Below are 57671 nucleotides of genomic sequence, written 5' to 3'. Positions count from 1 at the left end.
TCTATATCATCTTTTTTAAAAGGTAATTCATTTTTATACAATTTTTTTAAAAATTCTACTTGACCAAAAGTATTAATTTTCAAGCTTTCATCAAGCCAAAAATCGCTTATATTAACACCAATATTTTTATCCCCATAATCAAGTATTTTCAAATATTTTTTATATTTTTCAAACCCAATTTTTAAAGCAAACTCTTTATAACACCAAACACAAGAGTTTTTAAAAGCACTTTTCAAAGTTTGATTTGTATTCCAAGGTTCATATTCTCTTATTTTTTTATCCCAAACTATTACAGAATTTTTATCCACAACTCCTTCATTTAAGGCTATCAAACTATTTGGTATTTTAAAAGTTGAAGCTGGAGAAAAAAATATTTTTGCTCTATTTTCATTGAAAATATATACTTTTTTCTCATCTAAAGACTTAATTACTATTGTTCCATCAGCTTCATATTTGTGAAATATTTTTTCAAGCTCTAAGTCATTTGCTAGTAAATTTACTAAAAAAGCTATTGCTATTTTAAATATAAATATTTTTTTAATCATTTCTAACCTTGCAAAATATTCACTATTAGATTTATAATAGTTTCTTTTTGTTTTGGTTCACTTTTTGCAGTCATAAGTGATAGTGCAACTAAAGCATTATCATTTATTTTGAGTTCCCCATTTGATTTATATAGCATATTGTTTTTACTCAAAAAAAGTATAAACATAAAAGCACCTATTCTTTTATTTCCATCATTAAAAGGGTGTCCTTTGATAATATAATAAAGCAAATTTGCAGATTTTTCTTCAACACTCTCTAGCAAATCAACTCCACCAAAAGTTTGATAAATATTTCTTAAAATTCCTTCAAATTCTCCTGCTTTTTCTCTTCCAAAAAGTTCTGTTGCTTCGCCTTTTTTGATAAGTTCATCTTTTAGTTGTGCTATATAATTTTTTGCTTCATCACTATCTAATATAAATTTTGCCTCCTTTGGTACAAAATCTATTTTCAAAGAGTCTTCATCATAACCTTGTAAAAGTGTCCAAGTTCTTGAGTAATTTAAAATTACATCTAGCAAACCTTTTGCTTCGTTTAACTCTAATTGGGATTTTGAAATATTATCTTTTAATAACTCTATTGTTTTCTCTAGCTCTTTAAGTCCTTTTTCTTTTACTCTTTTTTCATTTATAGAGTATCCATTTATAAGATAATCTTTTAAAATCTTTGTTGCCCATTGTCTGAATTTTGTAGCCGTAATTGAATTAATTCTATATCCAACTGAAATTATCATATCTAAATTATAATGTTCAACTTCTCTTTCAACTTCCCTATTTCCCTCTTTTTGAACTATTCGAATTTTTCGAATAGTTGGATTTTTATCAAGCTCTTTTTGTTTAATTATATTCTTTATATGATAATTTATTGTATTTATTTCTACACCAAATAACTCACTTAATTGCTTTTGAGAAAGCCATAATGTTTCATTTTCAACAGAAACTTTAAGTTCCATTTTTCCATTTATATCTTCATAAATTACAATCTGATTTTCCATATTCATCCTTTAAAAAAGCCCAACATTCTCAAACTCCCCACCCCTAAAAACTGTATAACTTTTTTGACAAACTAAAGATGGAATATTTATATAATCTTGATTTCCTATTTTATAAGATTTACCTTGATGATAATGCCCTTCAACTATAATATCTTCACTATAATTTTTTACTCTTTTTTTCACAAGCTCTTCAAAATAGTGTAAATCATGGCAAATATTTTTATTTTCCAAAGCTTTTTCTATCTTTTTTGATATAAAAAAGTTTATATCTATAAAATTCATAAACTTTAAAAAAGCACTATTTCTTATAATCTTACAAAATAGTTCATATTTCCAATCTATAAAATTATCACCATGAGAAAGTGCTATATATTTATCTTCAAAATCTAAGATAAAAGGTTGATTTTCTCTTTTTATTACTTTTATTTTTGGAAAAAGTTTTTGTAAGTTGTAGTCGTGATTTCCCTCTAAATAAACTATCTCATAGCTATTTGAAATCCTATTTAAAAGCTCTATCATATCTTTGTTTAGTTCTTTAAAATATGTTATTTCGTAGCATAAAAAATCAAAATTATCGCCCATTAAAAATATTTGAGAACAATCTAACTCTTTTTTTTCTAATTTTTCTAAAATTCTTTTAAACTCTTGATTTTTGCTGTTGTAGTGAGAGTCAGCTATAAAAATAGCCCCCTCTTTCAATATAAGATTCAAGCTTATAGCTCTAACTCTTTGTAGTATATTTTTAAAACTTCAAAAGTTTTAGTTCCACCAGGTAGTGTTGCATTAAACTCATCACCTTCAACTTTTCCCATAAGCTGTTTTGCTAAAGGAGAGTTAAAAGAGATTAAACCTTTTTCAACATTTGATTCAACTCCCCCAACAATAGTATAAGTAAATTCATTATCACTTTCAACATCAACTAAATCAATCGTTGAACCAAAACTTACTCTATCGTGTGGTAAAACAGAAGGATCAACAATAACAGCCTTTGAAATAGTATTACTTAATTCAGCTATTTGAACATCAAGAAGTTTTAATTTCTCTTTTGCACTATGATATTCGGCATTCTCTTTTAAATCCCCTAATTGTCTTGCTTCATCTAGTGCAACTACAGTTTCTGGTCTTTCAACTGACTTTATAAATTCCAACTCTTTTGTTACTTTATTGTACCCAGCAAGTGTCATTGGCTCTTTATCCATAACATCTCCCATAAATATTTTTGTGTTATAATAGCCAAAAATTAGTAAAGAAGATTTAAATATGCAATATAATAGAACGAAAATGCTTTTTGGAGAAGAAGCTTTTAATAAATTCCAAGAGACAAAAATTATTATTTTTGGAGTTGGTGGAATTGGAAGTTTTGCTTTAGATGCTCTATATAATACAGGAATTACAAATATCACAATCGTTGATTTTGACACTTATGAACCTTCAAATCAAAATAGACAATTAGGAAGTCACGGAAATATAGGTAGAGTAAAAGTAGAAGTGATGAAAGATAGATATCCAAATGTAACTGCTATTTGTGCAAAAGTTACACCAGAATGGATAGATAATTTTGACTTCTCATCTTATGATTATATACTTGATGCAATTGATGATGTAAAACCAAAAGTACATTTAATAAAAAAACACTTTACAAAGATTATAAGTACAGGTGGCGGAGCAAAAAGAATTGACCCTACAAAAATAGAATATAAATCTATTTGGGAAACTTATAATGATAAGTTTATAAAAAAAGTAAGAGAAGAGCTAAAGAAACAAGGCTTTAAGAAAAAATTTAAAGTAATTTTTTCAACTGAAGTTCCTCTATGTGTAGATAAAGGTAGTTTTGAAGGTGTTACAGCATCTTTTGGACTAATGATGGCATCTGTTACTATTCAAAAAATAGTAAAGAAATTGCAAAAATAACTTAAACTTAGTCAAAGTTTAAAACTTATATAATATTTTACTTATACTTTAAAAAGGATTTACATGAGCGGTATTAGTGGTAGTGTTGAGCAAATGACACAAGGACATTTAAGAAATGTTCAACAATTAGCAGTATTTTACACTGGTCATAATAATATTTACGCAATCAATATAGCAAAGGTTAAAGCTTTCATAATTACTGAAGAAGTAGCAATAAATGATACTCCAAGAGATACAGATATTATTGCTGGAATTGCAACAATTAGAGGTGAACCAGTTACTTTAATAAATCTTGATGCTTGGCTAGGTCTTACACCTTTGGATATTAAGGATTATAAATTAATTATTTTTTGTGAATTTAACCACAAAAAAATTGGTTTTCTAATAAAAGATATGCTTGATATTGTAGAAAAAACAACTCAAGAATTAAGACATACAGAAGAGACAAATTCAAAAATTACTTATACAACTTATGTAAAAGTAAACAATAAAGATGAACTTTGCACAGTTTTTAATGCTGAACAACTTTTAAGAGATATTAAATGGACTGATGATGGCGAAGATGATGTTAGAAAATATGTTGAAGGTAAAATTGAATCATCAAAAGTTATTTTAGCCGCTGAAGATTCAGGAGTTGCTAGAGAAGTTTTAACAAAATTCTTTAAACAAACTGGTGTTAAATATGAAGTTTATGCAAATGGAACTCTACTTATTCAAAGATTGGATGAATTAAATCCAGAACAAATAGGTATGGTTTTAACAGATATAGAAATGCCTGGAACTGATGGTTATCAAGTTGCATCTTATATAAAAAATAATAAAAAATTTGAACATATTCCAGTAATTGTAAATTCATCTATGACAACAGATGCTGTTAGAGGGAAAATGGAACAAATAGGGGTTGAAGGATTTGTTGGAAAAACAGATATTAATACTCTATATGATTTAACTAGAAGATTTCTTATAAAATAGAGGAAAACCTCTATTTTACATACTTAACCACTTTTTAAACTCTTCAATTTGAATTTCTGTCTGTTTTGTAGAAGTTCCCCCATAAGAGTTTCTACTATTCATAGAATTTTCTAAATTTAAATAAGATACTATCTCTTCATTTATATTTTCAAGCTCTTTTGATGATTTTCTAATCTCAGATATATTTAACTCACTTATATCTTTGTTTAAACTATTTGCAAAACTTACAACATCTTTTGTAATATAGTATGCAGTTCTAAATGGCATATTAAGTTTTTGAACCAAATAATCAGCCAAATCAGTTGCTGTTAAATGCCCTACTTTACAAGCATTTCTCATAGAATCAACATTTACAATCATAGTTTTTATAACTTCATTTAAAATACTAAGTGAAATTTCAATAGTAGCAACTGAATCAAAAACTCCCTCTTTGTCCTCTTGTGTATCTTTGTTATATGCAAGTGGAAGTGATTTCATAACTGTTAAAAGTGAGATTAAATTTCCATAAACACGACCAGTTTTTCCTCTTAGAAGTTCTGGAACATCTGGATTTTTCTTTTGTGGCATAATTGAACTTGTTGTTGCATACATATCACTCATTTTTACAAAACCAAACTCATAAGAAGACCATAAAATAAGCTCTTCAGAAATTCTACTAATATGCATCATAGTTGTAGAGATATTAAACAAAATTTCTAGTGCAAAATCTCTATTTGAAACTGTATCCATAGCATTTTGTGATGGTGCTTTAAACCCTAAAAGTTCAGCTGTTTTAAATCTATCAATAGGGTGCGGAGTTCCAGCTAAGGCTGCACTTCCAAGTGGTGAGTAGTTGTTTCTAAGATATGAACTTTCAAATCTTTCAAAATCTCTTTTAAACATATTTGCATATGCCATCATATGAAACCCAAAGTTTATTGGTTGTGCGTGTTGTAAGTGTGTCATTCCTGGCATTAAAGTTTTTGTGTGATTGTTTGCAAGATTTACAAAAGTCTCTATCAAAGTTTTTAACTGCTCTTTTATGCTTAAAGTTTTTTCTTGAACATAAAGTGTAAAATCTGTACAAACTTGGTCATTTCTACTTCTTGCTGTATGAAGTCTTTTTCCTGCATCTCCAATAATTTCAGTTAGTCTATTTTCAACCGCCATATGAATATCTTCAAAAGCTAATGAAAATTTAAACTCTCCACTTTCAATCTCTTTTAAAACTTGATTTAATCCATCTTCTATTGATTTTTGTTCATCAATATTTATTATATTTTGTAAAGCCAACATTTTTGAGTGAGCAATTGAACCTTTTATATCTTGTTTGTAAAGCTCTTTATCAAACATTATTGAAGCATTAAACTCATCTAAAATTTGTGCATTTGTGTTTTTTAAAATTTGGTTATTTTTTTGTGTCATTTAGTAATTCCTACTGGTTTTTATTGATATATTAAGGTTTTATTATATCATAAAAGGTTATAATCTAAGACTTTTATACAATTTTAAGGCTTTAGTTTGAAAAATATTAAAGATATAACAAAAAATACACTTACAAATCTAGCAAAAAATGGAATAGCAACTACTCCTGAAAATTATTTTATAGGATTCAAAGAAGAATCTGAGAAATATGAAACACATTTAGAAGAATTTAATCTATTTGAAATCATAAAAAACTCTATTAGCGAATCTGAAAAAGAGGATTTAGAGATAAAATCTTATAATGATTTGGCAAAAATTTTACAAAAAAGAACTTCAAATGATGATTTAAAAAAATTAGTTGTTGCACTAAATGATATATTAAAACCTTCTGTAAATTTCGATATGCTAGAAGAAATTGAAAAATTTATATCAAAATTATTAGAAAAACCAAGTGATTTAACATCTTCAAACTCAATCAAAACATTAAAAAAGTTATCAAAACAAAGAGTTTCAAACGACAGACAAGTTTTAAAAGAAAAAACTGATGATATCATGAAACTAACATCTTTAATGAGTAGATATTTTGATAAAACATTAACTGATGGAGTTAATTCAAATGAAGAAATTATCAAAATAAAAGATGAATTAGTAGCACTTGACATATCAAAATTTTCACATAGAGAATTAAGAATTGTTCAAAAAAAATTAATTGATACTATTTTTAAAATTGAAGCAGCTTTAAATGAGAATAAACAAATTTTATCAGAAAATAAAGAGAGATTTGATTATTTAAATAAACAAATTGAAGAGCTTCAAAAAGAGCTAGTTTTAGTAAAAGAAGAGCATCAAATCGACTATCTAACTTCATTATTAAATAGAAGAGCTTATGATTATGAAGTTGAAAAAATGGAGAGAAAATATCAAGTATTTAACTCAAATTTTGCAATAGTATTCTACGATATTGACCATTTTAAAGATATAAATGATAAATATGGACATGCTTGTGGAGATGCTGTTTTAAAAAGTTTTGCAAAAATCTTAAAAGATTTGACTAGGAAAGAGGATGTTATAGCAAGATATGGTGGAGAAGAGTTTGTAGCTTTAATCCATTATCAAGATGAAGTTGAAGTTTCAAGATATGTAAAAAGAGTAAAAAACACTATCAAAGATACAGATTTTATCTACAATAAAGACAAAATAAAAATTACCTTTTCTGCAGGAATTAGTTTTAGAAACAAATATGATACATTTTTAGAGGCTAAAAAACGAGCAGATGAGCTACTTTACAAATCAAAAAATCAAGGAAGAAATATTATCTATTTAGATAATAATGAAGAGTTATAAAATTTGGAGTTTTAACTCCAAATTTCAAGTTGTGGAATACATGACATTGATTTAAAAATATAACTTTTTGAAATTATTCCTTTCAAAGTCCCTTCTTCATCAACAACAGCCATCGTTCCTATTTCAAAATCAAACATTATTTTTACAACATCTTTTAGTTCTGCATCTGGTGTTGTTGTTATTATTTGTGGAAAAGCAATTTCTCTTAGTCTTCTATTTAAAAATAGATTTGGTTGATCTAAATTTTGTATCAATAAAGATAAAATAAATTTTGCATCAATTAAACCTACAATCTTCTTATCTATTGTTGTAACAGGAATTTGTGCAGTTTTTTTATCTCTTAAAAGCTCATAAGCCTCTTTTATTGTATGGCTATTATCAATATACAACAAATCTTGGCTCATAATATCTTTTACAAAGAAAAACTGATTTCCTTGGTTTATTTGAGATATTTTTTTGTAAGATGATAAAAATTGCTCTTGCTGTTTTTTTTGGTTATTTCTGCCTTGCTCTTGTTTGAAATCTTTTATTGAATCCTCTTGTGGATCAAAAGTAAATTTAGATGTTTCACTAATATTTTTTACATTATATAAATTTTCTGTTGAACTTTTATGATCTATTATTCCATTATTATATATCGTGAACATATTAATTCCTTTACAATTTTACAGATAATAGTAAAAAATAGCTTTTTTTATTATTAAATCTTATCAAAAGATAATTTTTATATAGGTAAAACTCTTATATTTTCATCTATTTTTCTTTGTAGTATTGATTCAATAGCATATAGTGTTCCCATACTTCCTGCACTACATCCACTACAAGCTCCTAAATATCTAATATACAAATCATAATGTGGAGCAGATTCAACTATATCTAAAATCTCCATATTACCACCATCCATAACAAGCATAGGTCTTACATCATCATCTAAAACATCTTCTATTAACTCTATTTTCTGAGTTTTTGTCATCTCTGCAAAAGCTGAATTCATATAACTTGGTTCTTGTTTATTCTCTTCTTCAATTTGGGCTAAAGTTTGTTCTAAAATATCAACTAAATAAATCTCTTTTTCTTCTAAACCACCCGCTTTTATACAGGATTTGCAAAATATTCCAGCTTTTGTAATCTTACCTATTTCTTCAACTGTTGTAATTGAAAAATCTCTTATTGCTTGTTGTATCTCTTTTAAAGTAGTTCTAGCACATTCACAAACAATATAATCATCTTCAAAATCGCTCATATCTCTTTTTTCAGAATTTAAAGCAGCTTTTTTAAGGACAACAAAATTTGTAAATTTTTCATGTAAATCTGTAATACTTAAAGCTGGAATTTGAGGTTCATCTCTAAGAGCAAATTCAACATCTGTTTTAAATAAACTTGCCACTTTTTCAACACTTTTAAAGCTACATAATTCAGTCATCATATCGTTTAAAGCCAATAATAATCCACCCGCAAAGGATTTAAATCTAGCTCTTACAATAATATTATCTTTATTTACAGCCCAATACATTCTAATTGTATCTGCTCCATTTGTCTCAAAATCAGCAACAACCAATCTACAGCCTAACTCTTTTGCTTCAGCTCTTGTAATTTCTCCAATATTTTTTGGGTCTTCGATTCTACTTTCTATTTTTTTTGAATAAGTTATATCTTTGTTATCTATCATAAAAATTCCGTTATTTATTTTATATTTTTGATATTTTATTTAAAATAGGATAAGATTTGTCTTAATTTTGTAATAGCTATTTTAAGCCTTTCTAAATAAAAATTAATTATATTTTTTTTACTTTATTTAAGTTTATGCCTTTACATTATATACTTATTTAGATATTATTCCAAATAGGATAAAACTTGTCCTATTTAAATATTAAAATTTTTTATGGAGAAGTCATGAGTGAAAACCAACAAATACATGACATTATAAACACTGATTATAAACTAGGCTTTGAAACTTTGGTTCAAAGTGATACCTTTGCTAAAGGTTTAAATGAAGATGTTATAAGAGCAATTAGTGCAAAAAAAGAAGAACCTGAATTTTTATTAGAATTTAGATTAAAAGCTTATGAAAAGTGGCTAAAAATGGAAGAACCAGAGTGGTCAAACCTGCAATATCCAAAAATAGATTATCAAGATTATGCCTACTATTCAGCACCAAAAAAAGCCTTAGGTTCACTAGATGAAGTTGATCCTGAGATTTTAAAAACTTATGAAAAACTAGGAATTCCACTAGAAGAGCAAAAAATGTTAGCAGGAGTTGCAGTGGATGCTGTATTTGACTCTGTTTCTATTAAAACAACTTACCAAGAAGAGCTTGAAAAATTAGGAATTATATTTTGCTCTATTAGTGAAGCTGCACATAGATTTCCAGAGCTTGTAAAAACATATTTAGCAAGTGTTGTTCCTGTAACAGATAATTATTTTGCTTGTTTAAATAGTGCTGTTTTTACAGATGGAAGTTTTGTATATATTCCAAAAAACACAAGATGTCCTATGGAATTATCAACTTATTTTAGAATAAATGCTTTAAATACAGGACAATTTGAAAGAACTTTAATCATTTGTGATGAGGGAAGCTATGTATCTTACAATGAAGGCTGTTCAGCTCCAAGTAGAGATGATAGACAACTTCATGCTGCTGTTGTTGAGCTTGTTGCTCTTAAAAATGGACATATAAAATACTCAACTATTCAAAACTGGTATCCAGGGGATGAAACAGGAAAAGGTGGAATACTAAACTTTGTTACAAAAAGAGCTTTATGCAAAGGCGATAACTCAAAAGTATCTTGGACACAAGTTGAAACTGGTTCAAGTATAACTTGGAAATACCCATCTTGTGTTCTTCAAGGAGATAATAGTGTAGGAGAGTTTTACTCTGTTGCACTTACTTCAAGAGCCCAACAAGCTGATACTGGAACAAAGATGATACATTTAGGGAAAAATACTAAATCTACAATCATCTCAAAAGGTATTTCAGCTATGAAAGGTGTAAATGCTTATAGAGGATTGGTTCGAGTTGGGAAAAATGCCCACAATGCTAGAAATATCTCTGAGTGTGATTCACTTTTAATTGGACATAAATGTCAAGCACACACTTATCCATATCATGAGATAAGAAATAGTAGTGCAAATATTGAGCATGAAGCAACAACATCAAAAATTTCAGATGAGCAACTATTTTATCTAAATCAAAGAGGAATAGATGAAGAAGATGCAATTGCTATGATTGTAAACGGTTTTTGTAAAGAGGTTTTAAAAGAGTTACCAATGGAGTTTGCTGCTGAAGCAAAAGAGTTATTAAATATTTCACTAGAAGGAAGTGTGGGTTAATTATGAATAGTTTATTAAAAATTGAAGATTTAAAAGTAAGTATAAATGAAAATGAGATTTTAAAAGGTCTAAATTTAGAGATAAAAGAGGGTGAAGTTCATGCTTTAATGGGTGTAAATGGAGCAGGAAAATCAACTTTAGTTAAAACTTTGGCAGCTCATTATGACTGTACAGTAACAGATGGAAGAATTACTTTTAAAAATAAAGATTTACTTGAGATGGATGTATCAACAAGAGCAAATGAGGGAATTTTTATGAGTTTCCAAAGCCCTGTTGAAGTTGCTGGAGTAAATAATAGCTACTTTTTGAGAACAGCTATGAATGCAAAAAGAGCTTATGAAGGAAAAGATGAGCTTGATGCAATGGCATTTTTAAAACTTGTAAAAGAGGAAACAAATAAGTTTGAAATAGATAGAAAACTTCTACAAAGAGATTTAAATGATGGTTTTAGTGGTGGAGAAAAAAAACGAAATGAGTTAGTTCAACTTTTAATGCTAAGTCCTGATTTAATAATGCTAGATGAGATTGATAGTGGACTTGATGTTGATGCTATTAAAATAGTTGCAAATGTTATAAACTCAATGCTTGATGGGAAAAGATCAGTTCTTATGATTACTCACTATGATAGACTTTTAGAGCTAATAAAACCTGATTTTGTACATATTTTAAGCAATGGAAAAATTGCAAAAACTGGAGATTACTCACTAGCTTTAGAACTTGATGAGAAAGGTTTTGAAGCATTAGGAATAAACAATGCAGATAATTAATTTAAATACAAATTTACCACAAAAGAAAGAGGAAGAGTTCTTAAAAATAGACTTTGCTTCACTTTTTAACTTTGATTTTAAAGAACAAAAGATTTTAGATTTTTCTAAGCTATCTTTAGAATTAAAAGAGCAAAAAGATAGTTTTGTTTATGAATCAAAACTTTTTTCAATTGCAAATAAAATAGATGATAAACAAAAAGTTTTAACTATAAAAGAGAATACAAAAGAGCCTATTTTAATAGTAAATAGTATAAAAGAAGATGATACTCTATTTTCAAATAATCTTTTAATAGAGGTTCTTGATGGAGTAAAAGCAAGTGTGATTGAAGTTTTTATAAGTAATAAGAATAGTTCTTGTTTACTTAGCAATAGAGTTATAAAAGCTAATCAAAATTCATCTATTGAGTATGTAAAAATTCAAGATATTAAAGAAAACAACTCTTTTATTTTATCATTTAAAACTATTCAAGAAGATAGCTCAAATGTTGAGATTTCAAATTTTGAATTAGGAAATGGTTTTGTTGTAAATAGTTTTGAAAATTGTATAGAAAGCCTTGGTGTAAACTATGAATTAAATGGTTTAAATAAACTAAGAAATAGTGCAAATATTTCAACTTTAGTAAATACAACACATAATAATCAAAATTCAAGAAGTAATATAAACTACAAAAACTCACTTTTAGACAATTCAAGAGCTGTTGTAAAAATAAAATCAAAAGTTACACAAAAAGGTCTATATTCAAAAGCATTCCAAAATTGTAACTCAATACTTTTAAGTGATGATGCAGTTATTTTTGCACAACCATTTTTAGAAATTTATATAGATGAGCTTGAGGCTAGTCATGGAACTACAACAGGAACATTAAATAAAGATGAACTTTACTATCTTACTGCAAGAGGAATTCCTAGAAATGATGCTTACTTGATGCTACTTGAAGCTTTTGAATCATCAATAAAAGATAATCTAAAAGATGAAAATCTTAAAAAATTTGTAGAAGAGTATAAAAAAGAGAGCTATATTTAAATGTATAAAAAAGATTTTCCATTTTTTGCAAACTCAAAAACAGTTTACCTTGACAATGGAGCAACAACTCAAAAGCCACAAAGTGTAATTGATAGCACTATTGAATACTACACAAAATATTGCTCAAATACTCATAGAAGCGGTTTTGGAGATGCTGCAAAGGCTACAACAGAGTTTGAAAATACAAGAGAGTATTTAAAAAACTTTATAAATGCAAAGAAAAATGAGGAGATAATTTTTACAAAAGGTGTAACAGAAAGTATAAATTTTATAGCTTCCTCTTTTGCTAAAAAGTTTAAAACTATAATTATTTCTAGCCTTGAACACCATGCAAATATCGTGCCTTGGCAAATGCAAGGAAGAGTTTTAGGAAATGGACTTGAAGTTGTAAATTGTAGCTCTAATTTAGATTTTGATTTTCTTCATTTTGAAGAACTTTTGAAAAAAAATCCAAACTCTTTTGTAAGTGTTGCTCATGTTACAAATGCTTTTGGTGTGGTTTATGATATAAAAAAAATCATCTCTTTAGCTCACTCTTATGGTTGTGTAGTATTAATCGATGGGGCTCAAAGTTTAAGTAGCTTTAAAATAGATGTAGAAGAACTTGATTGTGATTTTTTTGTAATTTCAGCTCATAAAACTTTTGGACCAACAGGAGTTGGAGCAATATATATAAAAGAGAAGTTTTTAAATGAAGTTGAACCTTATCAAACAGGTGGAGCTACAATTCACACAGTTGATTTTGAAAAAGGGACAACTTTTTTAAACTCTCCATATAAGTTTGAAGCAGGAACTCAAAATATTGCTGGAGTTATTGCTTTTAAAGAGGCTTTAAAATATATTGAAAATATCGGATATGAAACAATACAAAAAAGAAAAAAAGAGCTTTTAGAGTATTTAGATAATGAACTAAAAAAACTTCCCGATATAATTTTTTATAACAATATAGAAAATTGTAGTGGAAGTAGAAGCTTCAATTTTGCTGGAATTATGCATGATGATATATCTATTTTACTTGATAAAATGGGGGTAGCTCTTAGAGTTGGACACCACTGTGCTATGCCAATTATGAACAAGCTTCAAATAAAAGGAACAATAAGAGTTAGCTTGGCTTTTTATAATGATTTTGAAGATATAGATAAATTAATAGTAGCTTTAAAAAGAGCTTTAAGTATGTTAAAGGATTAAAAAAATGAATATAGAAAAAAGAGTTGCAGATATAAAAGAGGATTTAGAATTTTTTGATGAAGAGTTAGCTAAATATGAATATATTATTGATTTAGGAAAAAAATTACCTCCTTTTGATGAAGCAAATCAAATTCCTGAAAATTTAGTCCATGGTTGTACTTCTCAAGTTTGGTTAATTTGCGAGAAAAAAGATGATAAGCTATTTTTTTATGGAACAAGTGATGCAATTATTGTAAAAGGTTTAGTTTACATAATCTTACAAATCTTTTCAGACTCTTCAATAAAAGAGTTAAAAGAAGTTGATATGGATATTATAAAAGAGCTTGAATTAAGCGAGGTTATAACTCCAAACAGACAAAGTGGAGTTATTGGAATGATTAAAAAAATAAAAGAGTATGCTTTAAAATATTAAAGAATTTAAAAAATAGGATAAAAAATGAGCGGAATTTTTAATAAAGAAGAGATAAAAGAGAAAATTATAGAGAATTTAAAAAAAGTTTATGACCCTGAAATACCAGTAGATATTTACAATCTTGGACTTATTTATAATATTGAGCTAGAAGAGAGAGAAAATTATCTATTTTGTGAAATTGATATGACTCTTACAAGCCCTGCATGTCCTGTGGCTGATAGTTTACTTGAACAAGTGCGATATGTTGCTATGGCTGTTGATGAAGTAGATGAAGCAAAAGTAAATTTGGTTTTTGAGCCAGTTTGGGAACCATATATGATGAGTGAAGATGCAAAAGAGATTATGGGTGCAAGTGGAGCGGCTATAGCTTGGTAGAAATTTAGTCTTAAATTTCTACTAGCTAAAGTTCTTTATGGCTTCTAAAACATCACTAGCTTTTATTTGCTTCATACAATCATGATGTTTTAGTGGACAAACTCTTTTCATACATGGCATACAATCAAGATTTTTACTTACAATCAAGCCATTTTTCTCATTTCTCCACTGATTTGTTTCTGTTTGTTTTGTTGGTCCAAAAATAGAGATTGTTTTTACTTTATAAGCAGCTGCAATATGCATAGGTCCGCTATCGTTTGTAATAAACAAATCTAATCCAGCTATTTTTTCTATTAGCTCTTTTATGCTAGTTTTTCCAGCTAGATTTTGGTAGTTTTTTACACCATTTTTTACTAGCTCTTTTTCAATATCATTTGCCATATCAATCTCACTAGGTCCTCCAAAAATTACAATATCATAAGAGTTTGCTAAAGATATTGCAACTTTTGCAAACTCTTCTGGATACCATCTTTTGGCACTTCCATATGTTGCCCCTGGATTTATTCCTAAAGTTTTTTTAGAGTAAGAAAAGGGTGTAAAATATAGCTTTAAATCCCCTGCTTCATTTTTTAGATTTAAAGCTTTGTTTACAAAATCATTGTATCTAATAGCAAGATGTATCTCTTTTTTTGTAAGTCTTTTGTAGCCAAACTTCTTTTTTGCTTTGACAAAAAACATCATAAATTTTGATGAAAAACTTCTTCTAAAAGAGATTGCTAAATCAAATTTTCCTAAGCTTTTTGCTAGATTTATTAAGTTTTTATATCTATTTCCAGTTTTTTTTGTATTATCGATTACAACTTTTTCAATATTTGGATAGTGTTGAAAAGCTTGTGTTGAGACAAATGAGCCTAAAAGTGTAATTTTGGCACTTGGATATGTTTTTATAATATTTTGTATTGCAGGAGTTGCCATTATTGCATCTCCTAGCCAAGTTGGTATCTCTATAAATATTTTCATTTTTCTTTTTCCTGTAACAACTTTTTAAAAGCAAAATATTGTGGATATTTTACAATTTTTTCATCTCTATTATCAACTAAACCATAACCAGGAGCTATTAACTGATGCCAATAAACTCTTTTTATCTTCTTTGATTTTTTTGCTATTTCAAAATACTCTAACATATATTTTGTGTAGTCTTCACAACTCACACACTCTTTTTCACTTGTTGGTGCATAAGGGCTAGTATTTTTTATAGGCCAATTTGTTTCAGTTATATAGATATCATCACTTTTTGTCTTTGGGCTTAATTTAACCAAAGAAAAAAGCAAATCTATTTTATTTTTTAAATCAAAAATACCATATTGAGTGTTTTTTGGGCTTCCTCTTCTATCAACATATAGCAAAGCTGAAGTTATATCATATTTTATTTTTTTTAGATTAAACATAGCTCGAACATTGTAGTAGTACTCAAAATCTATAACTGAAGGTCCTAAAAGCTTAATATTTGGGTATTTTTCATCTCTTAAATTTTGAGTAATAAAATAAAAATCCATATACTCATTTACAGAAAAAAAGCCCCATTTTAACCTATTTATAGTTGTTCCTATTTGAAATTCATTTGAAATATCTTTAAATTTTGTAAAAATTAAATCTAAATTTTCTTTTAAAAGTTCGTGATTTTCAATATTAACTCTATCTTGTATAATATTTAGTAAAATATTTTTGACGCTTTTTTCATTAAAGCTTTTAGCAAAGTTTACATATAAATCAATATTTTCTATATCATTAAGTGGAACTCTTATTATTAGATTTTTTACTCCTAAATCTTCAATAAGATTTTGTTGAGTGTTTTTGCCATCATCTTTATCTAAATTTACTCCAAGACCTATTAATTCACTATTTGAAACTTCTACTTTTCCACGAAAGAACTTCATAATAAGAGCTGAAATTGGTAATATAAAAATAGAAGACAAAAACATTTTGATATAATCATCAATATTTTTCTTTCTCATAGCTTTTTTAAAAGCTCTATCTTTTATAATATATGGTTGATCTGAGTAATCATCCCAAACAAAATGGCTATTTTTCATCTAAAATCTCTTTTAATCTATTCTCTATTTTTAAATAATCTTCTTTAGTGTAATTTGCATTTAACATAAAATTATTTTGCAATTTTTCATCACTTATTGTTGCCCATCTTTTGCTACTTGCAAACAAACTATCACCAAAAAAAGATAGTGTTTTTGTATTTGTTGCACCTGCAAGATGCATAGGTCCTGTTGAAGTGCTTACAAAAAGAGTTGAAGATGCAATATATTTTGTAAATTCAAGCAAAGTGCCTTTTGAGTCATATATAATAGCTTCAAAATCAAGGCTGTTTTCTATATACTCTTTTGTTTTAGAATCATCTGGTCCAAAAGAGAAAACTATTTCATTGCTACTATCTTTTATACTTCTTGCTAGATTTAAATAATCATCTAAACTTAAATTTCCATCACTACTTCCACCAAATCCAGCATGAAAAATAACTCTTTTTTCTTTTTTTATATCAAGATTTAAAATAGGTCTTGTAAAGTCCAGTTTTATCTCTGGAAATATAGCCTTTGCTAAATCAAGATTATATTGCCACTCTGTTTTTTCTACCTTGCTTCTTCGTTGTTTTATTCGCTTATTAAAAAATATTTGTGCAATTTTTGTAGCAGGTGCAACTCTTTTTTTTATACCACTTTTAAATAGCATTTTTCCTAAAGATGTATCAATATAGCAAGAGATACTTGCATCAAATTTTCTTTTTTTTATATCTTCTAAAGTCTTATTCAAATCGTTTTTATCATATAAAATCACATCATCTATAAAATCTAAACTCTTTGCAAAATCAAAGTTTATTTTTGAAACCAAAGCTGTTAAATTTGTACTTGGATACTGCTCTTTTATAGTTTTAAAAAGGGGTAAAGTTACTAAAAAATCCCCTATTTTATCGTGTCTTGTTATAAGTAAATTCATTTTTGCTTCTTTTTTAACTCAATATTTGCTTCATAAAGCTTTATATATTTATAGAAATTTGTAACCAGATGAGAAAAAGCTATGATTAATCCCACATATCCATCTCTAAATCCTTGCTTAAAAATATATGTTTTTATAAATGAATAAAGTCCATTAAAAAATGCTTTTGTTGGGCTTGAAGATTTTTTCCCCACATTATTTTGTGCAAAAAGTGTTGAGTATCTATCTGCTTTTATTATAAATTCTGAAATTGTATGATAGCTGTAATGCTCGACATTTCCCTTCAATTCTTCCATTTTTAAACCATCAGTTATAATATCTTCGTGAACATCATTTGAGTTATATGAAGTTGTTTTTCTATTATATAGTCTTTTTATTTTTTGATTATTCCAACCACAATATTTTACTTGAATATCTTTGTAAAATGCTTTGAAATTGAGTCTATAAACAGTTTTTTCATCTAAATTTTTGTTTTTTAGTGTAGAAAAAAGTTCACTATCAACAACCTCGTCACTATCAATAATCAAAATCCAATCATTTAAGGCAAAACTTGCTGCTTGGTTTTTTGTCCAACCAAAACCTTTGAATTCACCTTGCACTAAATTTACATTTGAAAACTTTTTTGCAATATTCATTGTTTCATCAGCTGATCCATTGTCATAAACCACAACATCAGAAAAACCAACTAAACTTTGAAGAGTTTTTTCTATAGTTTTTTCATTGTTTTTTGCTAGTACAACTACACTTATATTCATTTGTTACTCAACTTTTTTGTAAATGCTTTAAATCTATATTTTAAGATTTTACTTAGTGTAAAAATCTCATCTGCACTTTTTAATCCATCTCCATCAACCCTATAAATAGCACCATTTATTCCAGAGAAATCTTTGTGAATTGCATTTCCTATTCTAAAATTATATTTATAATATTTTTTTGCCTCTTTTAAAATGCTTTGATTATATTTTCCAAAAGGAAATACAAAACTATCCACTTTTACACCCAGTTTTTCTTCTAAAATCTCTTGTGAAACTCTTAGTTCTAAATCCAAATCCACTTCATTTTCAAGTAAATTTATATGTGAATGCGAATGCGAAGCAAACTCTACAAGCCCACTATCACGCATTTCTTTCAGCTCTTTGTATGTACAAAAAGTTGCTCTTTCATAATTTATAAACAAATCATTATGCTCAAAATTCATTCTATTTTCTGGCAATTCATCAGTATCTTCTAAAATATATTTTGACGGAATTGCTAAAAGTGCTTTTAGATTATATTTTTTCAGTAGTGGAAAAATAAGAAAATAAAAATCAGCATAAGCATCATCAAAAGTAAGACAAATAGAGTTTTTCTCTACTTTTTCAGCTGGAAAAACTGATACAAAATTCTCTTTTATATATTTTAAATGCTCTTCAAAAATAGCCAAATCATTTGAACATCTATCACTATTTACATGATGGTACATAACACTAATCAACAAATCATTCTCCTTTTTCTTCTATTACTTCCCAAAATCCATCTTTTCTTCCACCAACTCTTTTTAACCTATTCTCTTTTTGTAAATTTGCAATATGATGTTTTATTGTATCTGATGTTACCCCAATATTAAGCGATAAATCTTCTCTAGTCATTTTGTTATTTGAAGATAAAAACTCCAATATTCTCTCTTTTGTACTCTTTTGGGTAGTCTTTTGGGTAGTCTTTTGGGTAGTCTTTTGGGTAGTTTTATAAAATGTAGTTACTACTGCTTCCCATTCATACTCAAAAGTTGGCTTAGGCAAATCATATTCCAAACATCTGTTTATAATATTATTTGTACCTCTTCCCCAATTTTCTATAAATCCACATAGATAAAAAATTTTTGCCATTGTTGGATTAAATGGTTTTGAAGGATGTGGTTTATCAAATTTTTCTATTGGAACTTCACTACTTAAAGTAGCTCCATTGTACATTACAAGCTTATCATCAAAAACTTTGATTTGTAAATTTGAAGTATTTGTATAATCTCTATGAATTAAAGCATTTATTATGGCTTCTCTTAGAGCTTCAAAAGGATACTCAAGCTTTTCTCTTCTATGAACTCCCTCATAAGAGATATAAGCTTTTAAATATTTTAATCTTAAAATATCCATAATCTCATCAACTTGATTTATAAGATTTCCCTCTATAATATCGCTACTTTGTATCTCCGTTTCACTTAAAAATCTTCCTATTTTTGAGTGAGATTGCACAAAATATTTTTGTGGATTTTTACCAAAAAGTAAAATTGCTGCTCTTTTTAGATATTTTCCATCAAAAAGGTTTAGTTTTTTTAAAAGCTCTTCTAAATTATCTTCATTTTCAATATTTGGAACTCTATCATGTGAGAGTTTTTTAAACTTCTTTATTGTTTGCAAATCTATTTCATCTAAATTAAATCTCTCTTCTGCAATATCATCCCAAGTTTTACCATATTTTTTTAGTAAAAAATTTGTAAGATTGCTACTGCTTAGCTCTATTGTATTGCTCCCACTTCTTATATAGAATTTTCCATTATAAGATACTGGTGCATAAGTTTTTTGAACTACAACTTTTAAAAAATCTTTATTATCCCCATTCTCAATAAAAATATCTACAATAATTCCTAATCTATTGTTTATCTTATTTGGCAATATTTCTACCAACTCTTTAAGATTTTCAAGCCCCACAATATTTCCAAAATCATCAAATCCAATATATAAAACTCCACCTTCACTATTTGCAAAGGCACAGATAGTTTTTAGGTATTCATCTTTCCAGATTTGTTTAAACTCTGTAAGTTGAGATTCAATCAACAACTTTTTGTCCTCTTATTCTTTTTTTGAAATTTATTTTTGCTTTATGTTTGTGTGAATATTTTAAAGCTTTTTCTATCATTATTTTTTCATCTGTTCCAGATATTTTTGCATACTCTTTGATTATTATTTTTAAATCTTCATCTTTTGCCCAAAGTTTACAAAAATTTTGCATTCGCAAATTATTACAAAGAGGTCTAAATTTCATTCTATTTATATCTACAATTTTAAATATAAACTCTTCATTTTCCTCTTTTATCAAAATATTCCCTGGACTAAAATCCAAATGATAAATCTCATTTTCATGTAGCGAGTGTGAAAAGTGTGCAAATGCTTTGAAAATCTGCTCTTTCTTTGGAAAATTTTCATCTAAAAGAGGCTCTCGTATAGTGTAATCATAAGCAAAATGCTCACTTACAAAATAGCTTTCATCTAAAGTTGAATTTTCATAAAACTCTATATATCCTATTGGTTTTGGGGTAAAAGAGCCAATTTTTAATGCATAATCATAAGATTTTTTTGCCTTTGAATTTTTGAAAAAAGTATAAATAATTTTATTTAAAAAATTTGGAACTTTAAAAGATTTTACAACTAAATTTTCATTTAAATGATTTATTACTTTTATCTCATTTCTTGCTTTATGAATAGAGTTTGAACTATTTTGAAAATAGTTTTTTATATTTAGTAAAAAATCCTTGTAAGATGTAAAATCTTTGTTTATCTCATATTTGAACTTTGGCAAAATAAAACCTTTTTTGTATAGTAAAGTAGATTTTATCGAAATCTTGCTTTTAATTTGAATTTAACTATATTAAAAGTAAAATTGACACCATTTTTAAAGAAAGCAATATATGAAAAAAATACTAGAAATTTGTTTATCACCTGATTTGGGTGGGTTAGAACTATATATGAAAAATATTACAAAATATTTAAATTCACCAGCTGTAATAAATAAAGAATCAAAACTAAAAAATATATTTGATAGCGAGAAAATAGAATACTTTGAACTTTCAAAATTTGGTTTTTTTAAACTTGCAAAAATTATAGATAAAGAACAAATCGATATTATACATCTTCACTGGACAAAAGATATTCCAACTGTTGTTTTAGCAAAAATACTTTCAAAAAGAAAACCAAAAATTGTTCAAACAAGACATATGCATATGACAAGATTTAAAAGTGATTTTTATCACAAATTTTTATATAAAAATATTGATATGATAATAGCTGTTACAAATCTTGTAAAAGAACAACTTGAAAAATTTATACCAAAAGATATACGACCTAAGATAGAAATTTCGTATATTGGGGCGAATACACCAAAATTTTTATCAAATGAAGAAAAAAACAGTTTAAAAGAATCACTAAATATAAAAGATGAATTTATAGTTTGCATTGTTGGCAGAGTTGAAGAAGCGAAAGGACAACATATTGTACTTGAAGCTGTCGAAAAATTAAGAAAAAAAAATATAAATGCAAAAGCATTAGTTATTGGACACTATATGGATGAGAGATATTTTGAAGAGCTAAAATCAAAATATTCAAATGATATTTTTACAAATTTTGTATCAAATCCAACAGATTTTATGCAAATTGCAGATTGTGTTGTACTTGCTACAAAAAAAGAAACTTTTGGGCTAGTATTAATTGAAGCTATGAAATGTGGCATTTGTGTTTTAGGAAGCAATAGCGGAGGACCACTTGAGATTATAGATGATAAAGAAACTGGGCTTTTGTTTGAAAGTATGAATAGCAATGATTTGTTTGAAAAATTAACTTTTTTAGTAAATAATAGTGAGTTTAAAAATAAATTAGCTTTAAATGGACAAAATAGAGCTAACTTATTTTTTGATAGTGAAAAGCAGTTTGAAGAAATTAAAGATATTTTAATTAGTAAATAAATCTTGGTAATATTTCTCTAAGATAGATGTTACCTTTTCTTCAGAAAATAAACTAGTTGCAACTATTTCTGCATTTCTTGAAAATCTATCTCTAATTTCTAAATCTTCTATAAGAATTTTAAGTTTATTAACATATTCATCAATATCTAAATTTATTACAAATCCACATTCTTTATATGAAATAAGTAACTCATATTGAGCATTATCCTTTTTACTAATATGAGAAATAACTGGTTTCCCATGAATCATAGCTTCTGCTATATTCATTCCAAAAGTTTCACCTTCTATTCTAAAATGAAGTAATATATCTAGTGTATTATAAAATTGATCAATATATATAGTATCTACTGTTGGAGATAAATTAATAATTTTAGGATTGTTTTTTGTTAATTTAATAAAATTTTCTGAAGCACCAATTGATATAAACCAAATATTTTTATCTAAAGTTTTTTCTAAAATATTAAATATAAATTCTCCATCATCCAAATTTGGTCTACTTATTCTACCTAAAACAATATCATCTTTTGGAATATTAAATTTTTCATGCAAAGTTTCATTTGTAATTCTTCTATTTATTGGGTTATAAAGAATTTTAGAATTATATTTTATACTCCATTTTGCTTCATCTCTTAACCATTTACTTACAAAAAAAATACTACTAAGTCTTTCTAAATAAGATATATTAGAATCTATTCCAAAAATATTAGTTTCAACAAGTTTAATAGCATTTGGAATTTCATCTATTCTTGTCGTATAAAAATCATTAAAAACGCCTCTATTAAAATGTATTACATCTGGCTTTATTTTTTCTATAATTTTAATAAATCCATCAAATCCATTACCTACAAATATTTTATCTTCTAATATTTCTGAAAAATCATTCCATCTAGCAAAAGATGTTTCATATTTTTCCTTAAATTTTATTTCATATTTTTTACAAAATAATTTAAGTGCTTTAATCCGCCAATAATTTAGAGAGTAAATATCTGAATTTACATAAATATAAAATATAAATTTTTTTGTATTTGAATTTTTTAAAAAGGTATAAATCGCCTTTTCTGTTCCTCCATATCCAAGTTGATTTAGTTGAACTAGAACTTTTATCTTATTTTCTAACATTTTGAATTTTTTCCTCTAGTTTATCTACAATACTATACCAATCAAAATTTATTTTTGCAAATTCTATACTAGAATTATATAAATTTTTTAATTTTGATTCATCTAAAATTAGCTTTTCCAACTTGATAGATAAATCTTTTTCATTTTCAATTAATGTTCCATATCGTAAATTATTAGTTACATCAATTACTGCACCAACATTAGTAGAAATAATAAAGTTGCCATAACTAAGTGCTTCTGTATAAACCAACCCAAAACTTTCATCTCTTGATGTTAAACAAAATATTTTAGATTTGTTATAATAATTATATAGTTCTTTTTTATCAGTTATATTTCCTAAAAAAACAACTTTATCTTTTAAGTGTGGATAAGCCTTATAATATTTATCTATATATTGAATAAAATCATTTTCTATTGGACCAATTAAATAAACTTTCCAATCTTTTAAATCTATCTTACTAACTGCTTCAAGTAAAAGTTCATTATTTTTTTCGTAAGTTCCTATTCTACCTACAGTAATAATTAAATTTTCTTTTAATTCATAAGGATTTGGTTTGGAGTATTTATATGCATCATTTATATTAAATCCATTTTGTAAATATAATAATTTATTCACATATTGATTATATAGTTGATTTGCTAGATTAAAGGATTGATAGGTTTCAAAAGAGATAATATCAGTATCTTTTATAGTTTTATTTAAAAAATAGTTTCTTATCTTATATTTTGGACTAACAAATGATTGCCACTTATTAAGTCCCTCAAATACTAAATCTGATTTTAAATATACAATTCCTTTAGAGTTAAGTTTTTTATATAACCAAATATAAAAATATGTATTAGTTCTATGATGATATAAATTTAAAACATCTATTCTTTTTGCATTTAAAATTAAATAAAAAACTATACTTAAGGAAATTCTACCTATCTTTAATTTTGGCAGTAAACTTAATTTTACCCCCCCATCACACTCTGATTCTAAATATGGATAATTCTTATCAATTTTATGACCAACAATTACAGATTCATAGTTAAATTTTTTGTACATTAAATATGGGATTTGACCTACATCCTTTGTCAAATGAATATTTTGAATCTTTTCAAATAGAGTTACAAATCTTTTATTCATATTTTACTAAGCCTTTTTTACATATATATTCATTTCCCTTAGAATTCATAAGTTCTAAGGTTTGTCTTGAAATCTCATCATTAAAAACTTTTTGATGATATAAATGAACAATAATAGCAGCATTTCTACAACTTTTCATTTCAATTCCACAAATTCTCATTCTTCGTTCAATATCAGTATCTTCTCCTGTAGTAGGCATTATAAAATCTTCATCAAAGCCATTAATTTTTTCTAAATCTACTTTAAAACAAGAAAAATTACAACCAACTATATGAGAATTTTTATCTCTCTTATTTTTTAATATTTTTCCAAATAAAGATTTTGGATTTATAAATATTCCAGCATCATAATGTTTTGAATCTTTATCATTTTTATATTCAAAAAATAATTTTAGATAATTTTTTCTATAATTTTCAACTGTTATATTTCTATCTCTTATTTTATTTGATATATACTCTCCTGGTTCACTTCTTCTCCCACATAAAACATTATTTTGTGAAGCTAATTTTAAATGCCATTCTATAAAATTATCATATGGAACACAATCTCCATCAATAAATATTAAATATTCATACTTTGAAGAAGATATTGCCCTATTTAATGCTTTATTTTTTCTCCAACCATCATCTTTTTGAAATAGATGTGTAATATCAAGATTTTTATATTTTTCTCTTGCAATTTGTACATAATTTCTCATCTCGCCACTTTCACAATCTTCTGATACTATTACTTCATTTGGAATCATTGTTTGCTTTGATAAAGACTCTAAAATTAAATCTAAACTATCTGTATCTTTATAAACAGATACTATTATTGTGCATTTTATATCTTTCTTCATTATTATATCACCTCCTTATACTTCTTTAAATACCACTCAATAGTTTTAACAATCCCACTATCAAAGTTCTCATCTGCTTTCCATCCAAGTTCATTTTCAAGCTTTGTTGCATCTATTGCATATCTTCTATCGTGTCCTGCTCTATCTTCTACAAAAGTGATTAGTTCTTTATAACTTTTTATATTTGGAACTAAGGCTTCAGCCTTAGCTTTTTCTTTTGCTAAGAATAAATTCTTAGTTCCTATTGGAACTTCTCTATCAAGTATTTCACAAATACTGTTTACTATTTGAAGATTTGTTCTTTCATTTCTTCCACCAATATTATACACTTCTCCACTATTTCCTGTATGGTAAACTAAATCTATACCTTTGCAGTGGTCAAGTACATATAACCAATCTCTAATATTTTTTCCATCTCCATATATTGGAATTTTATTTCCTTTTAGAGCATTTCTTATAATTGTAGGAATTAGTTTTTCATCATGTTGTTTTGGTCCATAGTTATTTGAGCAGTTTGTAATAACTGTATTAAGACCATAAGTCTCTTGATAGCTTCTTACTATCATATCACTAGATGCTTTACTTGCACTATATGGAGAGTTTGGAGCATAAGGAGTAGTTTCTGTAAACAAATCAAGTGGGTCATCTGATAGAGTTCCATATACTTCATCTGTTGAGATATGATGAAAACGAGGAGTTAGAATTTGGGATTTGGGATTTGGTAAATTACTATCTCCTAAATCCTTATTTCCAAACCCTACCATTTGTTTATAAACAAATGGTTTATCCATCCAATATTTATAAGCAACATCAAGCAAAGTAAATGTTCCTTGTACATTTGTTTGTACAAATACTCCTGGGTTTTTGATTGAGTTATCTACATGGCTTTCAGCTGCAAAGTGAATTACACCTTGTATATCAAATTCAGTAAAAATATATTCTACTAATTCACGATTACAAATATCACCTTTTATAAACTTATAATTTGGATTATTTTCAACCTCTTTTAGGTTTTCTAAATCACCAGCATATGTAAGCAAATCTATATTTACAAGATTATAGTTTGGATATTTATCCAAAAAATATGGTACAAAGTTAGATCCAATAAATCCAGCACATCCAGTAACTAGTATTGTTTTATTATTGTTATTAAACATTTTTATTTCCTTATTTTCTTTCATTTAATCTTTTTAAGCAATCATCAAGCCCATCTTTCCAGTATGGTATTTCTATATTAAACTTTGATTTTATTTTTGCTTTATTTAAAAGTGAATAGTGTGGTCTTGTTGCTGGTGTTGGGTATTGATATGTTTCTATTGGATTTATTTTACAATCTATTTTTGCCATTTTCATAATCTCTTTTGCAAAATCATACCAGCTTAAAACTCCTTCGTTTGAGTAGTTATAAACTTCTACTTTTTCATTTTCTATTTGAGGAATAATATCAAGAATAGCTTTGGCAAGATCTAAGGCATAAGTTGGAGTTCCAACTTGATCAAATATTACACCTAAACTCTCTTTTTCCTTTCCTAAACGAAGCATTGTTTTTACAAAGTTATTTCCATAATATGAGTAAACCCAAGAAGTTCTTATAATTATTGAGTTTTTTGGGTTTATATTTCTTAGCTCTATTTCGCCATCAAATTTTGTTTTACCATAAACACTTTGTGGGTTTGTTTCATATTCTTCGCAATATGGCTTATAAGCTTTACCATCAAATACATAATCAGTTGAGATATGAATTAGTTTAATATTTAGTTCACTTGAAACAAGAGCTAGTTTTTTTACAGCTTTTCTATTTACTAAACTAGCATTTTCTATATCAGTTTCAGCTTTATCTACTGCTGTATATGCTGCACAATTAATTATCACATCTATACTGTTTGTTTGGCAAAACTCTCTTATACTATTTTTATCTGTAATATCAATATCAGCTCTAGTTGTAAAAAAGAATTTATAAGGATAATTAGCTGATAGCTCTTTTATTTCACTTCCAACTTGTCCATTTGAACCAGTTACTAAAACATTAAGCATAGTAATCTACTCCAAAATCAAACAAATCATTTGTATCTTTTAGTTTTGGTTGCTTTTTATCTTTTTCAGAAAGTAGTAGTTTTTCAATTTCTACTTGCCAATCTATACCTAAATCAACATCATCAAAAGCTATTCCTCTATCACACTCTGGACTATAGTAGTTATCTACTTTATATGCAAATGTTGTATGATCTTCAAGAACTACAAATCCATGTGCAAAACCTCTTGGAACTAAGAGTTGTTTTTTATTTTCTGCACTTAGTTCAACTGCTACATGTTTACCAAATGTGGGAGAGTTTTTTCGTATATCAACTGCAACATCTAAAACTCTTCCAGATATTACACGTACTAGTTTTGTTTGTGCAAATGGTGGAAGCTGATAATGTAATCCTCTTAAAACTCCATAACTAGATTTGCTTTCATTATCTTGAATAAAATTTATCTTGTAGCCTAAAAATTCTTCAAGTTTATCTTGCCTAAAAGTCTCTACAAAGTAACCACGACTATCTCCATGAACTTTTGGTTCAATAATTACTACATCAGGAATTTGTGTTCTAGTAAATTGCATTATCTTACCCTTCTTGGTTGAGATGCTCTTTTTATTAAGTATTGTCCATATTGATTTTTCTTTAGTGGTTCAGCAAGTTCTATTAATTTTTCTTTTGTTATATATCCCATTTCATAGGCTATCTCTTCAAGACAAGCAACTTTTAAACTTTGTCTTTTTTCAATAGTTTGAATATAGCTAGATGCTTCAAGTAAGCTTTCATGAGTTCCTGTATCAAGCCAAGCATAACCTCTTCCCATAAGTTCAACTTTTAATCTACTTTCTTTTAGATAGATTTCATTTAAAGTTGTAATCTCTAGTTCTCCTCTATGGCTTGGTTTTACAGTTTTTGCTTTTTTTACAACATCATTTGGATAAAAATATAATCCAACAACAGCATAGTTTGATTTTGGTTCTTTTGGTTTTTCTTCAATACTTATTACATTTCCAGTTTCATCAAACTCTGCCACTCCATATCGCTCTGGATCACTTACATAGTATCCAAAAACAGTTGCACTATTTTCTTCTTTTATATTTTTTATACTTTGAGCCAAAAGATTAGTAAATCCATGTCCATAGAAGATATTATCTCCTAAAACTAAACAAGCATCATCACCAGCTAAAAACTCTTCACCTAAAAGGAAAGCTTGTGCCAAACCATCTGGGCTTGGTTGAACTACATATTCAAACTTCATACCAAGTTCACTTCCATCTCCAAGAAGATTTATAAAGTTTGTTTGATCTTCTGGAGTTGTGATAATTAATACCTCTTTAATTCCAGCCAACATTAAAACTGATAATGGGTAATAAATCATTGGTTTATCATATATTGGAACTAATTGTTTACTCACACCTTTTGTGATTGGATACAATCTTGTACCACTTCCACCTGCTAGTATTATGCCTTTCATTTATTTTTCTCCTTTTATCTCTTTTTTTGAACTACTTACAATAAATATTCCAACAAAGAGTGCAAACATCATCATAGGAAACTGATTCTCAAATATATTTTCGACCATAGAAGCAGCAAAAAATACTGTTATAAAAATATATCTAAGAGAAGAATAAGCAAAATTCTCTATTTTTAGATTAGCTATACAGTACCACATTAGTAAATAAAGAATAAAACCTATTAATCCAACTCTTGTAAAAGTTTGTACAAATTGATTATGATACTCTCCAATAATATTTGTAAATCCTTTTAAAGCAGGTTCTGTTTGCTTATCGAAATACTCTTTAAATGTTATTTTTTCTCCACCTGCACCTGTACCAAAGAAAAAGTTATCTTCTATTATCTCAGAACCAACAATCCAAAATCCAACTCTTTGCCCAAAAGAACCTCTAAATTTACTATCGCTATCATTCTTAAGATGAGATATTTCATCCGCACCTGCATCAAATCTTACCTTGAAAACTGGGCTTATTTGATAAGCTGAATAAAATATTGCTGATACAAGTAAAAGCATTGCAAAAAATGCTTTAATCTTATTTTTAATATTTAAAAAACCTACCATAAAAATAGATACAGCAAAAGCAAAATGCCCTGTTCTTCCGCCATTTAAAAACAAATTTGAAGTAACAAATAAAAAATATACAAAATAAAAAGCCTTGATTCTCCAATTTTGTGTATCAAAAAATCTATTAAGCAATAAAAGAGAAGTAAAAGTCAAAAATGTAGAATAATCCAAATGATGCATAAAAGGAGTTGGATCCATAGGAACTCCAGCACCTACAGGTAAAATCCATAACTCAAAAAATATCCCATAAGATAATATTTCACTAATAAGCATTCCACCTAAAAAACCACTAATAACTTTTGGAATATGCTCATATTTCAAAGATGTGATTATTATAATCAAAGGTATCATTATTAACCTAAGAGGTTTTGTAGCAGTTTTTAATCCATCTTCTATTGTACCATCAGACCAAGTAATAGATAAATATGTAAAAATAATAAATATTCCTAAAGCTATTAAAACTTGATTATCTTTTATCTGTTCGAATTTTCTTTTAAAATCTCCCTCTATTAGCCAAATTAAAAGCAACAAAACAACATAAAAACTAATCATGGCTCTTGAAAGTGGAATTATAAATGCAAATGAGATAAATAAATATAGATATATTTTTTCATAATTTAAATTTTTAAAGAACATTAATTTATTCATTTCTTACCTTTTATCATAACTTTTTATTAAATACTCTGTTATTGCCAAACTAGCTTTATAGTAATTTATCAAATAATCTTCATCTTTTAAATGTAAACTATCAAGTTTTCTTACTTTATTTCCACTATTTACAATCATTGAGCCATTAAATCCATAGTGTGGGGCTATTTTGTCAAATAAATCATTCCCTATAGATAAATAGTTTTTATCTTTTAAAGTAAGATTATATAGAGTTGGGAAAATATCTTTTTGACTACCTGCAACAGTAGTATCAATATTGAGTTTCTCTTTTAGTTTTTTTGGTAAATAGAAATATATAGGAATATTTTTTGAAGTAAATATTGGATTATCTTCATATTTCATAATTCCTTCAACTGTATTATTATCAGCTGTAATTACCACTATTGTGTTATCTTTTGCATGACTATTTTTAAACTTATCTAAAAAATCCCCTATGCTATCAAGTGCATAAGCATAAGATTTAAATCTTTGTTCTGCTAAATCAAAATCACCTGTTATATGAGCTTTTAACTCTTCACTAAAAATTAAACTTTTACTCTTATAATCATTTGGAATATTATATGGTGGATGATTATTTGTACTAAGAGCTAAAATCATCTCTTTTTCTTTGCTATTTTCAAGTTTTTTTAATATATGTTCATATAAATACTCATCATATATTCCCCAAGGGTGAAAATATTCATCTTCGGTTTTTGTTTTTTCTATTGAAGAATAAATATCTTGTTTTCCCTCTAAAGATTTATATCCTTGATATTTCACAAATTTTCCTAAATCCCTCCAAGTTAAATCTCCACCATAGATAAAACTAGTATTATAATCTGCACTATTGTATAAAAATGCTGGAGAAAAATCAAAGCTGGTTTGTGCCATATTTGATTGAGAAAATGGAAAACTATTTGGTCTATATGGAATATTTAATAAAAGTGCTTCCAAACTTGCGATTGTTCCATCGCCCTCACTTATAATATTTGTAAAAAGTATATCTTCATCAAAATGTTTTTTTAGTTTACCCATAATATCAAACTTTTCACTTTGATACTTTAGTATTGGAAGCCCAAAACTTTCAACCATAATTACAAGCACATTATAATCTTCATCATCAACTTTTTTTGTTTTATATGTAATATTATTTAGAAGATTCTCTTCATCAATATCTAAAGAGTTTTTATGAATTTTAAAAGCTTCAGCAATATTATTTTCAAAACCTGTCTCTTTTATATAATCAAGTTTTTTTGATAAATAATTTTTTCTTACTCCATAAGCTGAAATAAATGCTCTAACTCCATTTTGACTCATCTTATTTATGTACTCATTTTCTGAAACATTTGGAATCATTTTTCCCAAAGGATACATTCCAAAAGTTCCACGAATTATAAAAAAGTTGAAAACTAATAAAAAAACAAAAAATATAGCTGGGATTTTTAATAAAAATAAAAAATTACTTCTAAAGCTTTTGTTTAAAATAATTCGTATAAAGAAAAATAAAAATGTAAAATATAGACAAATTACAAATAATATAAACAAAACATTATAGTTTTCCCAAAAAGTCTGCATTAATGCAAAAGTATCATCCTCAAAAAGCCCAAAAAATAAAATATTTATATGGTCTTTAAAATATGAATAAAAACCAAAATCAGCAAGTAATAATAAACTTACAAGCACAAATGATATAAACAAATAATATTTCAAAAAGGTTTGAAAAGCTTTATATAAAGACTCTTTTTTTAAATAATATAAAGTTATTAAAAGAAGTGTAGGAATTACTTGAATATATCCAATTACAGTTAAATCAATTCTAAATCCCAAAAATAACATTTTAAAAATATCAGATAAAAAATTATTTACACTATTTAATTCATTATAATAATAAAAATAAACTATACGAAAAGAACTCATCATAAATAAAAATAATATATATATTATGCTAAGTTTTTTTAAAATTACAAAAGTATTACTCTTAAAAGTTTCTATCATTTTTTCCTATCTTTTTAAGCTATCAAAATCAATCCCCAACAAACTATATGTAAAGTTATACTAAACATAACAGCAGTTGAACCTATATCTTTTGCATTTTTTGCTAGTGGATGAATCTCTTTTGTGCATAAATCAACCACATTTTCTATTGCAGAGTTTATAAGTTCAGTTATTAAAACTAAAATTCCAGTCACAAGAAGAATAAGCTTATTTGTTAAAGATGTATCCACAAAAATAATTCCAAGTATTATAAAAACAGCAAAAATAAGTTCAAGTTTAAAAGAACTCTCTGTTTTAATTGCAGTTATCAAGCCATCTAGTGCATATTTCCAATTTTTAAAAAAACTGTATTTTGGTTTATTTTGCATTTTTATCCATTTTGTTTAAAATCTCAATTAACTCTAAAAAATATTTCACATCACTTCCTAATCTTCTTTTTATTATCTCTTTTTTAGATAGCCAAACAAAAAAAGTAAGTTTTTTTGCCAATTTTTTAAGCTTAATTATAAAATCTTTATTGTTTGAAAGTTCTAAATATTTATCTACTATTTTTTCATAATTTACCCTAAACTTTTCATTTCTAACTTTTGTAAAAGATAAAATAAAAAGTAAAAAATCCCTATATTGCAATGTTTTAATATCTATGTTAGAAGCAAAACTCTCTTCAAAGTCTATAGCAAAAATTCTATTATTTTTATATGTAAAATTTCTTATTTGGCTTCCCCCATGAAAATCTCCTAAATTATGGATTTTACAAAGTTCTTCTAAAACCAAATCAACAAAAAGGTAAAACTCACTCTCTTCTATATCTTTATTTCTTAAAATACTATTTAGGCTAATTCCACTATCTTCAAGAACAAAAAATTCACTGTTTTTATAAATAACTTTTGGAACATTAATCCCTAATTTTTCAAATCTCTCAATCTTTAAACTCTCAAATTCTAAGGCTTCTATCTTTGTTTTATAAAGTGAAGGAATAAGTAATTCAAAAGGGAAAATCTTATAAAAAAATGTTTGGATTTTATTTGGTTTTGTTTCTCTTGCTCTTTTTAACCAATATTTACTATTTTCAAAATTAAAAGAAAAAATCTCTTTCTTTGAGTTTAAAAACTCTTTTTTTGCTACTTCTTCAAAAGAGTTCAATTTGACTTCTTCTTATAAATATCATCATTAAAAGCTTTAAATCTTTTATGTTGCCAAAGCCAAAAATCTGGTTTTTCAAAAATCTGTTTTGTTACAATATCATTTTGGGCTTGAGTTAATTCTTTGATTTTATCATCACTTTTAAACTCAAAAGTTTTCACATCTATTGGCTCTTTAACTTCAATAGTCCAATCTCTAAAACCATTATTTACTGTAAATATTGGAATAATTATTGCATCAAATTTTAAAGCCATTCTTGCAACTGAATCAGTAGCTTTTGCTTTTTCTCCCAAAAATTCAATATCTATTCCACTTCCTATATGCTGGTCAATCACAACTGCGATACTTTTATCTTCTTTAAAAGCCTTTATCATACCTTTTGCTGCATTTTCTTTTTCAAGCATTGTAATAAGATTTTTACTTCTTGCATCTGCATATTTTTCTTGAATATGTGGATTATCCATCTTTCTATTTACAACTGCTATTTCTCCAAACATCAAAGCAATATATGGCAAAGTTATCTCCCAACCACCATAATGAGCAGTTATATAGATAATTTTTCGATTATCTTTAAAAGCTTTTTCTATAATCTCTTTGTTTAAAATATTTGCCTTTTTAAACATATTCTCTTTTGTAATATTTTGATTTTCTATAAACTCATACATATTATAAACCAAAGATTTATAAGAGTTATAAATTATCTCCTCTTTTTTCTCATCGCTTATCCTATCTTTGTAAACTAAATCAAGATTTGCACGAGCTATATTTTTATGCTTTTTATTAAATTTATAGGCAAAAAAAGCCATAAATTGTAATATTTTTTTCATAATAAATTTTGGAGTAATTAAAAATAAAAACATAAATATGTTATATAAAAAAAGTCTAAAATAATCTTTTATTTTTCTATACATAAAAGCCCTTTTGCCATATCTATAACCTCATTTTCATCTATATTTGAAATCGAAAAATCATCTTTTTTAAGTTTAAAAGGATTTACTTCACTATCTGATTTTATAGTTTTATTTATCTTTGTAAGATAAGTATTCCTATATGCTGGAGTATTTCCAAAAAGTGTTATAGAAGGAGTATTCAAAGCCCAAGCCATATGAGTGGGACCCGTATCATTTCCTATTACTAAATCAACTTTTGAAACAAGTGCTTTTAAACTATTTAAATCAATCTTTGGTAAAACTAAAGCTTTTGAATTTTGTGAAATAAATATAGCTATCTCTTTTTCTTCTTCATTTCCCCAAGCAATTAAAAAATTCTCATCTAAACTATCTACTATTTTAGCAAACTTCTCTTTAGAGTACATTTTGCTCTTCCAACTGGCCCCAACAACCAATAAGATATTTTTCTTATCTTTTTTCAAATACTCATAAATCTTCTCATCTTCATTTTTATAAAATAAAAATGGCTCTTTAGCCAAAATTTCATCTTTTGAAATATCAAAATTCAGAGCTTGACTAAGCAAATAACAATTTCTATCTATTACATTTTCATCATAAGCTATTGATATTTTTTTTGTATAAAATAGTGTTGCGAAACCTTCTCTTGTTGAATTTTTACAAAATCCAACTCTATTTTTTCCCAAAAATCTTGCAACAAGAGCAGATTTTATAAGACCTTGTGCATCAATTACTAAATCATAATTCTCTTTTTTATACTCTTTTACTAAACTTAATTGATTAAAAATCTCTTTTTTTGACTTTTTTATAGATTTTAAATTTAGTCTTATAATATTTGAAATATCTGGATTATTTTCTAAAACAGGAGCAAAAGCACTCTCTACAAACCAATCAATTTGAATATTTGGATATTTCTTTTTAATAAACTGTAAAGCTACCATAGAGTGAATAATATCACCCATAGCAGATAGCTTAATAATAGCTATTTTATTCATCATAAAATCTCTAAAAATAGTTTTTGTGGAACTTCTAATTTTTCTATATAAGATTTAACCAAAAAAGATTTATTTGGTAAGATTAACTGCAAAATATTATCATCCAAAGTATATTCAACTTTTGGACGACTAAAATCTATATTTATTGCCAAATTTAGTGCTTGAATAAAAGCTAACCATTGCATAGTTTCAAGATTTGGTAAAAGCTCTTTATATTGTTCTAAATCTTTCTCTTTTGGCAAAGATTTTTTTGATAACTTCAAAATATGAGCAACTATAACCCTTGAAGAGTGTAAAAAATCGTAATTTAGACCATTTAAAATAAACTCAAAAGCACTATCATTTGATTTATAAAAGTTTAGTGCTGTTCCTATAGAGTGAAGCTTAGATGAAACAACCAAAAGAGTTTTATACTTATCATCTAAATTATGAAGTGGTTTTAATATATCAAAAATTTTACTAGCATTTGCTCCAACATAAGCACTTTGCTTTGGACAAATTTGAAATCTATCAAGTAAAGATCTCACACTTACATTGAAATTTGCTGGGAATTTATGGTTTTGAGTTCTTAGTAAATCTGTAAGATAGACTCCTTCTCGAACTCCTACTCCAGATGTTACAACAGTTTTTATTTTTAGTTCATCAAGAATTGTTTTAAAGATAAATGTTCCCTCTTTTATAGTATCAAATCTATCTTTTTTTACTCCTAGATTTTCTAAATCTTCAACTGTTTTTGTATTTAAAATATCTAAAAATAGTTTTTGTTCTTGTTTTACACTATATGTAAAACCATGAATTGCATCTAGTGGATATATATTTTTTTGCATAATAAGTTTTGATAAAAATCTAATACTTCCACCAATTCCTACAACTTTTGAAGGAATTTCTACACCTAAATTAAAAACCTTTTTTAAATTATCTAAAATATAAGTTTTTGCACCATCAAGATTATTTTTATTAAAATACAGCTCTTTTAACCTTACTGTTCCAATATCTAGCGAAATTGATTTTATTATTTTTCCATCTTTTACAAAGCAAAATTCTGTACTTCCACCACCAATATCAACTGTTACAAAATCATCATCATGAAGTAAATTTGAAGTGGCAACTCCACCAAAATATGCCTCTTTTTCTCCATTTATTACTTTGATATTTAATCCTAAATCAGTTCTTACTCTATTTAAAAAAACTTTAGAGTTTGGAGCATCTCTTAAAGCTGATGTTGCAACACAAAGAATTTTTCTTGATTTTAGTGCATTTGAGATATTTAAAAAAGATTTTAAAGCTTCATAAGCTCTTTGCATAGGAATTTCCTGAAGGTTTCCACCATTTTCATAGCAACCTTCAGAAATTTTTACTCTACTTTTTGTCTCATTTATTAAGGAGAAAGCAAAACGAGAAGATTTTTCTAAAACAACCATTCTCATTGAGTTTGACCCAATATCAATGATTGTTGTAATTTTTGACATCTTAGTTTTCTTCTTCCATTAATTGTTCGTATTTAAATTTTAGCTCTTCCATTGTCTCTTCGTTATCTGGGTCTAAAATAATACAATCAACAGGGCAAACCTCAACACATTGTGGCTCTTCATAGTGTCCAACACACTCTGTACAGCGATCAGGATCAATTACATAAATTGGATCTCCCTCTTCAATAGCATAGTTTGGACACTCTTCTCTACAGGCATCACATGCAATACACTCATCCATAATTATTAAAGCCATTTATCTTCCTACTATAATTTTTATCTTGGAGTTATACCCAAAAATCTTTAATATTTTCTTTAAAATAGTCAAACTTATCTTTATATTTGGTTATAAAAATTAAATCTTCATCTTTATAAATATATAAATCTTTACAAATATATAAACCAGCTAAAATATCAAAATCTCGCATTTCTCCTCTAAAAAGAACAAAATCATAATCTCTTGCATTTGCTAAACTTAAAGCTGTTGCTCCTAAAATTCTAAATTTTATATTTTTATCATTTAAGCTATTACAAATCTTTGGATATTTATAACCTCTTTCAAAAACAGCAACTTTTGAGCTACTATTTTCTATTTTTTCTATAATCCTTTTTTTGCTCAAAGAGAAATATTTTATATCTTCATCTAAAACCCTATAAACCAAGATTTTACTAGCTAGATTACAAACAAAACCAGCTACAATCTCATCTGATTTTTTTATTGCAATACTTGTCCCAAAATATGGGATATTTGAGAAGAAATTATTACTACCATCAAGTGGGTCAATTATAAAAGTAAACTCTTTTTTAAAGTCCAAGAAACCGCACTCTTCACTAAAAATATTTCCAAAATCAGACAATTTTTTTATAAAAATATCTTCAAGTATCAAATCAATTTTTAGTGCATTATCTCCACCAAAACCAATTTTATTTGTATATACAAAATCCTCTTTTTTCAAAGAATTTTCCAAATAATCCATTATTTCAATATTTGCTTCTATAATCTTATTTTTTATAATTTCTAAACTCATATTTCACTCTTACTTTCAATAAATTTCATATCTTTGTAAAGTTTTTCAAGTTCTATAAAATATGAATGGCAAAGATAAACCACATAAAAAACAGCAATAAATAGTGTAATAAATGGAATTGTAGAGATAAAATATAAAGCAAATGTTCTTAATCTAAAAGGCATAGGATTTTTTTTATAAATCTCTTGATACTCATTTTTACTTAAAATTGTACTAGCTACATCAAAATTTAGAAGTTTGTGAAAAAAGTAGTACAAAGGAAGATAAAATGCCACAATATTTATCAAAGGCACAAAATACAAAGGAATAAATATTATATATAAAAAAAGCATTACAAATATAGCTTTTATTGCATTTGATATAGCATTTGTTATAGTTCCAAAAGGCTTTAAAACAAGATGAGAATAGTGTTTTTTATGCAAAATATTTACGATATTTGGAGTTAAAAAACCTATAACTAATAGAGTTAATATAATTCCAAAATGAAATAGAAAAATTGCACCTATTAAATATATCAAAGTTATAGCGAAAGTTGAAATAAACGAGTATTTAAAGACAAAAACCAATAAATAAGTGAGCCAAACAAAATAAAATGGTGCATTCTCATCGATTAGGACTTCACCACCATTTTGAGCTGTATTTGCCATATTTTGTAAAGTTTCAAAACCAAAACCAACTACACCAAAAAAAGTCAAATACAATATAATCAAAGTAACAATTAGTGGAATAAATGCAAGTTTTAAAATAGAGCTTGTAAAAAAATCTTCAAAACTTCTTTTTAAAATATCAAATTCACCCATTTTTATCCTTTTCAAATCTAGTTCTATATTCACATTTTTGGCAAAGTTCTTCAACTAAAACATTGTTTTTAAAACCACTTATCATATCTTTTGCTCTTTTTGAAGCCAAAATCTCTTTTAATGTATTATTATGCACATTTCCTAAATTTATACTTGCATCCAAATCCAAACAGCAAGGAACAACAGTTCCATTTGCCAAAATCCCAAAGTGAGAATTTAATCCATAACAAAATCCAGTTTTACTTACAAAGTCGTTTTTTAGGCTTGGCCAAACAAAATATTCATCAAAATTTATAAAAATCTTTCTGGCAACTCTTATATTTTTTGGCTTATCTTTATATATATTTTCAATATCCAAATTTGAACAAAAAAAGCCATTTAAACTTTCAAAAACTTTTGCATTAAACTCTTTTGCACTTTTTTCTTCATCCAAATTCCAAATTCTAAAATTTATAAAATATTCATGTTTTTGCTCTTGAGCAAACTTTACAAACTCCAAAATTGGCTCTAAATACTCATCAAAGCTTTTCTTATGAGAGTTTGCATTGTATGAGTTTAAAGAGAAATTTATCTGTTTTATTGAAGCATTCAATAAAGCTTTATAATGTTTTTGAGAAATATTATTTGCTGTTGTTGTGATATTTACTTTAAGATTGTGTTTTAAACTAATATTTAAATACTCTTCTAAATTCCCTAAAACAAGTGGGTCTCCTACAATATGATAAGCTAACTCATCTGTAAACTCTTTTACTTGCTCATTTAATCTATCAAAAAACTCTAAATTCATAATTTTATTTGGAAAAAGTTTTGGTGGACAAAAACTGCATTTGAGATTACAAATATTTGTAAGTTCAATATGAACTTTTCTAAATTTTTTTATAATTTTTCCTTAAATTTTTATGTGATTGTAACTAATAATTACAAAATAATCGATTACTAAAAATAGTTTAAATATAATCCCTAAAAAATAAAGGCTAAATATGGAAATGATATTAAATGAAGATGATATGGTTGTTGGTGCTAGATTTGAAAATGGAACAATTCAAGATTATGTAGATAAAAGCAAAAATTATGGGCTTTTAAGAGTTGAAGATACAACTTGTAACTGGTTTTTATTTAACAAAGATGAAAGCGATAAAGAGCTTCAAGACCTTTATAAAGATGTATTAAAAAATGAACATTTTATACAAAATGATTTTGGAGAAGAGATAGTTCTTTTTAATAAAAATGGTTCTATATCTTTTGAAGAATTAATCAAAAAAGTAGATGAATATTTAGGTGATGAATTAGGAAACTTCATCTAATTCATAAATAATTTTTTATAAATATTATCAAAATTCTGAATAGGTTTAGGATTAAACTCCTCTTCCTTTTCTAAATTCCAAAATAGATTTTTATTTCTAAATCTATCTTGACTTGGTTTAAAAGTTAAATTAAAAGCTGTTGCTATTACTATATTACTTAATTTATCTCTAAATAAAAACTCTTCTTTTGTATATAAACTAGACAAAAATACACTTGCATCTTTCTTTAAAACTTCATACCTTGGTTTCTCTTCAAAACCTCCAATATTTCCATTTAAATAAACTCTTTGCGTGTCATAACTATGTCTATTAAATCTCGTAGAATATGTACCAATATCAATAAATTTTTCTATATATTTTTCATGTGTTTTTGAAATAGTAAACTTATCATTTAAATTTAATAAGGCCCTATTTCTTAAAGGATAAGTGTATATCTCTTTTATATCTAGGCTATCAATTTTATTATTTTGATTTTTCTGAGCTTTTATCAAAATCTTACTATCCATTTTAAATAATATATGATATGTTCTAATTGTGTGTTTTAAAAAAATATCTCCATAAAATATAGAGATTAAAGATATTAAAAAAATAAAAAATATAAAAAAGCTTTTAAAAAGTTTTGCAAAAATAAAAGAGATAAAAAAACAAAAAGAGATTAACGATATATTAGAAAAAACAAATAACAGTTTATCTGGTAAAATTAACTCTAATGTTGGCATTAAACTACTTTATCTATAAATTATTTTTTTAAATTTGGATTGATATTTTAACAAATGAAAGATTATTTTTTGATTTAAAAAAAGTGGATGGGGTAGAAGGATTCGAACCTTCGGATGACGGTACCAAAAACCGTTGCCTTACCGCTTGGCGATACCCCAGAAGGATTATAAATAAAAGTGGAGCTGGTGAAGGGAGTCGAACCCCCGACCTGCTGATTACAAATCAGCTGCTCTAGCCAACTGAGCTACACCAGCACTTTTACTTTGTTTTAATGGTGTCAAAAGAGAGACTTGAACTCTCGACCTCCGGCTTATGAGACCAGCGCTCTAGCCAGCTGAGCTACTTTGACCTTAAAAACTAAAATTGGTTGCGGAAATAGGATTTGAACCTATGACCTTCGGGTTATGAGCCCGACGAGCTACCTAGCTGCTCTATTCCGCGATAAAAAAATAAAAGAACATCACTTTAAAAAAGTGGAGCGGGAGACGAGACTCGAACTCGCGACAGTCTGCTTGGAAGGCAGAAGCTCTAGCCAACTGAGCTACTCCCGCATAAAAACCTTTTAAAAAAGGAGTTGAAATGTTATCTAAAAAAATATTAAAAAAAACTTAATATCTTTTAGCTGGTGGGTCGTGAAGGACTCGAACCTTCGACCACTCGGTTATGAGCCGAGTGCTCTAACCAGCTGAGCTAACGACCCAGTGGCGGACAGTGAGGGATTTGAACCCTCGGTACCGTTGCCAGTACGTCTCCTTAGCAGGGAGGTGGTTTCAGCCACTCACCCAACTGTCCTATAACTAATCTAATATTCATTAAATTAGGACGGGAATTATAAGGATAAACCCCTTAAAAATCCCTTAATTTTATACTTATTCTAAATATTTTCTAAAATTCTCTCAACAACAGCTTTTGGATCACTATTTTTATAGATAGGACGACCAACAACTATAAAATCTACAGAGTTCTCTTTTGAGAAATTTATATCTGCAACTCTTTTTTGATCTTGGCTATCTTCTCCAAAAGGACGAATTCCAGGACATAGAGTAATAAACTCTTTTGAAGTACTATTTTTAATATCTAAACTTTCAAAAGCACTACAAACAACACCATCAAGCCCTGCTTCAAATGTAGCTTTTGCAAACTCTCTTGCTTTTTTATCTATATCTTCACCATAAATTTTTTTGAAACCAACATTGTCAAAAGATGTAAGTGCAGTTACAGCCAAAACCAAAGGGCGATTTGGAATATCTTTTATTCTATTCATAACAGTTTGCATAGCTTCAATTCCAGCACTTGCATGAACATTAAACATATCAACAAGCCCAAATTTAGAAATATCCTCTGCCGCATCAGCCATAGTATTTGGAATATCATATAGCTTTAAGTCTAAGAAGATTTTAAAGTTTGGATTTATAGCTTTTAAATCTTCTAAAAACTTCTTTCCATCTCTTAAATATGTTCTAAACCCAACCTTTAGCCATACATCATAATCTTTGATTTTTTCAACAAGAGCTAAGTTTTCAGCACTACTTTCTAAATCCAAAGATACACAAAGTCTCATATCTTTTTTCATAACTATTTCTCTTTTTTAACTTGGTCTAAAATCGCATTTATAAATTTAGGAGCTCCATCACTTGCCAGTTTTTTTGACAACTCAATTGCTTCATTTATAACAATAGCTTTAGATAAATTCTCAAATAAAATCTCATAAATAGCCAATCTTAAAATAGATTTCTCAACACTTCCAACATCTTCTAATGTTCCTTGAGTGATATATTTTTCTATCTCTTTATTAATTGTATCAAGATTTTTTATAGTTCCATTAAATAAATTTAAAGCAAACTCTTTTTGACTATTTCTTATTTTTTTCTCTTCAAGAAGTTCATCTACAAACTTTACTATCTCAATATTACCTAAATCATAGGCATATAAAAGCCCAACTACAGACTCTCTTGCTTGTGTTCTTGTTGCCAAATTATTTTTCCATTTCGCTATATAAATCTAGCATTTCAATTATTGTAACCATTGCTTCTGCACCTTTATTTCCTACTTTTGAACCAGCTCTTTCGATTGCTTGTTCTATTGAATCAGTAGTTAAAACACCGTTTGATACAGGTTTTCCATATTTTAAAGCAACTGTTGCTATTCCTTTTGTAGCTTCTGCACTAATATAGTCAAAATGTGGAGTTGCTCCTCTTATAACTGCACCAACACAACAAACTGCATCATATTTTCCACTTGATAATGCTTTTTCTAATGCAAAAGGGATTTCAAAAGCACCTGGAACTAAAATCAAATCTAAATTATCTTCATTTCCACCATGTCTTTTGAAAGCATCTTTTGCTCCTTCAACTAATCTATCTGTGATTATATGGTTAAATCTTCCATTTATTATTGCAACTTTTTCAGTCCCTTTTAATCTTAAAACACCTTCTATTATTCTCATTTTATTCTCCAAAATCTTTTCAATAAGTTCTGATTATACACAAAATCTTCTTAAATTTTGGAAGCTTATATACAATATAAAATAAGCAAAATTGTTGTAAAGTATTTATAAAAATAGGAAAAAGGAGCAAAAATGGCATATATTTTACAAGTAGATTTTCCACACGATGGAATCTTTGGAGATGAGTTTAGCAAAGCTTTTACAGATTTAGCAAAAGATATTGCTTCTGAAGATGGGCTTTTATGGAAAATTTGGACAGAAAACAAAAATGAAAAAACAGCTGGTGGAATTTACTATTTTAAAGATTTAGAAAATGCGAAAAGATACAAAGAAATGCATACAAAAAGGCTTGAAAGCTTTGGATACAAAGATATAAGAGCCAAAATTTTTGAAGCAAACAAAGAGTTAAGTAAGATTAGCAAAGCTGATTTTCTAGCATAATTCAAAAGATAAATATAAGCGATATTTCCAAAACTATCGCTTATAAATCTTCGACTCTATTTTTACCATTTCTTTTTGCAGAGTATAAGGCATTATCAGCTCTTGATATAAGCTCATTTATAGTGTCATTTTCTCTAAAGCCACTAACTCCAAAACTTGCAGTTTTTTTACCAACTATTCCAAAATCAAAACTAGCTACATCATCTTTTAATTTATTAGCTAAAACTATTGCATCTTTTTGTGATGTTTTTGGGCAAATGATTATAAACTCTTCTCCTCCCCATCTTCCTACAATATCTACATCTCTTGTTCCATTTGTTAATATTGAAGCTAAAGAAACTAGCACTTTATCTCCTTCAAGATGTCCAAAAGTATCATTTACATGTTTAAAATCATCAATATCAAGTAAAATAATAGAAAAATAAGAATCTTTATATCTATTATATATTTTTTCACATACTTTTAAAACTCTATCTATTTCATTTCTATTATTTAATTTCGTCAAAGAGTCTGTTCTTGAAAGTTTAGTTAATTCCTCTTTTGCCAACTCTAGCTCTTTTGTGTAGTTTATTCTATCAATCATAGAATAAGCCAAAATCAACAAACAAATAAGTATCACAATATCACTTGGATACTCTTTCCAAGTAACAATACCCAAAGCAATCATAGTTGAATAAACCCAATATAAAGCTAAGATAAAAAAGCTAAAAGTAATCATCTTTATTTTTTTATCGCCTTTGAAAAAGAAATAAATTATAAAAATTGTCAAGATAGGCAAAGTTATTAAATTGTAAAAAATATCGAAATATTGATAAGTAGATACCAAAGGAAAGAGTCCTAATATAGAACCTAAAAATGCAGCAATTAAGTATATAAGATGAATTTGCCATATTCTTCTTATTATATTAAATGGTGTTTTAAAGATGATAGCTTTATCTATAAAATAAGCTATCCCCAAAGGAAAAAAGAAATAAGAGAAAGCCAAAATATATTGATGTATAACTTGAAAATCAAAATACAGTCTTATAAGTTTTACAGAAAAAAACACATTTAAAGCTTGAGTTAAAAAAAGTAATCCCAAAATTGCAATCTCTTTGCTTCTAAATTTTGAGAAAAATGTTAGTAGAAAAAGAACTGATACAAAAATAGAGATAGAACCTATAATAATTTTTGGAATATCATTATCTAAAAACTTTTCATAAATATTTCCCTTTGAGTCAATTAATACCTCACCCCACAGTCCTATATCTAAATAGTTTGAAAAGACTCTAAAATAGAGATATTTATCTTCACTATTTTTATCTAAAGATATAAGATGCCAAGGCCATCCTTCAAACTTACCTTTTCCAAATTCATCAAAAGTTCCAAAGTGATATATTTTTTTGCCTTCAAAATAAACTTCTGTAATCAAATCAACACTAAAAATATATAAATGTGCATCATTTGGCAAAGAGCTAGGAAGTTTTACTCTATACCAAACATTTGTTTGAGAGCCTCTATCTGGTGGGTTGCTAGGAAATAGTATCTCTTTCCACTCTTGATTGTTGTCTTCTTTTGTCCAAAGTGGAGTACTATTTTCAAAAGGTGAATCACCCCATCTATACTCCCATTTATAAGTTGATAAATCAATCGGTTTTGATTCAAAAGAGAATAAAAAACTTATTAAAAGAGCCAGTAAGAGAACTGTTTTTTTCATTTTTTTATCCTATCTTAATTTCCCAAAACTTCTTTAATAGCAAAAATTTCATCCATAGTTTTATATAAAGTATCAATATGAAGCATATTTGGTCCATCGCTTTTTGCAGATTTTGGGTCAATATGTGTTTCAAAGAAGAAACCATCAACCCCAACACTTGCAGCTGCTCTTGCCATATATGGCACAAATGAGCTATTTCCACCAGTTGTTCCACCCGTGCTTGGAATTTGCACACTATGAGTTGCATCAAAAATAACTGGAGCATATTGTCTAAGCAAAATAAGATTTCTCATATCCACAACCAAAGCCCCATAACCAAAAGTATTTCCTCTTTCACATAGCCAAACTCCAGCTTTTTCGCTATTTTCATAGCTTACCTCATCTATTCCTCTAGTATTTAGCACTTTTTCAACAGGGTGTTTCATAGCATCTGCTGCCAAAAACTGCCCTTTTTTGATATTTATTTTTGCATTTGTTTTTGCAGCAGCTACAAGTAAATCTGTTTGTCTGCACAAAAAAGCAGGAATTTGTAAAATATCCATAACTTCACCTGCAGGTGCTGCTTGATATGATTCGTGAATATCTGTTACAACTTTGTAGCCAAACTCTTTTTTTATTTTTTCAAATATTTTTAATCCCTCATCAAGCCCTGGTCCTCTAAAAGAACTTAAACTTGTACGATTTGCCTTGTCAAAACTAGCTTTAAAATAAAAATCTACTCTTTTATCTTCACTTAAAGGCTTTAATTTTTCAGCTATTTTTAAAACTGTATCCATATCTTCTAAAACACAAGGTCCTGTCATAACTTTTAACATCTATTTAATTTCCTTTTTTTATCATTTCTTACTTACTAAAATTCCACTAATTACGATTAATATAATACCAAAAAAAACTATAAACGACGGAAAACTATCTCCCATAAAAAGCCCCAAAATTATAGAAAATACGATATTGCTATATGAAACTGTGCCTATAATTCCAGCTTTTGCAAAAGAGTAAGCCTTTGTCATATATATTTGTGCATAGGTTGAAAAAATTCCCAATAAAACTATAATAAACCACTCATAAGATGTTGGCATTATAAATCTACCTAGCATAAAATCTAAGTTAGAGTTTGTATAAAACTCACTAATTATCATAAAAATTAGTGGGAAGATTGTCCCCATTGCCATAAAAGACAGAACTATTGCACGGCTATCGTAATATTTTCGCAACTCTCTTATAGATGTATAGGCTAAGGCTGCTCCAACACCAGAAAGTATTCCTAAATAATCTGTTTTTTTAAGAGTACTTCCATCAAACTCTGCTATAAATAAAATCCCAATAAAGCCGATAAATACTCCAATCCAACCTTTAAAACCAATATGCTCTTTTAGGAAAAAATATGCCAAAATAGCTGTAAATATGGTAGAAGTTTTTGAAAAAGTCATAGCTTCTCCCAAAGGAATATTTGCAATATTATAAAAGAAAAAAAGCAAAGCAGAAAAGCCAACAGTTCCTCTAAAAATAAGTAACCAAAACTTTCCACCTATTTGTTTTAAAGGCGATTTATAAATAGAAAAAAGTATAAAAAAAACTCCAAAAACATTTCTAAAAAATACAACTTCTATTGTAGTTAAATTATCACTTAACTCTTTTGCTGTAACTCCCATAAGAGCAAACAAAAAAGAAGCAAGAAGCATATATTTTATTCCTTTATTTACATTCTCTTCCAAAAGTATCCTTATTTAATAAAAGCCGAAAGTATAGCTAAATAGTAATTTAAAGTAAGTTTTGGATAAAATATTTGCTATTTTATTAAAATTTTTTAGGAAACTTATGGACTATTTAAAAATCGTTGGAAACAAAAAATTAAGTGGAGATATATCTATTTCAGGTGCAAAAAATGCAGCTCTTCCTTTGATAGCAAGTACAATTTTGGCAAAAAATGAGACTATCATAAGCAATCTTCCAGATGTTGCAGATATAAACACATTTTTAAAGCTTATAAAAATGCTAGGTGGTAGTTTTGAAAAAGGCAAAAACAGTGCCACAATCGACACTAGCACTATAAATAACACAACAGCAACTTACGATATTGTAAAAACTATGAGAGCTTCTATTTTGGTTTTAGGTCCTCTACTAGCAAGATTTGGGCATTGTGAAGTTTCACTTCCTGGAGGTTGTGCAATAGGACAAAGACCTGTTGATTTACACCTAAAAGCACTTGAACAAATGGGTGCAAAAATAGAGATTTTACAAGGATATATCAAAGCAACAGCACCAAATGGACTAAAAGGTGCAAAAATTGTTTTTGATAAAGTTACAGTTGGTGGAACTGAAAATATTGTTATGGCAGCAGCACTTGCAAGTGGAGTTACAACTATTATAAATGCAGCAAAAGAGCCTGAAATTGTGCAACTTTGTGAAGTAATAGCAAGTGCTGGAGTAAAAATTGAAGGTATCGGAACATCCAAAATCACAATTGAAGGAACAGGTGGAGAGCTTCTTGATATTAAGCCATTTGCTGTAATTCCTGATAGAATTGAAGCTGGAACATATATGTGTGTTGCAGCTATTACAAATCAAAAGCTAACTATTAAAAATATTATTCCTGCTCATCTTGAAGCCATTACTTCTAAACTTGAAGAGATGAATTTTGAAATAGATGTAAAAGAAAATGAACTTACAATTTTCCCAACATCAAAAATTTTGCCTGTAAATATTATTACAAGTGAATATCCAGCTTTTCCAACAGATATGCAAGCTCAATTTATGGCACTTGCAACTCAAGCTGAGGGAACTAGCACAATAGATGAAAGACTTTTTGAAAATAGATTTATGCATGCAAGCGAGCTTTCAAGATTAGGAGCTGACATTCAACTAAATGGAAATATAGCAACAATTATTGGGAAAAAAGGTGGACTTAGTGGTACAGATGTTATGGCAACAGATTTAAGAGCCTCTTCAGCACTTGTTTTGGCTGCTTTGGTTGCAGATGGTGAAACAAATATTCATAGAATTTATCATCTAGATCGTGGATATGAAGATTTAGAGGGAAAACTTGTAAATATTGGTGCAGATATAAAAAGATTGAAAGAGAATTAATGGAACTAGAAATTTCTCTATTTAGATTTGACAAAGATAGCGATTATCTTCCATATTACACAAAACATTTTTTAGAATTAAAAGATGAAAAAAATCTATTAGATATTTTAAGAGCTATTTATAGAGTTAAGAAATTCTCATTTTTTGACTCTCAAAGTACTATTTTTGTTGTTAATAATATTTTTATGGAAGCTTCAACATCTTTGGAAAAAATTATAAATAGATTTGGTAAAGATTTAAGAATTGAGCCGATTTCAATAAAAAGAGTATTTAAAGATTTTTTAATAAATGAAGATGATTTTCATTCAAAATTCAAAATCTTGGAGAAGTTTTGTAACTTTGAAGATAAAGAGTTTTATCTTAAACAAAAAATCTTCTATTATGCTTCAAATAGTCTAAATTTTAAAGATAATTATATAGGGGATGCCCTACTTCTTTTGGCATCAAATTTAATAACTAAAAATCCAAACCTAAAAGATGAAATTCTAAAAGTTCTAAAAGAGCAAAAATATGGAGCAAGTTTTCATACAAATTTGGAAAATAGAATTTTTAACTTTGATTTAAATATAGAAAAAAATATTAAAGAACTTCAAAAAAAGTTAGGAGTTATAAAAGAAAACTCTTTTAAAACTATAAATTTTGAAGATATAAAAATAGATTTAAATATCAAACATAATTTTAATAACTTTAATATTGCTTGTTTTAACAAAGATTCTAAATTTAATAACTTTTTAGAAAAACTTGAAGCAAATTTCTTAAATTTGGAAAATTTAGATTTAAATTTGCAACTAGATACTTTTGCAGAAAATCCAAAATTAACTTACTTTGTAGCTTCTCAAATTTTATTAAGTGCCTTTGATGGTGGAGCTGATTTTTTACTTGTTTTTAATAGTGAAGATTTTTTTATTTTCAACAACAAATTAAAAGAGATAGAAAAAATTTCAAATAGAGAAATTCCTCTTCCAATTATCCATATAAATGAGCTTATATATTTATCAAGTGATAATTTTGAAGAGGCTAAAAAAAGTTTTAAAAATCATAAAATCAATCCAAAGATTATATAAATGGAATTTTTAATCTATATTGTTATTTTTGTATTAATTATTATAAGTGCCTATTTTTTACTATTTAAATCTAAAATCATAAATAAAAATGATAATAAATTTGAGTTCTTCATAAAAAATATAAAACTCTATATGAAAAGGTATCATCCAAAAATTACTATAGATTATAAGATAATCGATTTATCGAAAACAGAGAAGAATATAAAAGTTAGAAAAACTCTAATAATTGAAGATATTGCAAACCAATTTTATAGCTACAATTTTGTAAAATCAACTCAAAAAGCAATAGCAAAAGAGAAACTTTGGCCTACATATATAGATAATCCACCAACTTCATCATACCCAAATGATTGGCTACAAAGAAAAGAGTTTGCATATACAAGGGATAATAAATCTTGTTCAAGATGTGGTCAAAATCTACTAAGTTTAAACGAAGTTTACACATCTTTTGTAAGACCTATAAAAGATGGTGGAGGTTATAATTTTGAAAATATCATAACTCTTTGTATTGATTGCAACAAAATAATAGAATCAAATTTACAAAAATCATCTGTTATAAACTCTTTAAAACTTTATGATGATTTATTAAAATTTATAGTTGATTAACTAATTAGGATTAAGACTATCAAAAATCTCTTTTGCTTTATCTTCAGCTGTTCTTTTATCTTTTTTTGGAACTTCTTGTTTTATAGTCATTAATTTTTCATCTAACTCTTTTATTTTTTTGGAAGCTTTTTTACTCTCTTGCTCTTTTTTTATTGCCTCTTCTTTTACTCTTATTAGACTATCTTGAAGATAAATATCCTCAAGATTTTTAAGTTGTGCCAACTCATTTCGCACAAAAGTTATATCTTTTGATTTTGGTATCATATAAGGAGTTACAATCACTACTAAATTGCTCTTTTTACCTAAGTTTACATCATTTTTAAAAGCATTTCCTAAAAGTGGTATATCTCCTAAAACTGGTATTTTCTGCTCTATTTGTTCACTTTTATTTTCTATTAACCCACCAATTATTACACTTTCACCGTTATTTAAAATAGCTGTTGTTTTTATCTCTTTTTTTAAAGTATCAGGGTTTTCACCAGCTCCAACAGATTTATTTTTCACACCTTCAAGTAGAGTATTTATCTCCAAAACAACCTTTGTATCACTAGAAATTCTGGGTTTTACCTTTAAAGTCAATCCTACATCTTCTCTTTGAAAATTTGTTCTTTGAGTTCCACCATCTGTTACGCTACTTGAAGTTTGAACAGATATTTTTTCTCCCACATAAATAGAACTCTCTTTATTATTTATAGCTAAAATTGAAGGTTCAGAGACAATATTTAAAGCTCCATTTTGTTTTAATAAATTTAAACTAGCTCCCAAAGCCAAACCAGAAGTTATATCTGGAATTTTAAGATTTAAAATATCTTTTACAACACTTGTAGAGTTACTTCCACCATTTAAACTAGATGAAAAAGTTGAAAGATTATGATTTCCAACTTTTCCACCAAAAATCCCATAAGAAATTCCTATATTTTCAAGCATTTCATCATTTAACTCTATAATTCTCGCTTGTACATAAACTTGAGATTGCTCTACATCCAAATCATTTATCAAGCTTAATAAATTATCCATTTCATCACTAGATGCCATTAAAATAAGAGAATTTGACTCATTATCAAAACTTATTATAGGTTTTTGACTTCCTTCTTTAAAAACTCTTTTATTTACAATTTCTTCCAATATTTTTAAAAGATTAGCTCCATCTACATTTTTTAGATTTATAATTTTTGTAATAAGAGATTTCTCCTCAATATCACTTAGTTTTGCCAATTTATAAAAATTATTTTCCTCTTTTAAAAAATAGCCTTTTTCTCTTAGACTAATATCCAAAATATTTTGTAGCTCATCTTTTGATAGTTTTTTACTGGAAGAAAAGTTTACAAACCCTTCAATTGGTTCGCTTATTAAAATATTTTTATTTAGTATCTTTGAAACAATTAAAACAAACTCATCTAGTTTTAAATTTTCAAGATTTATATTAATTAACTCTTTTGAATTTAGATTTATACTTAAAATTCCAAGAAATAGGATAGTTATAAAAAATCTCATGTTAAGCCTTTTAATAATTTAATAAATTATTATACTAGCTTAATTTCTCTTGGAAGTAAAGATTTCAGATTATTAAAATCATCTTTTTCTATATTTATTTTTATTTTTACACTTGTTTCGAATATTTTTTCTTCTATTTGAACACTATTTTGACTTAAAATATACTCAACTTGCCCCAATAAACTATATTCACACTCTAAAATATGACTTTCAAGTTTTTTGTATGGAAAAAACTCCGCAACTTTTATAACTTCATTTACACTATCTCCATAAGCACGAACCAAACCACCAGTTCCCAGTTTTATTCCACCAAAATATCGCACAATTATAACTGCACTGTTTATTATTTCAGCTCCACTTAAAACTGCTAAAGCAGGTCTTCCGCTCGTTCCTCTTGGCTCTCCATCATCACTTGAATTTTCTACAACTTGAAAGAACTCATTTAAATATCTGTAAGCATATACAAAATGTACAGCTTTTGGATGCTCTTGCCTTAATTTTTCCATAGTTTTTGAAAAATCACCATAAGGAACAAGATAAGATATAAATTTTGATTTTTTTTCATCTATTGTGGCACTAAACTCTTTTTTTGTAAACTTCAATTATAATTCCTTCCATGAGACTAGATTTATACCTAACAAAAAACTTTGATATTCAAAGTAGAAACAAAGCACTTGAATTAATAAAATCCAATAAAGTAAAAGTAGATGGCAAGATTATATCAAAAGCTTCATTTATAGTTGAAAACAGCCATAATATTGAACTTCTTGAAGAGGATTTTTATGTTTCAAGAGCTGCATATAAATTAAAATATTTTTTAAATGAATTAAATTTAGATTTAAAAGAAAAAACAGCTTTGGATATTGGAAGTAGCACAGGCGGTTTTACACAAATTTTACTTGAAAATGGTGTAAAAAAAGTAATTTGTGTAGATGTTGGCACTAATCAACTCCACGAAAGAATAAAAAAAGATCCAAAAATAGAATTCTTTGAAAACTGTGATATTAGAGATTTTAAAAGTGATATTTGTTTTGATATTATTACTTGCGATGTATCTTTTATATCTATTTTAAATATTTTAAATGCTATAAATTCACTAAATTTTAAAAAGATTATAATACTTTTTAAACCACAGTTTGAAGTGGGAACAAATGTAAAAAGAGATAAAAAAGGTGTTGTAAAAGATCAAAAAGCAATAGATTTAGCAAAAGAAAAATTTATATCAAAAACTTTAGAGTTAAACTGGAAACTAGAAAAAAACTCTATTAGCAAGGTTCAAGGGAAAGATGGAAACAATGAAGAACTCTTCTATTTTAGTAAATAAAAGAGATATAGAAAATATAGCAATTGGTGGTTTTGATGGTATGCACTTAGCTCATCAAGAACTCTTTTCAAAATTAGGAGATAAAGGAGCAATTGTTTGTATTGAAACAGGATATGCAAATTTGACTCCAAATAAACATAGACAAGAGTACACAAACTATCCAATATATTATTATGTTTTGGAAAATATAAAAAAATTAGAAGGATTTGAGTTTATAAAACTTCTAAAAGAGGAGTTTGTAAATCTAAGAAAGATTGTAGTTGGTTTTGATTTTTGCTTTGGGAAAAATAGAGCATACAATAGCGAATCACTAAAAGAAATTTTTGATGGTGAAATAGAGATTATAAATGAGATAAAATTTGAAAATTTACCAATTCACTCAAGATATATTAGAGAATTTGTAAAAGATGGCAATATAAAAAAAGCAAATAGCTTTTTAGGAAAAAATTATAAAATATATGGTTTTGCTATAAAAGGGCAAGGCTTAGGAAAAAGCGACTTTGTTCCTACTATTAATCTAAGGATAAATGATTTTTTACTTCCAAAAGATGGAGTTTATATCACAAAAACAAATATTGATAATATCTCTTATGATTCTGTTAGTTTTATTGGAAATAGAGAAACAACAGATAATCAATTTGCAATAGAGACCCATATTTTAGATAAAAATATAGAGTTTGAGAACTTAAATATCTCTATTGAATTTTTAGAAAAAATTAGAGAAAATAAAAAATTTGACTCATTTTTAGAGTTAAAAAATGAGATTTTAAACGATATAAATATTGCAAGAAAATATTTTTATTAATATTTGGATAAAATAAAAGATGACAGATAAAGTATTTAATAAAACAATTTCAAAACAGTTCGAATTTGATGAAGAAGTAGCTTCAGTATTTGATGATATGCTAGACCGTTCTGTTCCATTTTATAAAGAGATGCAAAGATTAAGTATAATTTTTGCAAATAATTTTTTGCAAAATGGTTCAAAAGTTTATGATTTAGGTTGTTCAACTGGTACAACTTTGATTGAATTATCAAAAAGTTGCAATAAAGATTTAAATTTAATTGGAATAGATAATTCAAGTGCTATGCTTGAACGTGCTTCTAAAAAAGCAAAAGCTTTTGGAGTTGACATAGAGTTTATCTGTAATGATATTTTTGATATAGATTTAAAAGGTGCAAATACTGTTTTTTCAAACTATACTTTGCAGTTTATAAGACCTCTTCAAAGAGAAAAACTTGTAAAAAAAATTTATGATAGCTTAGAAGATGGTGGTATTTTTATTTTTAGTGAAAAATTAGTTTCACAAAATAACACTTTAAATAAGCAATTTATAGATGAATATTATAGTTTTAAAAAGACTCAAGGTTATAGTGAGTTTGAAATTTCTCAAAAAAGAGAAGCTTTGGAAAATGTTTTGATTCCATATACTGAAGATGAAAATAAAAAAATGATAAAAGATGCTGGATTTAGCCATTGTGAAATGATTTTCAAATGGGTAAATTTTGCTACATTTATAGCAATTAAATAAAAGCTTTATTGTTAAAGCACTTTAAAAGTTAAAAAAAGGAAAATATATGTTAAAAATTGGAGATAAAGCCCCTAGTTTTTGTGCTTCAAATCAAGATGACACAGAGATTTGTTTAAGAGATATTGTTGGAAATTGGATAGTTTTATACTTCTATCCAAAAGATTTAACTCCAGGATGCACAACAGAAGCTTGTGATTTTACAAATAATCAATTCGCTTTTGACAACTTAAATGGAACAATCATTGGTGTAAGCCCTGATGATACAGAAAAACATAGAAAATTTATTGAAAAATATGATTTAGGAATAACTCTTTTAGCAGATGTTGATAAAAAAATATGCCAAGATTTTGGTGTTTGGCAACTAAAACAATTTATGGGTAAAGAGTTTATGGGAGTGGTTAGAACAACTTTTATAATAAATCCAAAAGGAGAGATTGCATATATTTGGGATAAAGTAAATGTAAGAAAAACAAAAAGTGTAAAAGGTGAGAAAATCGAGGTTTTACATGTTGATGAAGTAAAAGAAAAATTAGAAGAGTTACAATCAAAGGAAAAATAATGAAGAAGTTTTTAAATAAAGTTTTATTAGTTGGTGCTTGTACACTATTTTCAAGTAGCCTATTTGCTCAAGAGACAATATGCTATAAAAATGGAGTTACATCTCCATCTGAAATTGAAACAACACCTTTAAATGGAGTTGTTTGCCACAATCAACTATCTGTTAATGATATGAAAAAAGATGGTTGGAGTATTTTGGATATTCAAGTAGCAACAGTAGATGGAAAATTAAACTACTCATACTATTTCTATAAAACAGATGGTTTAAAAAATGCTCCACAAATTAGCTCTGCAAACAAACAAGTTGCATTTTCTACTAGACCAATTGGTACAAAAATAACAAATTTAGAGAGTAATAAAAGTACTATTGATATTGGAAATTTAATAGTTGGTCAATCAGGAATTGTTGTTCATATTTATGATAATGATAAAAGATCAATAGTTGCAAATGCAAAAGTAATTAGCTCAAATGAAAACTCTTCAGTTGTTGAATTTTTCAGCTTCGATGACTTAAAACAAGAGGCTCTTCCAACAACAAATAGAGGAGTTGCTTTAAATGATGTTTTAGTTTTAAATTATATGTATAATTCATCTCTTTTAATAACTCCAAATTTTGATACATTCCAAGCTGTAAGAAGTGAATTTAATGAAAATAATTTTATTCATTCAGATATTTTTGCTGCAAAATTAAAATACAATAATAGACCTTATCCAACAAAAGACGATATTCAAGAGTTTGCAATTGAGCAAAATTTAGGAACTGTTTTCTTTGTTTTAGATGGAAAAATATATGTTGTTGATGCTAAAACATTTACAATATTGGACTCTTACAAATTTACATTTGACCAAAAAGAGCAACAAATACCTTTTTATACAAGAGTTGAAGATATAGAAAGCCCATTTTATCAAATCTCATTTATTTGGGGAAATGAAAATTTATCGTACAATGACTACTATAAAAATATTTTAGGATTAAAAAGATGATAGATAAAAAACATTTAGATTATATAGTTTCTATTGTTGGAGATGAAAATGTAAAAAGCGATAAAGCTCACTTAATTGCTTTTTGTTATGATGCAACAAGAAGCAGATTTGAGCCAGATGCTATCGTATTTCCAAGACATGAACAAGATGTAAGTGATATTTTAAAATATTGCAATGAGCATAAAATTATCATTGTTCCAAGAGGTGCTGGAAGTGGCTTTACTGGTGGAGCATTGCCATCAAATGGTGGAATTATTCTTAGCCTTGAGCGACATATGAATAAATTGCTTGAGATTGATATGCAAAATATGGTTGGAGTTGTTCAACCAGGGCTTATAAATATGCAGTTTCAAAAAGCAGTTGAAGAAGTTGGACTTTTTTATCCACCAGATCCCGCTAGTGAAGAGTACTCAACTTTGGGTGGAAATGTAAGCGAAAATGCTGGTGGTATGAGAGCTGCTAAATATGGTATTACAAAAGATTATGTTATGGCTTTAAGAGCAGTTCTTCCAAATGGTGATATTATCGTAGCTGGTAAAAAAACTATCAAAGATGTTGCAGGTTACAACACAGCAGGAATTTTAATAGCTAGTGAAGGAACTTTGGCAGTTATTACTGAAATTACTTTAAAACTTATTCCAAAACCAAAATTCAAAAAAACATATATGGGAGTTTTTCCTAGTGTAAATAGTGCTATGACTGCTGTTTTTAAATCTTTAGCAGCTGGAGCAAACCCTGTTGCTATGGAGTTTTTAGACTCTTTAGTAATAAAAGCTTTAAAACAAAAGTTTCCACATATAGATTTACCTGAAAATGCAGGTGGGATTTTAATAGGTGATGTTGATGCATCTAGTATTGCTGAAATTGATGAGCAATTAAATATTTTAAAAGAATCTTTTAAAGAAAATGGTTCTATTGATTTTATAGAGGCAAAAGATGAAGAAGAAGGTAAAAAGCTATGGTTTGCAAGACGAAATGCAAGTCCAGCAACTATGGTTTTTGGAACAAAAAAATTAAATGAAGATATAAGTGTTCCAAGAAGTAAATTACCAGAAGCTCTTGATGAGATTTATAAAATTGGTGAAAAATATGGTTTCCAAGTTCCTTGTTTTGGACATGCAGGAGATGGAAATATCCATGTAAATGTTATGGTAAAAGATAAAACAAATGAAAAAGAGATGGCTGATGGACACAAAGCTATTGAAGAGATTTTCCAACTTGTTGTTGATATGGGTGGAACTTTAAGTGGAGAACATGGAATTGGTATCTCAAAAGCACCATTTATGAATATTGCATTTACAGATGCTGAAATGAATTTATTTAGAAGCATTAAAAAAGCTTTTGACCCAAATAATATTTTAAATCCATTTAAAATGGGATTGTAAATTGAAAAATGGTGAAATTGGAATTATAAAAAAAATAATATCTAGTGTTGATTCATTTTTCAATGATGACACTACTTATTATGCAGCAAGTCTTAGCTTTTTTACTATTTTTTCAATTTTACCAATTATTGCTCTTGGAATTGCGATAATATCAAGTTTTCCAGAGTTCAACTCATATTTAGAAGTTTTTACAAATTTCTTATTTGACTTTTTAAACCCAACACACTCAACAGAGATTGTTGAAAGCCTAAAAAACTACATTTCGAACTCAAATAAACTTGGATTTATAGGTATTTTATATATGCTTTTTGTATTTGTAATGTTTTTTAAAGATTATGATTATATTGTAAATAAAATTCATAAAACACAAAGAAGAGCTATTTATAAATCATTTTTCATATACTTAATTCTTTTTATTGTATTTCCAGCTATTTTCATAGCTATAACTTATGCAAACTCTTTACATGAAAACAGTATTTTTAAATTTATCTCTAGCTTTTTATTTACTTGGTTTATGTTTTTTGCACTATTTAAAATTAGTATTAATAAAAAACTATCTATAAAAGTTGTCTTAATTTCATCATTTTTAACTCTAGCAACTCTTAGTATTACAAAAAACCTTTTTGTCTATTATGTAGTTTATAATAAAACATATACAACAATTTATGGCTCTCTTGCAACCCTACTTTTTACCTTTTTATGGATATATATCTCTTGGATTATATACTTATTTGGAATAAAAATTTGCCATAGATTAAATATAAATGAGTCAAAAAAATATATTAAATTTTAATTATAAAACAAGCTCCATAATCTTTATTTTCAATTTATTACTTCACCGATAAATAATCTTAATTATAGTATAATGTTTTATGGAAAAAATAGATGCTAGAAAATTAACACCAAGAGAATTATCAGAGAAACGAAAGATAGTTATTA

General features: G+C 27.1%; 63 protein-coding genes and 7 tRNA genes (1 of these 70 running past the window's edge). 22 read left to right on the top strand and 48 right to left on the bottom strand.

The window, feature by feature from the left end; translation table 11 throughout:
• The 4 genes in view from blaOXA to greA are tightly spaced (at most 9 nt apart) and all read right to left on the bottom strand, a layout consistent with a single transcriptional unit that may run on beyond the window.
• Positions 1–545 carry the 5' portion of a class D beta-lactamase gene (blaOXA, locus tag IQC44_RS06415; RefSeq protein WP_198305519.1) on the bottom strand. 223 nt of this gene lie to the left of the window's left edge, so only the first 545 of its 768 coding nucleotides appear in the window; its start codon is at positions 543–545; its stop codon lies off the left edge, out of view.
• Positions 546–547: 2 nt separating this feature from the next.
• Positions 548–1537: a virulence RhuM family protein/type II toxin-antitoxin system death-on-curing family toxin gene (locus tag IQC44_RS06410; protein ID WP_198305518.1), complete on the bottom strand. Its 990-nt coding sequence runs from the start codon at positions 1535–1537 to the stop codon at positions 548–550.
• A gap of 9 nt (positions 1538–1546) precedes the next feature.
• Positions 1547–2248 carry a UDP-2,3-diacylglucosamine diphosphatase gene (locus tag IQC44_RS06405; protein WP_198305517.1) on the bottom strand — a complete coding sequence of 234 codons (702 nt, stop codon included), beginning with the start codon at positions 2246–2248 and terminating at the stop codon, positions 1547–1549.
• A gap of 2 nt (positions 2249–2250) precedes the next feature.
• A complete protein-coding gene (gene greA, locus IQC44_RS06400) occupies positions 2251–2736 on the bottom strand; it encodes a transcription elongation factor GreA (RefSeq protein WP_198305516.1) in 486 nt (161 codons plus the stop codon).
• A gap of 61 nt (positions 2737–2797) precedes the next feature.
• Between greA and IQC44_RS06395 the strand changes: the two genes are divergently transcribed.
• On the top strand, positions 2798–3448 hold the full coding sequence (locus IQC44_RS06395; RefSeq protein ID WP_198305515.1) for a ThiF family adenylyltransferase: 651 nt from the start codon (positions 2798–2800) through the stop codon (positions 3446–3448).
• A gap of 63 nt (positions 3449–3511) precedes the next feature.
• Entirely contained in the window at positions 3512–4420 is a 909-nt protein-coding gene (locus tag IQC44_RS06390) for a chemotaxis protein CheV (protein ID WP_198305514.1), read from the top strand.
• A gap of 15 nt (positions 4421–4435) precedes the next feature.
• Here IQC44_RS06390 and argH read toward each other — a convergent pair whose 3' ends face one another.
• Positions 4436–5824 carry an argininosuccinate lyase gene (gene argH, locus IQC44_RS06385; protein WP_198305513.1) on the bottom strand — a complete coding sequence of 463 codons (1389 nt, stop codon included), beginning with the start codon at positions 5822–5824 and terminating at the stop codon, positions 4436–4438.
• Positions 5825–5920: 96 nt separating this feature from the next.
• On the opposite strand from argH, the gene IQC44_RS06380 reads away from it, so the two are divergent.
• On the top strand, positions 5921–7168 hold the full coding sequence (locus tag IQC44_RS06380; protein WP_198305512.1) for a GGDEF domain-containing protein: 1248 nt from the start codon (positions 5921–5923) through the stop codon (positions 7166–7168).
• 11 nt (positions 7169–7179) lie between these two features.
• Here the strand turns inward: IQC44_RS06380 and IQC44_RS06375 are convergent, their stop codons facing one another.
• Both IQC44_RS06375 and IQC44_RS06370 read right to left on the bottom strand, forming a co-directional pair.
• Positions 7180–7815: a CBS domain-containing protein gene (locus tag IQC44_RS06375; RefSeq protein ID WP_198305511.1), complete on the bottom strand. Its 636-nt coding sequence runs from the start codon at positions 7813–7815 to the stop codon at positions 7180–7182.
• A gap of 77 nt (positions 7816–7892) precedes the next feature.
• Positions 7893–8837 carry a NifU family protein gene (locus tag IQC44_RS06370; protein WP_198305510.1) on the bottom strand — a complete coding sequence of 315 codons (945 nt, stop codon included), beginning with the start codon at positions 8835–8837 and terminating at the stop codon, positions 7893–7895.
• 224 nt (positions 8838–9061) lie between these two features.
• Between IQC44_RS06370 and sufB the strand changes: the two genes are divergently transcribed.
• From sufB to IQC44_RS06340, 6 genes are read left to right on the top strand one after another with little or no spacing between them, the layout of a single operon-like run.
• The gene (sufB, locus tag IQC44_RS06365; RefSeq protein ID WP_198305509.1) at positions 9062–10498 is read left to right on the top strand and encodes a Fe-S cluster assembly protein SufB; all 1437 of its coding nucleotides are present in this window, start codon (positions 9062–9064) and stop codon (positions 10496–10498) included.
• A gap of 2 nt (positions 10499–10500) precedes the next feature.
• A complete protein-coding gene (sufC, locus tag IQC44_RS06360) occupies positions 10501–11265 on the top strand; it encodes a Fe-S cluster assembly ATPase SufC (RefSeq protein ID WP_198305508.1) in 765 nt (254 codons plus the stop codon).
• Positions 11252–12289 carry a SufD family Fe-S cluster assembly protein gene (locus IQC44_RS06355; protein WP_198305507.1) on the top strand — a complete coding sequence of 346 codons (1038 nt, stop codon included), beginning with the start codon at positions 11252–11254 and terminating at the stop codon, positions 12287–12289. The genes sufC and IQC44_RS06355 overlap by 14 nt, the downstream gene beginning before the upstream one ends.
• Entirely contained in the window at positions 12290–13477 is a 1188-nt protein-coding gene (locus IQC44_RS06350) for an aminotransferase class V-fold PLP-dependent enzyme (RefSeq protein WP_198305506.1), read from the top strand.
• Positions 13478–13481: 4 nt separating this feature from the next.
• Positions 13482–13889, top strand: coding sequence for a SufE family protein (locus tag IQC44_RS06345; protein ID WP_198305505.1), 408 nt, complete (start codon positions 13482–13484; stop codon positions 13887–13889).
• 24 nt (positions 13890–13913) lie between these two features.
• The gene (locus IQC44_RS06340; RefSeq protein ID WP_198305504.1) at positions 13914–14264 is read left to right on the top strand and encodes a metal-sulfur cluster assembly factor; all 351 of its coding nucleotides are present in this window, start codon (positions 13914–13916) and stop codon (positions 14262–14264) included.
• Positions 14265–14285: 21 nt separating this feature from the next.
• Here IQC44_RS06340 and IQC44_RS06335 read toward each other — a convergent pair whose 3' ends face one another.
• The 7 genes from IQC44_RS06335 to IQC44_RS06305 are packed head-to-tail and all read right to left on the bottom strand — an operon-like array spanning position 14286 to position 20762.
• Positions 14286–15224, bottom strand: coding sequence for a glycosyltransferase family 9 protein (locus IQC44_RS06335; RefSeq protein ID WP_198305503.1), 939 nt, complete (start codon positions 15222–15224; stop codon positions 14286–14288).
• Positions 15221–16297 carry a hypothetical protein gene (locus IQC44_RS06330; protein ID WP_198305502.1) on the bottom strand — a complete coding sequence of 359 codons (1077 nt, stop codon included), beginning with the start codon at positions 16295–16297 and terminating at the stop codon, positions 15221–15223. The genes IQC44_RS06335 and IQC44_RS06330 overlap by 4 nt, the downstream gene beginning before the upstream one ends.
• Positions 16287–17210 (bottom strand): glycosyltransferase family 9 protein, encoded by a 924-nt coding sequence (locus IQC44_RS06325; RefSeq protein ID WP_198305501.1) that lies wholly within the window; start codon positions 17208–17210, stop codon positions 16287–16289. The genes IQC44_RS06330 and IQC44_RS06325 overlap by 11 nt, the downstream gene beginning before the upstream one ends.
• Positions 17207–17965: a glycosyltransferase family 2 protein gene (locus tag IQC44_RS06320; RefSeq protein ID WP_198305500.1), complete on the bottom strand. Its 759-nt coding sequence runs from the start codon at positions 17963–17965 to the stop codon at positions 17207–17209. The genes IQC44_RS06325 and IQC44_RS06320 overlap by 4 nt, the downstream gene beginning before the upstream one ends.
• Positions 17962–18687: a polysaccharide deacetylase family protein gene (locus tag IQC44_RS06315; RefSeq protein WP_228286270.1), complete on the bottom strand. Its 726-nt coding sequence runs from the start codon at positions 18685–18687 to the stop codon at positions 17962–17964. The genes IQC44_RS06320 and IQC44_RS06315 overlap by 4 nt, the downstream gene beginning before the upstream one ends.
• Position 18688: 1 nt before the next feature.
• Complete coding sequence (locus tag IQC44_RS06310) at positions 18689–20023, bottom strand: RNA-binding domain-containing protein (RefSeq protein ID WP_198305499.1); 1335 nt, start codon at positions 20021–20023, stop codon at positions 18689–18691.
• Positions 20013–20762, bottom strand: coding sequence for a lipopolysaccharide kinase InaA family protein (locus IQC44_RS06305; protein ID WP_198305498.1), 750 nt, complete (start codon positions 20760–20762; stop codon positions 20013–20015). The genes IQC44_RS06310 and IQC44_RS06305 overlap by 11 nt, the downstream gene beginning before the upstream one ends.
• Positions 20763–20871: 109 nt before the next feature.
• On the opposite strand from IQC44_RS06305, the gene IQC44_RS06300 reads away from it, so the two are divergent.
• On the top strand, positions 20872–21921 hold the full coding sequence (locus IQC44_RS06300) for a glycosyltransferase family 4 protein (RefSeq protein WP_198305497.1): 1050 nt from the start codon (positions 20872–20874) through the stop codon (positions 21919–21921).
• Here IQC44_RS06300 and IQC44_RS06295 read toward each other — a convergent pair.
• Genes IQC44_RS06295 through IQC44_RS06210 form a run of 18 tightly spaced genes read right to left on the bottom strand, consistent with a single transcriptional unit; the run spans position 21907 to position 38947 of the window.
• The gene (locus tag IQC44_RS06295; RefSeq protein WP_198305496.1) at positions 21907–23040 is read right to left on the bottom strand and encodes a glycosyltransferase; all 1134 of its coding nucleotides are present in this window, start codon (positions 23038–23040) and stop codon (positions 21907–21909) included. The two genes, IQC44_RS06300 and IQC44_RS06295, sit on opposite strands and share 15 nt — an antisense overlap.
• Positions 23027–24169 (bottom strand): glycosyltransferase, encoded by a 1143-nt coding sequence (locus IQC44_RS06290; RefSeq protein WP_198305495.1) that lies wholly within the window; start codon positions 24167–24169, stop codon positions 23027–23029. The genes IQC44_RS06295 and IQC44_RS06290 overlap by 14 nt, the downstream gene beginning before the upstream one ends.
• Positions 24162–25007: a glycosyltransferase gene (locus IQC44_RS06285; protein ID WP_198305494.1), complete on the bottom strand. Its 846-nt coding sequence runs from the start codon at positions 25005–25007 to the stop codon at positions 24162–24164. Before IQC44_RS06285 ends, IQC44_RS06290 begins: the two co-directional genes overlap by 8 nt.
• A 2-nt stretch (positions 25008–25009) precedes the next feature.
• Entirely contained in the window at positions 25010–26164 is a 1155-nt protein-coding gene (gene rfbB / locus IQC44_RS06280) for a dTDP-glucose 4,6-dehydratase (RefSeq protein WP_198305493.1), read from the bottom strand.
• 10 nt (positions 26165–26174) lie between these two features.
• Positions 26175–27041, bottom strand: coding sequence for a dTDP-4-dehydrorhamnose reductase (gene rfbD, locus IQC44_RS06275; protein WP_198305492.1), 867 nt, complete (start codon positions 27039–27041; stop codon positions 26175–26177).
• Positions 27034–27609, bottom strand: a complete 576-nt coding sequence (rfbC, locus tag IQC44_RS06270) for a dTDP-4-dehydrorhamnose 3,5-epimerase (protein ID WP_198305491.1) — start codon at positions 27607–27609, stop codon at positions 27034–27036. Before rfbC ends, rfbD begins: the two co-directional genes overlap by 8 nt.
• The gene (gene rfbA / locus IQC44_RS06265) at positions 27609–28499 is read right to left on the bottom strand and encodes a glucose-1-phosphate thymidylyltransferase RfbA (protein ID WP_198305490.1); all 891 of its coding nucleotides are present in this window, start codon (positions 28497–28499) and stop codon (positions 27609–27611) included. The genes rfbC and rfbA overlap by 1 nt, the downstream gene beginning before the upstream one ends.
• Positions 28500–29753, bottom strand: a complete 1254-nt coding sequence (locus IQC44_RS06260) for an O-antigen ligase family protein (protein WP_198305489.1) — start codon at positions 29751–29753, stop codon at positions 28500–28502.
• 3 nt (positions 29754–29756) lie between these two features.
• Positions 29757–31748, bottom strand: coding sequence for an LTA synthase family protein (locus IQC44_RS06255; RefSeq protein ID WP_198305488.1), 1992 nt, complete (start codon positions 31746–31748; stop codon positions 29757–29759).
• Positions 31749–31762: 14 nt separating this feature from the next.
• Positions 31763–32116: a diacylglycerol kinase gene (locus IQC44_RS06250; RefSeq protein ID WP_198305487.1), complete on the bottom strand. Its 354-nt coding sequence runs from the start codon at positions 32114–32116 to the stop codon at positions 31763–31765.
• Positions 32106–32891: a BUD32 family EKC/KEOPS complex subunit gene (locus IQC44_RS06245; RefSeq protein WP_198305486.1), complete on the bottom strand. Its 786-nt coding sequence runs from the start codon at positions 32889–32891 to the stop codon at positions 32106–32108. Before IQC44_RS06245 ends, IQC44_RS06250 begins: the two co-directional genes overlap by 11 nt.
• Entirely contained in the window at positions 32888–33802 is a 915-nt protein-coding gene (locus IQC44_RS06240) for an LpxL/LpxP family acyltransferase (protein WP_198305485.1), read from the bottom strand. The genes IQC44_RS06245 and IQC44_RS06240 overlap by 4 nt, the downstream gene beginning before the upstream one ends.
• On the bottom strand, positions 33787–34797 hold the full coding sequence (gene waaC / locus IQC44_RS06235; protein ID WP_198305484.1) for a lipopolysaccharide heptosyltransferase I: 1011 nt from the start codon (positions 34795–34797) through the stop codon (positions 33787–33789). The genes IQC44_RS06240 and waaC overlap by 16 nt, the downstream gene beginning before the upstream one ends.
• Entirely contained in the window at positions 34794–36263 is a 1470-nt protein-coding gene (locus tag IQC44_RS06230; protein WP_198305483.1) for a Ppx/GppA phosphatase family protein, read from the bottom strand. Before IQC44_RS06230 ends, waaC begins: the two co-directional genes overlap by 4 nt.
• A gap of 1 nt (position 36264) precedes the next feature.
• The gene (locus tag IQC44_RS06225; protein ID WP_198305482.1) at positions 36265–36519 is read right to left on the bottom strand and encodes a YfhL family 4Fe-4S dicluster ferredoxin; all 255 of its coding nucleotides are present in this window, start codon (positions 36517–36519) and stop codon (positions 36265–36267) included.
• A gap of 31 nt (positions 36520–36550) precedes the next feature.
• A complete protein-coding gene (locus tag IQC44_RS06220; protein WP_198305481.1) occupies positions 36551–37291 on the bottom strand; it encodes an inositol monophosphatase family protein in 741 nt (246 codons plus the stop codon).
• A complete protein-coding gene (locus IQC44_RS06215; protein WP_198305480.1) occupies positions 37288–38091 on the bottom strand; it encodes an EI24 domain-containing protein in 804 nt (267 codons plus the stop codon). Before IQC44_RS06215 ends, IQC44_RS06220 begins: the two co-directional genes overlap by 4 nt.
• Positions 38084–38947, bottom strand: coding sequence for a radical SAM/SPASM domain-containing protein (locus IQC44_RS06210; protein WP_257120178.1), 864 nt, complete (start codon positions 38945–38947; stop codon positions 38084–38086). Before IQC44_RS06210 ends, IQC44_RS06215 begins: the two co-directional genes overlap by 8 nt.
• 124 nt (positions 38948–39071) lie before the next feature.
• Here IQC44_RS06210 and IQC44_RS06205 point away from each other — a divergent pair, with 124 nt between their 5' ends.
• Positions 39072–39395 (top strand): hypothetical protein, encoded by a 324-nt coding sequence (locus tag IQC44_RS06205; protein ID WP_198305479.1) that lies wholly within the window; start codon positions 39072–39074, stop codon positions 39393–39395.
• Here IQC44_RS06205 and IQC44_RS06200 read toward each other — a convergent pair.
• The 11 genes from IQC44_RS06200 to ribH form a co-directional block, all read right to left on the bottom strand.
• Entirely contained in the window at positions 39392–39886 is a 495-nt protein-coding gene (locus IQC44_RS06200; RefSeq protein ID WP_198305478.1) for a hypothetical protein, read from the bottom strand. The two genes, IQC44_RS06205 and IQC44_RS06200, sit on opposite strands and share 4 nt — an antisense overlap.
• Positions 39887–40198: 312 nt before the next feature.
• Positions 40199–40273: transfer RNA gene (locus IQC44_RS06195), tRNA-Gln, on the bottom strand.
• 19 nt (positions 40274–40292) lie between these two features.
• Positions 40293–40369, bottom strand: a tRNA-Thr gene (locus IQC44_RS06190).
• Between the two features lie 18 nt (positions 40370–40387).
• A tRNA-Met gene (locus IQC44_RS06185) sits at positions 40388–40464 on the bottom strand.
• 15 nt (positions 40465–40479) lie between these two features.
• Positions 40480–40556 (bottom strand) — tRNA-Met (locus IQC44_RS06180).
• 33 nt (positions 40557–40589) lie between these two features.
• Positions 40590–40666: transfer RNA gene (locus IQC44_RS06175), tRNA-Gly, on the bottom strand.
• Between the two features lie 72 nt (positions 40667–40738).
• Positions 40739–40815 (bottom strand) — tRNA-Ile (locus tag IQC44_RS06170).
• Between the two features lie 2 nt (positions 40816–40817).
• Positions 40818–40907: transfer RNA gene (locus IQC44_RS06165), tRNA-Ser, on the bottom strand.
• An 82-nt stretch (positions 40908–40989) separates the two neighbouring features.
• Positions 40990–41688, bottom strand: coding sequence for an orotidine-5'-phosphate decarboxylase (gene pyrF / locus IQC44_RS06160; protein WP_228286269.1), 699 nt, complete (start codon positions 41686–41688; stop codon positions 40990–40992).
• A 2-nt stretch (positions 41689–41690) separates the two neighbouring features.
• Positions 41691–42089: a transcription antitermination factor NusB gene (nusB, locus tag IQC44_RS06155; protein WP_198305477.1), complete on the bottom strand. Its 399-nt coding sequence runs from the start codon at positions 42087–42089 to the stop codon at positions 41691–41693.
• Between the two features lies 1 nt (position 42090).
• Complete coding sequence (ribH, locus tag IQC44_RS06150; protein WP_198305476.1) at positions 42091–42561, bottom strand: 6,7-dimethyl-8-ribityllumazine synthase; 471 nt, start codon at positions 42559–42561, stop codon at positions 42091–42093.
• A 132-nt stretch (positions 42562–42693) separates the two neighbouring features.
• Between ribH and IQC44_RS06145 the strand changes: the two genes are divergently transcribed.
• On the top strand, positions 42694–43002 hold the full coding sequence (locus tag IQC44_RS06145) for a monooxygenase (RefSeq protein WP_198305475.1): 309 nt from the start codon (positions 42694–42696) through the stop codon (positions 43000–43002).
• A 40-nt stretch (positions 43003–43042) separates the two neighbouring features.
• Here the strand turns inward: IQC44_RS06145 and IQC44_RS06140 are convergent, their stop codons facing one another.
• The 3 genes from IQC44_RS06140 to IQC44_RS06130 are packed head-to-tail and all read right to left on the bottom strand — an operon-like array spanning position 43043 to position 46413.
• Positions 43043–44698 carry a sensor domain-containing diguanylate cyclase gene (locus IQC44_RS06140; RefSeq protein ID WP_198305474.1) on the bottom strand — a complete coding sequence of 552 codons (1656 nt, stop codon included), beginning with the start codon at positions 44696–44698 and terminating at the stop codon, positions 43043–43045.
• A gap of 14 nt (positions 44699–44712) precedes the next feature.
• Positions 44713–45513, bottom strand: a complete 801-nt coding sequence (kdsA, locus tag IQC44_RS06135) for a 3-deoxy-8-phosphooctulonate synthase (RefSeq protein ID WP_198305473.1) — start codon at positions 45511–45513, stop codon at positions 44713–44715.
• A 21-nt stretch (positions 45514–45534) separates the two neighbouring features.
• Positions 45535–46413, bottom strand: coding sequence for a DMT family transporter (locus IQC44_RS06130; protein WP_198305472.1), 879 nt, complete (start codon positions 46411–46413; stop codon positions 45535–45537).
• A gap of 103 nt (positions 46414–46516) precedes the next feature.
• Between IQC44_RS06130 and murA the strand changes: the two genes are divergently transcribed.
• Genes murA through IQC44_RS06115 form a run of 3 tightly spaced genes read left to right on the top strand, consistent with a single transcriptional unit; the run spans position 46517 to position 49455 of the window.
• A complete protein-coding gene (gene murA / locus IQC44_RS06125) occupies positions 46517–47785 on the top strand; it encodes a UDP-N-acetylglucosamine 1-carboxyvinyltransferase (RefSeq protein ID WP_198305471.1) in 1269 nt (422 codons plus the stop codon).
• Positions 47785–48849, top strand: coding sequence for an HdrB C-terminal domain-containing protein (locus IQC44_RS06120; RefSeq protein ID WP_198305470.1), 1065 nt, complete (start codon positions 47785–47787; stop codon positions 48847–48849). The genes murA and IQC44_RS06120 overlap by 1 nt, the downstream gene beginning before the upstream one ends.
• A complete protein-coding gene (locus IQC44_RS06115) occupies positions 48850–49455 on the top strand; it encodes an HNH endonuclease (RefSeq protein WP_198305469.1) in 606 nt (201 codons plus the stop codon).
• On the opposite strand, the gene IQC44_RS06110 is transcribed toward IQC44_RS06115, so the two are convergent.
• Together IQC44_RS06110 and IQC44_RS06105 are read right to left on the bottom strand one after the other, a co-directional pair.
• Positions 49456–50949 (bottom strand): type II secretion system protein GspD, encoded by a 1494-nt coding sequence (locus tag IQC44_RS06110; protein ID WP_198305468.1) that lies wholly within the window; start codon positions 50947–50949, stop codon positions 49456–49458. It abuts the gene before it with no gap.
• Between the two features lie 29 nt (positions 50950–50978).
• Positions 50979–51551 (bottom strand): IMPACT family protein, encoded by a 573-nt coding sequence (locus tag IQC44_RS06105; protein WP_198305467.1) that lies wholly within the window; start codon positions 51549–51551, stop codon positions 50979–50981.
• A gap of 14 nt (positions 51552–51565) precedes the next feature.
• Here IQC44_RS06105 and tlyA point away from each other — a divergent pair, with 14 nt between their 5' ends.
• The 7 genes from tlyA to IQC44_RS06070 are packed head-to-tail and all read left to right on the top strand — an operon-like array spanning position 51566 to position 57525.
• Entirely contained in the window at positions 51566–52273 is a 708-nt protein-coding gene (gene tlyA, locus IQC44_RS06100) for a 23S rRNA (cytidine-2'-O)-methyltransferase TlyA (protein ID WP_198305466.1), read from the top strand.
• Complete coding sequence (locus IQC44_RS06095; RefSeq protein WP_198305465.1) at positions 52236–53078, top strand: bifunctional riboflavin kinase/FAD synthetase; 843 nt, start codon at positions 52236–52238, stop codon at positions 53076–53078. The genes tlyA and IQC44_RS06095 overlap by 38 nt, the downstream gene beginning before the upstream one ends.
• 19 nt (positions 53079–53097) lie before the next feature.
• Positions 53098–53805 carry a carboxy-S-adenosyl-L-methionine synthase CmoA gene (gene cmoA, locus IQC44_RS06090; RefSeq protein WP_198305464.1) on the top strand — a complete coding sequence of 236 codons (708 nt, stop codon included), beginning with the start codon at positions 53098–53100 and terminating at the stop codon, positions 53803–53805.
• Between the two features lie 46 nt (positions 53806–53851).
• A complete protein-coding gene (bcp, locus tag IQC44_RS06085) occupies positions 53852–54364 on the top strand; it encodes a thioredoxin-dependent thiol peroxidase (protein WP_198305463.1) in 513 nt (170 codons plus the stop codon).
• Positions 54364–55347: a plasminogen-binding N-terminal domain-containing protein gene (locus tag IQC44_RS06080; protein WP_198305462.1), complete on the top strand. Its 984-nt coding sequence runs from the start codon at positions 54364–54366 to the stop codon at positions 55345–55347. The genes bcp and IQC44_RS06080 overlap by 1 nt, the downstream gene beginning before the upstream one ends.
• Positions 55344–56732: an FAD-binding oxidoreductase gene (locus tag IQC44_RS06075; RefSeq protein ID WP_198305461.1), complete on the top strand. Its 1389-nt coding sequence runs from the start codon at positions 55344–55346 to the stop codon at positions 56730–56732. Before IQC44_RS06080 ends, IQC44_RS06075 begins: the two co-directional genes overlap by 4 nt.
• Before the next feature lies 1 nt (position 56733).
• Complete coding sequence (locus IQC44_RS06070; RefSeq protein ID WP_198305460.1) at positions 56734–57525, top strand: YihY/virulence factor BrkB family protein; 792 nt, start codon at positions 56734–56736, stop codon at positions 57523–57525.
• Positions 57526–57671 lie beyond the last annotated feature (146 nt).

The sequence above is a fragment of the Arcobacter vandammei genome (assembly GCF_016106035.1).
GTDB classification, from domain to species: domain Bacteria; phylum Campylobacterota; class Campylobacteria; order Campylobacterales; family Arcobacteraceae; genus Aliarcobacter; species Aliarcobacter vandammei.
Note: the sequence above shows the minus strand (reverse complement) of the source record. Positions and strands in the feature narration are given on the sequence as shown.

What these genes read in the sequence shown, in the direction of transcription:
- IQC44_RS06375 (WP_198305511.1), bottom strand. Translation starts at nt 7,815, where the DNA reads ATGTTCACGATATATAATAATGGAATAATAGATCATAAAAGTTCAACA.
- IQC44_RS06330 (WP_198305502.1), bottom strand. Translation starts at nt 16,297, where the DNA reads ATGAAAAATAGCCATTTTGTTTGGGATGATTACTCAGATCAACCATAT.
- IQC44_RS06205 (WP_198305479.1), top strand. Translation starts at nt 39,072, where the DNA reads ATGGAAATGATATTAAATGAAGATGATATGGTTGTTGGTGCTAGATTT.
- IQC44_RS06370 (WP_198305510.1), bottom strand. Translation starts at nt 8,837, where the DNA reads ATGATAGATAACAAAGATATAACTTATTCAAAAAAAATAGAAAGTAGA.
- IQC44_RS06075 (WP_198305461.1), top strand. Translation starts at nt 55,344, where the DNA reads ATGATAGATAAAAAACATTTAGATTATATAGTTTCTATTGTTGGAGAT.
- IQC44_RS06345 (WP_198305505.1), top strand. Translation starts at nt 13,482, where the DNA reads ATGAATATAGAAAAAAGAGTTGCAGATATAAAAGAGGATTTAGAATTT.
- bcp (WP_198305463.1), top strand. Translation starts at nt 53,852, where the DNA reads ATGTTAAAAATTGGAGATAAAGCCCCTAGTTTTTGTGCTTCAAATCAA.
- IQC44_RS06395 (WP_198305515.1), top strand. Translation starts at nt 2,798, where the DNA reads ATGCAATATAATAGAACGAAAATGCTTTTTGGAGAAGAAGCTTTTAAT.
- IQC44_RS06355 (WP_198305507.1), top strand. Translation starts at nt 11,252, where the DNA reads ATGCAGATAATTAATTTAAATACAAATTTACCACAAAAGAAAGAGGAA.
- IQC44_RS06110 (WP_198305468.1), bottom strand. Translation starts at nt 50,949, where the DNA reads ATGAGATTTTTTATAACTATCCTATTTCTTGGAATTTTAAGTATAAAT.
- rfbA (WP_198305490.1), bottom strand. Translation starts at nt 28,499, where the DNA reads ATGAAAGGCATAATACTAGCAGGTGGAAGTGGTACAAGATTGTATCCA.
- sufC (WP_198305508.1), top strand. Translation starts at nt 10,501, where the DNA reads ATGAATAGTTTATTAAAAATTGAAGATTTAAAAGTAAGTATAAATGAA.
- IQC44_RS06115 (WP_198305469.1), top strand. Translation starts at nt 48,850, where the DNA reads ATGGAATTTTTAATCTATATTGTTATTTTTGTATTAATTATTATAAGT.
- IQC44_RS06410 (WP_198305518.1), bottom strand. Translation starts at nt 1,537, where the DNA reads ATGGAAAATCAGATTGTAATTTATGAAGATATAAATGGAAAAATGGAA.
- ribH (WP_198305476.1), bottom strand. Translation starts at nt 42,561, where the DNA reads ATGAGAATAATAGAAGGTGTTTTAAGATTAAAAGGGACTGAAAAAGTT.
- IQC44_RS06320 (WP_198305500.1), bottom strand. Translation starts at nt 17,965, where the DNA reads ATGAATATAAGTGTAGTTGTACTAGCAAAAAACAATGAAAAAACTATA.
- pyrF (WP_228286269.1), bottom strand. Translation starts at nt 41,688, where the DNA reads ATGAAAAAAGATATGAGACTTTGTGTATCTTTGGATTTAGAAAGTAGT.
- IQC44_RS06335 (WP_198305503.1), bottom strand. Translation starts at nt 15,224, where the DNA reads ATGAAAATATTTATAGAGATACCAACTTGGCTAGGAGATGCAATAATG.
- waaC (WP_198305484.1), bottom strand. Translation starts at nt 34,797, where the DNA reads ATGATGAATAAAATAGCTATTATTAAGCTATCTGCTATGGGTGATATT.
- IQC44_RS06255 (WP_198305488.1), bottom strand. Translation starts at nt 31,748, where the DNA reads ATGATAGAAACTTTTAAGAGTAATACTTTTGTAATTTTAAAAAAACTT.
- argH (WP_198305513.1), bottom strand. Translation starts at nt 5,824, where the DNA reads ATGACACAAAAAAATAACCAAATTTTAAAAAACACAAATGCACAAATT.
- IQC44_RS06080 (WP_198305462.1), top strand. Translation starts at nt 54,364, where the DNA reads ATGAAGAAGTTTTTAAATAAAGTTTTATTAGTTGGTGCTTGTACACTA.
- IQC44_RS06300 (WP_198305497.1), top strand. Translation starts at nt 20,872, where the DNA reads ATGAAAAAAATACTAGAAATTTGTTTATCACCTGATTTGGGTGGGTTA.
- sufB (WP_198305509.1), top strand. Translation starts at nt 9,062, where the DNA reads ATGAGTGAAAACCAACAAATACATGACATTATAAACACTGATTATAAA.
- murA (WP_198305471.1), top strand. Translation starts at nt 46,517, where the DNA reads ATGGACTATTTAAAAATCGTTGGAAACAAAAAATTAAGTGGAGATATA.
- IQC44_RS06120 (WP_198305470.1), top strand. Translation starts at nt 47,785, where the DNA reads ATGGAACTAGAAATTTCTCTATTTAGATTTGACAAAGATAGCGATTAT.
- IQC44_RS06290 (WP_198305495.1), bottom strand. Translation starts at nt 24,169, where the DNA reads ATGAATAAAAGATTTGTAACTCTATTTGAAAAGATTCAAAATATTCAT.
- IQC44_RS06095 (WP_198305465.1), top strand. Translation starts at nt 52,236, where the DNA reads ATGGAAACAATGAAGAACTCTTCTATTTTAGTAAATAAAAGAGATATA.
- cmoA (WP_198305464.1), top strand. Translation starts at nt 53,098, where the DNA reads ATGACAGATAAAGTATTTAATAAAACAATTTCAAAACAGTTCGAATTT.
- IQC44_RS06240 (WP_198305485.1), bottom strand. Translation starts at nt 33,802, where the DNA reads ATGTATAGAAAAATAAAAGATTATTTTAGACTTTTTTTATATAACATA.
- IQC44_RS06215 (WP_198305480.1), bottom strand. Translation starts at nt 38,091, where the DNA reads ATGGGTGAATTTGATATTTTAAAAAGAAGTTTTGAAGATTTTTTTACA.
- IQC44_RS06225 (WP_198305482.1), bottom strand. Translation starts at nt 36,519, where the DNA reads ATGGCTTTAATAATTATGGATGAGTGTATTGCATGTGATGCCTGTAGA.
- IQC44_RS06230 (WP_198305483.1), bottom strand. Translation starts at nt 36,263, where the DNA reads ATGTCAAAAATTACAACAATCATTGATATTGGGTCAAACTCAATGAGA.
- IQC44_RS06295 (WP_198305496.1), bottom strand. Translation starts at nt 23,040, where the DNA reads ATGTTAGAAAATAAGATAAAAGTTCTAGTTCAACTAAATCAACTTGGA.
- rfbC (WP_198305491.1), bottom strand. Translation starts at nt 27,609, where the DNA reads ATGCAATTTACTAGAACACAAATTCCTGATGTAGTAATTATTGAACCA.
- IQC44_RS06260 (WP_198305489.1), bottom strand. Translation starts at nt 29,753, where the DNA reads ATGAATAAATTAATGTTCTTTAAAAATTTAAATTATGAAAAAATATAT.
- IQC44_RS06325 (WP_198305501.1), bottom strand. Translation starts at nt 17,210, where the DNA reads ATGAATTTACTTATAACAAGACACGATAAAATAGGGGATTTTTTAGTA.
- kdsA (WP_198305473.1), bottom strand. Translation starts at nt 45,513, where the DNA reads ATGTTAAAAGTTATGACAGGACCTTGTGTTTTAGAAGATATGGATACA.
- IQC44_RS06340 (WP_198305504.1), top strand. Translation starts at nt 13,914, where the DNA reads ATGAGCGGAATTTTTAATAAAGAAGAGATAAAAGAGAAAATTATAGAG.
- IQC44_RS06285 (WP_198305494.1), bottom strand. Translation starts at nt 25,007, where the DNA reads ATGAAGAAAGATATAAAATGCACAATAATAGTATCTGTTTATAAAGAT.
- IQC44_RS06145 (WP_198305475.1), top strand. Translation starts at nt 42,694, where the DNA reads ATGGCATATATTTTACAAGTAGATTTTCCACACGATGGAATCTTTGGA.
- IQC44_RS06140 (WP_198305474.1), bottom strand. Translation starts at nt 44,698, where the DNA reads ATGAAAAAAACAGTTCTCTTACTGGCTCTTTTAATAAGTTTTTTATTC.
- rfbB (WP_198305493.1), bottom strand. Translation starts at nt 26,164, where the DNA reads ATGTTTAATAACAATAATAAAACAATACTAGTTACTGGATGTGCTGGA.
- rfbD (WP_198305492.1), bottom strand. Translation starts at nt 27,041, where the DNA reads ATGCTTAATGTTTTAGTAACTGGTTCAAATGGACAAGTTGGAAGTGAA.
- IQC44_RS06220 (WP_198305481.1), bottom strand. Translation starts at nt 37,291, where the DNA reads ATGAGTTTAGAAATTATAAAAAATAAGATTATAGAAGCAAATATTGAA.
- greA (WP_198305516.1), bottom strand. Translation starts at nt 2,736, where the DNA reads ATGGATAAAGAGCCAATGACACTTGCTGGGTACAATAAAGTAACAAAA.
- IQC44_RS06350 (WP_198305506.1), top strand. Translation starts at nt 12,290, where the DNA reads ATGTATAAAAAAGATTTTCCATTTTTTGCAAACTCAAAAACAGTTTAC.
- IQC44_RS06250 (WP_198305487.1), bottom strand. Translation starts at nt 32,116, where the DNA reads ATGCAAAATAAACCAAAATACAGTTTTTTTAAAAATTGGAAATATGCA.
- tlyA (WP_198305466.1), top strand. Translation starts at nt 51,566, where the DNA reads ATGAGACTAGATTTATACCTAACAAAAAACTTTGATATTCAAAGTAGA.
- IQC44_RS06390 (WP_198305514.1), top strand. Translation starts at nt 3,512, where the DNA reads ATGAGCGGTATTAGTGGTAGTGTTGAGCAAATGACACAAGGACATTTA.